Below are 46643 nucleotides of genomic sequence, written 5' to 3'. Positions count from 1 at the left end.
CTTGATATCGTTTTTCGCATTCTTTTCTTTATTCAGTTTTCAATGTACAGCTGCGGGTTTCCCCGTCTGGTGGGCTTAAGTGGACTCGAACCACCGACCTCACGCTTATCAGGCGTGCGCTCTAACCGGCTGAGCTATAAGCCCATTTCCCGGCTTTCCGGTTCTCACCAGAAGCCCATGGTGGAGATAAACGGGATCGAACCGTTGACCTCCTGCTTGCAAAGCAGGCGCTCTCCCAGCTGAGCTATACCCCCATACTGGTGGCTTTTCCCGTCCACCATCTTCTGAAAGTCTTGCATCGCAAGGCCTTCAAAATTAAACAACGATTGACAAGCTTTTGATCCGACCGACCTAGGATTTCGAGCAGCTTGTTTCATCTGCTCTGTTCTCCATAGAAAGGAGGTGATCCAGCCGCACCTTCTGATACGGCTACCTTGTTACGACTTCACCCCAGTCGCCAATCCTACCTTCGGCAGTGTCCTCCTTGCGGTTAGACTACTGACTTCGGGTATTACCGGCTCCCATGGTGTGACGGGCGGTGTGTACAAGGCCCGGGAACGTATTCACCGCGGCATTATGATCCGCGATTACTAGCAATTCCAACTTCATGCAGGCGGGTTTCAGCCTGCAATCCGAACTGAGACCGCTTTTTGAGGTTCGCTCCACCTCGCGGTATCGCTTCTCTCTGTTAACGGCCATTGTAGTACGTGTGTAGCCCAGGTCATAAGGGGCATGATGATTTGACGTCGTCCCCACCTTCCTCCGTTTTGTCAACGGCAGTCCTGCTAGAGTGCTCTTGCGTAGCAACTAACAGTAAGGGTTGCGCTCGTTGCGGGACTTAACCCAACATCTCACGACACGAGCTGACGACAACCATGCACCACCTGTCTCAACTTTCCCCGAAGGGCACCTAATGCATCTCTGCTTCGTTAGTTGGATGTCAAGACCTGGTAAGGTTCTTCGCGTTGCTTCGAATTAAACCACATACTCCACTGCTTGTGCGGGCCCCCGTCAATTCCTTTGAGTTTCAACCTTGCGGTCGTACTCCCCAGGTGGATTACTTATTGTGTTAACTCCGGCACGGAAGGGGTCAGACCCCCCACACCTAGTAATCATCGTTTACAGCATGGACTACCAGGGTATCTAATCCTGTTTGCTACCCATGCTTTCGTGCTTCAGCGTCAGTTAAAGCCCAGTAGGTCGCCTTCGCCACTGGTGTTCCTCCCGATCTCTACGCATTTCACCGCTACACCGGGAATTCCACCTACCTCTACTTCACTCAAGCCAAACAGTTTCAATTGCAGGCTATGGGTTAAGCCCATAGTTTTCACAGCTGACTTGCTTGGCCGCCTACGCACCCTTTACACCCAGTAAATCCGGACAACGCTCGCTCCCTACGTATTACCGCGGCTGCTGGCACGTAGTTAGCCGGAGCTTGCTGCCTAGGTACCGTCATTATCGTCCCTAGGTACAAAAGTTTACAATCCGAAGACCGTCTTCCTTCACGCGGCGTTGCTGCATCAGAGTTTCCTCCATTGTGCAATATCCCCCACTGCTGCCTCCCGTAGGAGTCTGGGCCGTGTCTCAGTCCCAATGTGGCCGTTCAACCTCTCAGTCCGGCTACCGATCGTCGCCATGGTGGGCTATTATCTCACCATCTAGCTAATCGGACGCGAGTCCATCTTTCAGCAGATTGCTCCTTTGATTTTCTGTCCATGTGAACAGAAAATGTCATGCGGTATTAGTGTCCGTTTCCAGACATTATCCCCCTCTGAAAGGCAGGTTCCTCACGCGTTACTCACCCGTCCGCCACTAAACTTTCTACCGAAGCAAAAAGTTTCGTTCGACTTGCATGTGTTAGGCACGCCGCCAGCGTTCGTCCTGAGCCAGGATCAAACTCTCTAAAATATGATATCTAAACGCCTTTCGGCATCCAAATCTACTCTAGAGCTTTTGTAGCTCGTTTTGATACGCTTGCGTATCGTTTTGCTGTTTTTTTACGAGTCAGCTTCTCGTCATTCCTCTCGGAATCTTTCGGGTCCGTTACTTGTCATCGTTGTTTAATTTTCAAGGTCCTGCGCCGCCTCAATTTCAGCTCCCTTAGGCCTTAGCCCCGGGCGCCTCTCTCGCGGCGACTCATATATAATACCACTGCCTTCTCCCTTTGTCAACTACTTTTTTAAAAAAATTCAAAAAAGTTTATTTCCCGTCAAAAAGGCCTTTTTCCTATCCTAAAGCCTGCCGCAGGGTCGTCATCAATTTCTTCTCTCTGCGCGAAACCTGCACCTGTGTCATCCCCAACTTTGCGGCTGTCTGCGTTTGTGTTTCACTCTGGAAATATCGGAAGTACAAAAGCTTTCTGTCCTGCGCTTCCAGTTTTCCGATTGCCTGCCGCAGACTGAGCACATCCGTCAGCTCTTCTTCTTTCGCATCATCCGGTATATCCATCGCATTGCCGCTGTCATCTTCAGCAGTCAAAGAAATCGGTGCTTGTGCCGCGCCCAGCGCCTGCGCTGCCGTTTCCGCATCTACCCCCAGCCGCTGTGCCAGTTCCGTGACAGTTGGCATACGTCCATACTTTTGTGCGTAAGCTTTGCTCTCTGCTGCCGCTTTTCTGGACAGGTCACGCAGCCCGCGGCTGACCTTAACCGCACCACCCTCCCGAAACAGCCGGCGCACTTCCCCTAAAATGACTGGTACCGCATAAGTAGAAAAACGAAGCCCACGGCTTTCATCGAAGCGGTCCACGGCCTGCACCAGACCCACACAGGCTGCCTGATACAAATCATCATACTCAATGCCTCTGCCGCGGAAGCGGTTTGCGCAGGCGCGTGCAAGGCCAAGATTCTGTGTAATACCCGTTTCTCTATCCATTGCAGCGCACACGCGGCGAAAAAGTCTTTTCCATAAAGACTGTCGTCCCAACGCCAAGACGGCTCTGCACACGCAGTTTGTCCGTAAAGCTTTTCATCACAGCAAAGCCAAGGCCGGCACGCTCGCTGCCGGAAGTGGTATACAGCGGCTCCATGGCCTTCTGTATATCCGCTATGCCGCAGCCGCGGTCCCGCACCCGTACCTGTATGGTGCTGTCCGGTAAAATGCGGCAGTCTATGTATACAACACCGATTGTATCCTGATAACCGTGAATAATGGCATTGGTCACTGCCTCCGATACAGCTGTTTTCAGGTCGCACAGTTCATCCAGCGTTGGGTCCAGCTGCACCGCAAAGGCTGCCACCGCTGCACGGGCAAAACTTTCATTGATGCTGACGCTGGGAAAATGCAGATGCATTTCATTCAACGTTTTCATGCTTTGTTTCCTCCTTCTGTACTTCGCACAGTTCTGAAAGCCCTGCCAAAGAAATCAGCCGTTCCAGCTTCGGGGGCATATGGCATATAGAAACTTTCCCCTGCCAAACCTGCATCAATTTACAGCGGCCGAGGATGAGACCAATTCCGGAACTGTCCATAAACTGCACATCTGCAAAATCCATTACCAGATGTCCGGGGTGCACACGCATGAGGACCAAGTCGATTTCTTCACGAATCTCACGGGCCGTATGGTGGTCAATTTCCCCGGAAAGTGAAGCGGTCAGCGTACCCTCTTTCAACTGCAGCTGTACTGGGCGTTTGCCGACAGCCTGTGTCTGTTTCTCACTGTCCATAGTCCGACTCCTTTCTTCCGGTTCCAATTCATTTTCTGTGGGAACTGCAATATCATGGAACTACTGAAACAGTGTAACATAATTCCCCCGCGAAAATGGGGCTATTCTGTCGCGGAAGCGCCCACGACAACAAAGAACGCAGCCCTGCTTTTTCAGGACTGCGTTCTTTCAGAAAGGAAGTGTATATAAAGATTTACTTGTGTACAAAAACACCGGTAATTGCACCCCATATTCCCTTAAAGAGATTTGCCACTCGTTCCGGGAATGTTGTGTCGGCTGCAGCGGCGGTCATTTTATCGCTGGACTTATTGTCACTTTCTTTAATTTCCTGTGTGCGAATGACCATTTGAATACTGTGCGGCGTGCTGTTTTGCGTAGATGTCATAGAAACCGGTTTTGCATTCGGATTCATATACAGTAGATTGTTTTTTTCACCTGTATAGGTATCCCACTGTTTGTCGATTTCATCACTGATAGTTTTCTGTGCCTTGCGGGCCGTGTCCGTCTGGCTAAACCCCCGGCTGGAGCCGCGCAGTGACTGGGACAGACCCTGCAGTGCTTTCTGTGTTGCGGCATCTGCTTTACCACCATTGGATTTTGCCAATGTTTCTATGGTTTTCAATGCCGACGCCGTATCCTTCATACCAGTTGTTGCGGAACTGACCACTGTTTTGCAGTCTTTCAGTGTGTTCTGCATATCGGGGACATAGGAATTGATTGTCTTAGTCAAAGAATTGATAACGGACAGCGCCTGTTCCGTGCTCTTTGTAATATCTTTTGCCGCGTTGCCCATATCTTTTAGGCTGCCAGTCAGGCTGCTGCTCATGGAGGTAACCTTCTGTTCACTTTCAGCCACCTCATTGAGGGCTGTGCCCATCAATAGGTTCAGGCTCTTCAGTTCACCAATGATACCGCTGTCGCCAAGTGTGCTGCACAGTCCGCTGACCGTATTCAGCATAGAGGAAGTCGCCGTTGACACGCTGCCGATAACCGTATTTAAAGTAGCAATTTCGCTGTTCACCGACTGCAGTGTACTGTCAATCCGTTCTCCCAAAGAAAGCAGTTCCTGCACTTCATCCATCTTGCTGCCGTATTTTGCGTAGGCTTGGCTGACCGCTTTGGCTTGTGCCTCGGTTAACTTTTTCTGCTTTACTAGCCCACCCAAGAACTCATCAAAGGAAGGTACTGCTTTTTGACCTGCTTTTTTCAGTGCTGTGCAGTATTCCATATATTTGCTGTAAAGTTCCTGCACATGCTGCAGCTGCTGTTTCAGCTGTGCTTCATCGCCGGCGGAGGGCTTCAGTGTACCGGGCGCCGTTATGGCGGAAAGCTGTTTCAGTTGGCCCTGCATCGTCTTCAGCTGGCTTTGCAGTGCTTTTAGGCTGGAACCGAGGTTATTCATATCCTTTTGCAGGTTTGTCATGATGCCTCTGGCCTTTGTTTTGCCGCCCACAAAATCTTTTCCCTGCTGCTGCACCAGTGCATTGATATCCGTCAGGTCTTTTTGCACTGCCGTAATATTTTTTCGGCAATTTTCAAGCGGAGTCTTCAATCCAGCCATATTGCTGGACAAACTCTGCACTTTGCTGGAAATACTGCTCAGCGCTTTGCTTGCCGTATCCAAATGTGCATTCATGGGCTGCAGCGAATCGGCCATCTTACTAAGATCTGCTAACGATACATCTATAGACTGGTAAGCCTGTGTTTTTCCGCTGGAAAGGCTTGCGCGGGCCTGATTCAGCTGGTCTATGCCGTCGGCCGCTGTGTTCAGACTGCCGCTGACAGCGTCTGCGGAACCAAGCATAGAATCCAAACTGTCCTGAATAGCCTTGTAGGAATTTTCTGTTTTATTCTTTGCTTTCTGCAGGTCGGTAATCTGATTCAACTGGGACAGCGTTGCCGGAACAGCCATAAAGGTCATGCCGGAGAATGTAAAAGAATTGGTTCCAACCCGAATGTTGACATGCTGTGTTTCACCCGGCATGACAAGGAACAAAACTGAGCGCAGATTGCCGAGCAGCTGTACCTGTGCGCCGTTTGCTTCCAGTGAAAGAATATCATCTTCATTAAAAGCTGTTGTGCCCATCAGAACTAGATTGTTTTTATAGTAGCTGGAAATGCCGCTGTCCTTTTTCGGTGTTGCGTCAATATTGATTTCGACCAGACCGCTTTTGCCGGCGAGGTCTTCCGCTTTGGCTGCAACACCATTCAAACGATAAGATACTTTCAGTGTCCATGGCATAGAAGCATACGGTTTAGAAGTTTTGCCCTCAAAGTAGAAATGGTCTGCATTGTTTTTATTCAGATTAAAAGTCAGCTTGTTTCCGGACTGTGACGGCTTGGCATCATCTGACAGGTTGTTGACACTGTCATACTGTCCATAGTCGCTGATAGTGCTGGCACCGTTCAGTGCATAACTTTTTACGACACTGCCCTCTTTCAGGTTTCCATAATAGTTCAGCATAGCATAGTAGGTTTCATCACAAACAGGATTCACATTGGAATCTGCAGCAAAAGCAGCCATACCATTTCCCAATGCCGCGGTAACGACTGCGGCGCTGAGTACGGCTGCAAGCACCCTCTTTGCGGTCCCGCTGGACCGCTTGTCGGAAGGATTGCCAAATAAATTCAGCACGTAGATTACTCCTTTGCTTTTTTATAAAAAAGAATATAAAGAATCATTCACTCAAATTACATTTATCTGCTGGTTGTGCCGCATGCCGCCCAAGCGTCTGCTTACGGGGCTTCGGCTTTCTCCACCACAAGCTGGTGTGTGCAAAAATCGGCTCACAGACATACAGAATTGCTGGCAAAACAAAAATAGTAATGAGTGCCGAAATAACAGCACCGCGCGCCAGCATCAGGCAAATGGTGCTGATAATCTTCATTTTGGAAACAATACCGACGCCCAGTGTTGCACAGAACAGCACCAGTGAACTGGCAATAATCGAATCATCTGATGTCGTGGCGGCAATGACAATCGCGTCTTCCCGTTTGTTGCCCTTCTGTAGCTCTTCACGAAAACGGGTTGTCATTAGAATCGCATAGTCAACGGTTGCACCCAGCTGTACACAGCCAATAACGGTTGGTGCAATGAACGGAATTGCCACATTCGTAAAGTATGGAACACCCTCGTTAATGAAGATTGCCAGCTCAATCGCCAGCACCAGAACAATCGGCACGGTCAGGGATTTGAACACCAATGCAACAATAATCAGAATCGCCGCCATAGAAATATAATTGGTAACATGAAAGTCTGTTTCGGAAGTGGTAATCAGGTCGTCGGTCATAGCCGCTTCACCGGTCAGATAGGCGCCTTTATCATAGGACTGTACCAGTTTGGTTAGTTCCGTCAGCTGATTCCCAACCTCTGACGAAGCGGCAGCATAATGGGAATTTATCATGATAATCTGCATACCGCCTTTTTTAAAGATATCTTTGACATCCTGCGGAACAAAGAAATCTGGGATGTCGGAACTGACCAGCTGATTATAAGAAAGGGTGTTTTCAACACCGTCCACCTTTTCAATGGCATCCGTCATCTGTTTAATTTTCTGGTTGCCGATACTGTCATGCACAATGGCAAAATGTGTTGTTGCCATATCATAGTCGTTGCGCAGCTTGTTGGTCGCAACGATGGAAGGCATATCCTGCGGCATAGCGAGGTCCAGTTTATAATACTGCGGTGCATTCTTCTGCGCGTAAAAGCTCGGGATAAAAAGCAGGATAAACAAGGCGACAAATGCCTTGCGGTGCTTAACGATAAAACGGTTGACATTTGTACAGTCCGGCAGCAGTACCTTATGCTGATACTTTGCAATTGGCTTGTCAAACAGCAGCAGGAGGGACGGCAGCACCAACACAACGGTCAGCACACCGAGTACAACGCCCTTTGCCATGACAATACCAATATCGCGGCCCAGCAGCAGCCGCATAAAGCACAATGCTGCAAAGCCCGCTATGGTTGTCAGGGAACTGCCGGAAAGGGACACAAACGCTGCCTGAATGGCAACCGCCATGGCGTCCTTGTTATCATCGTAGTTCTGCTGCTCCTCCTTATAACGGTTATACAGGAAGATGGAGTAGTCCATGGTAACACCCAGCTGCAAAATACCGGCGATTGCCATCGTAATATAGGATATCTGCCCTAGGAAGAAGTTTGTGCCGAAGTTATACACAACGGCCATTCCGATATCCAGCAGAAACGTAACCGGCAGAAGCCATGAGTTCATGGAAAAGGACATGGCAATCAAGGAAAGAATAATGGCCAGTAATATGTACTGCGGAAGTTCCTGGTCCAGCAGATCCTTGGTATCTTTAACAATACCCGCTGCGCCCGCCAACATACAATTTTTATTGCAGGTCGTGCGTATTTTTTGAATGGCCTGCATGGTTTCTTCGGAAGCGCCCGGTGACTGGAACTGAATAACCATCATTGTTGAATTTCCGGAATAAAACGCCTTTCTTATTTTCTCCGGAATCATGTCTTTTGGCACCTGAATACCTGCCATGCTGGAAATCCACAGGGCGTGCGTCACACCCGGAATCTTTTCAATGGACTTGCGCAGGTTGTTGGTATATGCCGGCGGCATATTCTGCACAATCAGCATGGATGTTGCCGCGTTATGGAACGGCTCCTCCAGCAGCTTTTCGCCCTTGGAGGAATTCGTTTCCGGCGGCAGATAGGTCAGCAGGTCATAGTTGACTTTGGTTGCTGCCACACCGATAAAGGAGGGAATCATCAGCAGAACCGCGATGAATACCACCAGCTTTGGCCGGCGCGTCAGTGCATGTGCTATTTTTTTCAGCAATTCATCCACCCTCAAAATAATCTTTCTGCCCTCTGCAGTTGATACACATTGAAAAAGTGCTAAGGACGGTGTACCATAAAATACTATAGGAGGAACGCCCTCTCCATGTCAAGGAAACACACGGAAGTCTCATAATTCTTAATAAACGGCTGATATGGAATCCGATATAATAAAAGAGTCGGGTTTCGCTGTTTTTCCACTTTTGCGGGAAAAGCCATGGCAGGGACCGGCCCTGTCCTCCAGAGCCTGCTGCTTTTGTGCAGTGCCCTCTCCGAACCATATTCAAAAAGAAGAGTTTTCATTCGTATAAATAAAGCATTGCAAAAGAGGAGGAAAAAGGAAGTTGGCAAACGCACCGCAAAAAATACTGGTGGTAGATGATGATGTTTCCATTCTCATGCTGCTGTCCGATGTCTTAGGGGAAAATGGCTATGCGGTCACAACCGCTCCCACTGGTGAAGAGGCAATCGCCCTCATTCGGAAAAACACCTTTGACATGATTATTCTGGATATCATGCTCAAAGGTATCAGCGGGCTGGACGTCTGCCGGCGCATCCGCGGCAGCGTCAGCTGCCCTATTCTGTTTTTAAGCGCGAAGGACACCTCCAAAGATATTGTAAATGGTCTGAATCTGGGCGCTGATGACTATCTGACAAAGCCCTTTATGCTGGACGAATTGGTTGCCCGCATCAACGCCCACCTGCGCCGTGAAAGCCGAACGGCTGGACCACAGCGGGCACACTCCGTGCTGCAAATAGGTGACATCACGCTGAACCGTGATGAAATGAACGTACAAAAAGGCGGCTCTCCAGTTCAGCTCTCCACAAAAGAGTTTGAGTTGCTGGCTTACCTTATGCAAAATGCAGGTCACACGCTTTCCCGGGAAAAGATTTACCATGATGTGTGGAAAACGTCCTACGGCGATGTTGGCACCGTTGCTATTAACATAAAAAATCTTCGGGAAAAGCTTGACCCCAAGTGGCAGTACATTAAAACCGTATGGGGTTCCGGCTACCGTTTTGTGACACAAAGCAGCTTTACTGATGAATGCGCGGGAGGTGAAAACACGCATGATAAAAAGGCAAATGGACCGCAGTGAAAATCCCCGTGTGGGGTGGCTGAGCAGCCGTCTTTCCCACAAAGCGCTGGTGGGACTGGTGCTGGTCGCGGTGCTTAGCGGGCTGATTATGTGCGGCTGTTTTCTTCCTTATTTGCGGTCCTCCGTGGACAACCTCTATAACGGCATTCATACGGAATCCAGCGACAGCGCCAAACAGGCCGCTTCCTTTCTCATGGACTGCGGCGGTGACTACAAGGCACTGAAAAGCTACGCGGTTGCCCACAGCATTTCCTGTGAAGTCCGCGACGAAAAAGGGGAACTGCTGTTTGAGTATCAGTCGCCGCAGGACAATAATTGCGTTGTCGTTTCCGGCAGCGCAAAAGTGACCCTGCCCAACCAAAAAGGCCCGCTGACTATCCGCACGTTCAGCATTCCGCTAAAGCGGCATCAGATAAGCGCTTCCATCAGCCGCAGCGCACTGGTGGGGCTTTGTGTACTGGATATCTGCATCTTCATTGTGGTTGCCGTTATGCTTTATCTTTTGGTGCTGGCGCCCATCATTCGGCTCCGCCACACATTTCGTGAATATTACGAGCATGGTGTTCTTCCGCAGCGCAGCACCCGGCAGGACGAACTCGGCAAGCTGCAAAATACCTTTGCCGATATGGTAGATGTAATCGAAAGCAAAGCGCAGTCAGAGCGGCGGCTGATTGCCTCCGTTTCCCACGATATTAAAACGCCGCTTACGTCGGTCATGGGATACTCGGAACGTTTGGTAACTTCCAAAAAAATTCCCCCGGAAAAGCAGCAGCAGTACCTGCGCAATATTCACGATAAATCCATTGCTATCAAAAATATCATCGACGAATTTGACGATTACCTGGAGGCCGGCCTGCATGATACTTCCCCCATGTACATGATGACACTCAATGATTTCTGCCGCACTGTCAAAAACGAATATCAGGCAGAGCTTGCGGACGCTGGTGTGGAACTCACCATAGAATGCGAATCGCCCGCCAGCCAATTCCGCTGCAACTATGAACATATGCGGCGCTTTATTGGAAACCTAATCAGCAACAGCATTCAACACGCAAATGCTGAGCCGCTGAAGCTCCGTCTTGCCTGCTGGCGTGAAAACGAGCAAATCATTCTTTCTTTCAGTGATAATGGGCAGGGCGTCCCGCCGGATATTCTCAGTCATATTTTTGAACCGTTCTTTACAACGGACCGCGGCAGAAAAGTTTCCGGTCTGGGGCTTGCCATTTGTGAAAACATTATTCATACACACGGTGGCACCATCACTGCCGCCAACCAGCCCGCCGGTGGGCTGCAAATACAGGCGCATCTGCCCTGCATCAATGAATAGGCAAAAGGGACCTACTATACAAAAGCCCTTTTTTGACCGTATAATTTTGCTGTGCCATCCTTGCAAGAGCATTCCCGCTGGAAAGGTAGTATTGAATATGTACACAAATCAAAATAATACCCGTCAGTGCCCACATTCGCCGCCGCGGCGAAAACACCATCGTATTCTTTTTGCACTGCTGGCCATTTTTCTGGTTGTTTTATTCCTCTGGAAAATCTGTATTCCCGCCGTTACCTGTATGCAGCGCAGCCATCTGCCCTCCGTTTCCCTAACCAGTACCGGTTCGTACCCTGTTTCCGCAAAAGGGCTGAACAGCAGCAATGTGGTCCTTATTCGGCGGCAGGACGGACGGATTTTAATGGATAAGGGAAGCACACAAAAAATCTATCCCGCTTCCATGACAAAGATTATGACCGTCCTGGTCGCCCTGCAAAAAACGCCGTTTCTGCATCATAAGATTCAAATAACCAGCGACATTCTTACCTATGCACAAAAGCAGGACGCCTCTCTCGCTGGATTCCATGCCGGAGAAAGGGTGCAGGCAGAGGACCTCATGTACGGTGCCCTGCTGCCCAGCGGCGGCGAATGCTGTATCGCGCTGGCAAGGTCCATTTCCGGTTCCGAAACCGCTTTTGTCGCACTGATGAACCAAGAGGCGAAAAAAATCGGCATGACCGGCACACACTTCGTCAATTCCACGGGCCTGCCAAATGTAAAGCACTATGCGACCGTCAAAGATATGGCTCTCCTGTTAGACTACGCTTTGCAGGATTCCACTTTCCGCAGCATTTTTACTTCTCATACACATCAATGTGCCGACGGCATTACCGTTACCAGCACAGTATTCGGCAGCAAATACAGCACCCGCCTGATAAACGGCGCCATTCTCGGCGGAAAAACCGGCTATACCAATAAGGCCGGCCACTGCCTTGCCAGCCTTGCCCTTGTCAACGGCAGCGAATACATTTTAGTAACCGCGCACGCCATCCCAAACGGCGCACATATTCAGGACGCTGTCAAAGTTTACAATCGTCTTTAAAAAGAATTCTTCGTTTAAAAAAGCTTCCGTGCATATTTGCACAGAAGCTTTTTTCATAAGCTGTATTGAAAGTTTACTTTTTCAGCAGTACCTCTACCTCATCCGCCGCTGGGTCCAGCCATGGAGCATCTACATCTTCCGCACAGCCCTTGTCAATTTTGAAAGCAATCTGCGGGTCAAGCGGTCCATGTGCTAAAACTTTCAGGCCATACTTTTTCGTGGCCTCTTCGATATGGCTTTCCCCAAAGACAGGGATTTTCTCCCCACAGGACGGGCATTTTACATAGCTCATGTTTTCGACTACGCCAAGAATGGGAACATGCATCATGTTGGCCATGGTCACTGCCTTGGCAACAATCATGGAAACCAGCTCCTGCGGAGAGGTAACTACCAGAATGCCATCCAGCGGAATAGACTGAAACACCGTCAGCGGCACGTCACCCGTTCCGGGAGGCATATCGACAAACAGAAAATCAATGTCTTTCCAAAGGACGTCCGTCCAGAACTGCGTGACCATATTTGCAATAATCGGTCCACGCCAAACAACGGGGTCTGTTTCATTCTCCAGCATCAAGTTCACGCTCATCACATCAATGCCGGTTTTGCTGGCGCACGGCAGCACACACTGGTCCTGCATCATGGCACGCCCATGAACACCAAACGCCTTCGGAATGGAAGGACCTGTAATATCGGCGTCCAGCACACCAGTGCGGTAACCGCGGCGATGCAGCAGAACGGCCATCATTGCGGTAACAAGGCTTTTGCCAACGCCGCCCTTGCCGCTGACAATGCCAATCACTTTTTTAATGCTGCTTTTCGGGTTTGGCTGCTTCAAAAGACTCTGTGGTTCCTGGCGCTCCCCGCAGTTCTGGGCGCAGGTGCTGCAGTCATGGGTACATTCGCTCATTTCAATCACTCCTGTTTTTCGATAACTCCTGCCTGTAAAATAAGAATGAAAATCCGCTGCAGTTATTTCGGATACTGCCGGGGCGATTTAAATTCTATGCTTTTTACAAGGCAAATATGCAAAGCGATACTTTTCTTATCATAAAGAATGAAACTGCTTTTGTCAAACAAAATCCGTCTTAAAATTCCATTTTCAGTGACCGCAGGAACAGGCCGCTCAAAACTTTGTTGGCGTCCTGCCCGCCGTTTAAAACTGCATCAACTGCCTGACAAATAGGCAGTTCTACCCGATACTGGCTGCCCAACCGCAGAAGGGCCGTCACCGTAGGGACACCCTCCGCCAGCTTATCGTAGGGAATTCCCCGTACAAAATCTTCACCAAATTGACGATTGTGGCTGTAGCGGCTGAACACAGTCGCTTCATAGTCGCCTAGGTGGGCAAGTCCGTAGGCGCTGATTTCTTTTCCGCCCATTGCCTGAATCAGCCGACCGACTTCCCTGGTTCCGCGGCTCATCAGCGCGCCCTTTAGTGCCGTTTTATTAAGGCCGTCCAGCATACCGGCTGCTATCCCAATCACGTTTTTTGCGGCGGCGCCTACCTCATTTCCCAGCAGGTCCTCCCCGTAGTAAAAACGAATCAGCGGGCTGGAAAAGGCATGAACCACTCGCTCCTTCACCGCCTGTGTGTCACTGTCAACAACCATGCAGTTTGGGATTCCCTGTAAAAAGTCCTGTACATGACCGGGGCCTACCCACACCGCCACATCAGCGTCGGGCAGATGTTCCCGCACAACCTGTGTCAGCCGCAGACCGGTGTCAGATTCCAGTCCTTTCATGCACAACACCAATGTTTTGCCGGCACATTCTTCCGGTGAAAGCGGCTGCAAAAACCCGCGCAGATTTTGTGCGCCAATTGAAATAATCACCATCTGCGCACTTTCCACAGCGTTGTGCAGGTCACTGCTGAAATTCATCTTCCCCGGCAGTGTAACCAGTCCGTTGGTATGTGTCCGGCGCAGCTGTTGAAAATGCACCGATGTTTCCCTTCCATACAGTGTAACAGTGTGATGACACTGCACGGCCGTGTACCATGCAAGGAAGGTTCCCCAGCGTCCACAGCCACAAACGGTTACATTCATTTCTGCTCCACTCCTTCTGCATTTTCTGCCTGCAGGCTGTTCTTTTTGTCCGCCAGCGGCAGTTCTCTTTTTACGGTCAGCGAAAACCAGAATGTGCTGCCTTTCCCGACCGCGCTGCGCACACCGTAGGTTCCGTCGTGCATATCCAAAATCGTTTTTACAATGGACAGCCCCAAGCCTGTGCCAATTTGTGCGCGTTTATGCTCTTTATCTACTTTGTAGTACCGTTTCCAAATATCCTTCAGCTTATCCTCCGGAATGCCCTCTCCGGTATCTGTCACTTCTACCTTTACCTGACTGCCATCAACAAGCTGTCGCAGCATAACCCGGCGGTCCTTTCCGGTATAGGTAATGGCATTGTTAATCAAATTATATACGACCTGTGACATTTTCAGTTCATCCGCATACACCACAACGTCGCGGTCTGCATCAAAAGACAACACATAGTCCGTCATTTTATCGTAGCGGTGCAGAATGTGACGGATATTATCGGTTAAGTTAAATTCCGTCTTTTGCACTTTCTGTGTACCAGACTGCAGCTTGCTGAGGTCTAACGTATCGTTGACCAATGAGGTTAGCCGGTTCGCCTCATCAATGATAATCTGCACATTTTCCGGCGTGTTTTCTCCCGGCAGGTCCCGCATAATCTCGGCATAGCCGGAAATCATGGTCAGCGGTGTGCGCAGGTCATGGCTGACATTTGCCACCAAATCGCGCTGTAAATGCTCCACCTGCCCCAGTTCATGGGCGGCATAGTTCAGCGTCCGCGCCAGCTGTGCGATTTCCTCATAACCCGTTTCCTCAAAAGCAATATCATAATCGCCAGTTGCCAGTTCTTTGGCCGTTTCTGTAATTTTAATAATCGGCTTTCCAATATGGCGGGAAAGATACAGTGCCAGCAGTGCGCCGGTCCCCAGCAGAATAAATGTCAGCCAAACAATCTGCGTACGAATGGTTCGAATGGTTGCGTCCATAGGTGTTAAAATGGTATACAGAAAAATCATGTAGGCGCTGCCGCTGTCCTGCTTTACAGTCGCGTACACCAGTGCACGGTCCCCCGCAGCAAGGCGCGAGCTGTGGCCGCTGATTACCTCGTAGTGATTGCCGCCTTCCTCCAACGTTTTTCCCATTACCTGCATCAGGTGTTCCCCCACAAAGCCGGAAAACCGGTTAGGTGAAAAGTCGCTGCTGAACAGGATACTGCCGTCCGAGCGAATGCCAACTGCATAAATTTGCCCATTGCGTGCTGTTTCCTCAATCATGCTGCCAAGGTTTGGACTATTTAAATTTTTCTGTATGGTTTCGGAAGCCTGCTGCAGTTCCCGTCTCTTCGTATGCTCATAAAAATTGTCGAACAAAACGGTTTGGAAAATCCACAGAACCACCAAAACAACAACCGTGAAGACAACAAAGACGCTGAAAATGCGCCATTTGATGCCCACGTTTTTCCATGAATCCCTCAAATTCCGAATAGAAAACAGGAATCTTCTTTTTGCTTTCGCAGCCGGCGGGGCGGCCGTTCTGTTCTGCTGTTTATTCGGCTTCAAAGCGATATCCCACCCCTCTGAGTGTGACAATAAATTTAGCATACGGTCCCAAACTCTTACGCAGCAGCTTAATATGCGTATCCAGCGTACGGTCATCTCCGTAAAAATCGTAGCCCCACACATTGGTAATCAGCTGTTCCCTGGTCAGCGCAATATTGCGGTTGGTAACCATATAAAAAAGCAAATCATATTCTTTGGGCGAAAGCTCCGTTTTCACACCGTCCACCGTAACAATGCGTGCTGTAAAGTCAATCTTTAGTCCCTCAAAGGAAATAACTTTCTTTTTCGGACCGTTGAAAGAACCGGTACGCTTGATAATTGCGGCAACCCGCATCATCAGTTCCTTGGGGGAAAAAGGCTTTACAACATAGTCGTCAATGCCCAGCTCAAAGCCGTGAATTTTATCGTACTCTTCACCGCGTGCGGAAAGCATCAGAACCGGTGCCTGACATACTTTGCGGATTTCTTTAACGGCGGAAAAACCGTCCAGTTCCGGCATCATGACATCCATAATTATTAAATCAAAATCACGTGGGTGCTCCCGGCATATCTGCACTGCCTCCATGCCGTCGCCAGCCTCTACTACAGAATAGCCCTCGAATTCCGCATATTTGCGGATAAGCAGCCGGATTTTTTCCTCATCATCTACAACTAACAGCCGATACATTCCGAATTCCTCCTCTAAATCTTTTCCGCATACTTTTCTTTCAGTATAGCGAAAGCGGGTGCCCTGTGCAAACCCTGTTTTCTTTCTTCCTGTTTATTTTATCCGATATGCGTGAACAGTCCGTGAAAAGCAGCATACAGTTTCATGAAAAAGTACAAAACGCTTGCACCCTGCCAAAGAATAGGATATGATTATATATAAGTAATTTACTGTGTTTTCGTCGGATAGTTTAACCCGGCGAACTATCTTTCAAGAAAGAAGGAACCTGATTGAAACTGTCCACCCGCAGCCGCTACGCCCTGGAAGGAATGCTGTACCTTGCCGCCTTTGGTCAAGGAGGCCCTGTGCCGGTTAAGGAAATTTCAGAGGCAACCGGCATTTCTACAGCCTATCTGGAGCAAATCTTCTTCCTGCTGAAAAAAGCTGGCCTTGTTGTGACTATCCGCGGCAGCCGGGGTGGCTTTCTTCCGGCAAAACCGCTGTCCGACATCACCGCCGGCATGGTCGTACGCGCTATAGACGGTGCCATCTGCCCCGTGCGGTGTGTCGCGGACCCGTCCCTGTGCGCTTCCAACCGGATTGCTGTTTGTGCTACCCGCCCGCTCTGGATTCGCGTGGCAAATGCTATTTCGGACACACTGGACGGCATGACACTGGAAAGTCTGAAAAATGGCTTTCTGGCAGAAAGGGAGGTACAAAAGCCGTGAAAATCTCTACAAAAGGCCGATATGGCCTGCGGGCCATGTTGGAATTGGTCCGTGCAAATGGGAAGCTGGTTTCCCTCTCTGCTATCGCCCAGCAGGAAAGTCTGTCACTGAACTATCTGGAAAGTATTTTTTCACAGATGAAGCACGCGCGGCTGGTTTGCAGTGCAACCGGTGCACAGGGCGGCTACCGGCTGGCACAGCCCGCCGACCAAATCAGCGCTTTTGATGTGCTAAGCTCGCTGGAAGGCGACCTTTCCGTCACGGAGGAAGGACCAAACATGCCGCCTATCCGTCAGTACTTAACCAAAAACGTCTGGGATGTTATCGACCAGAAAGTAGAAGTTATTCTAAAAAGCACTTCCCTAAAAGATTTACTCGACGCACAACAGAAGAAGCAGGACTAAAAACCTCTGCACAGAAAATAATCTGTGCAGAGGTTTTTTAACGAACAGTATAAACGGAATCTATCAAAAAATCAATAATTTGCGTTCTGATAAATCTCATGCGCCGCAGGGATATCCAATTTGCAGAACGTCCCTACCGTGCGTTTTCCGCTGTACATACAGCTGTCTGCCATCTGGTGCAGAACGGCATCCGGCTGAATGCCGACTCCCTGCAGCTCGGAAAAGCAGGTTGGCATTCCCAAAAACCGGAAGAACCGAATCGTCAGTGCAATTCCAGAACGGGACTTTTCCTCGTCGGAGCCATTATGAACGCCCCACACATTTTCCGCATAGCGGGCAAAGCGCTGCGGCGCACTGGGTGATGCGTAGTTGGCCCAAGAATCCCATACAGCGGACAAACTTGCCCCATGGGCAATGTCAAACTTGGCACTCAGTTCATGGCCCAGCTGGTGAACAGAAAAGTCCTTTTCGTTGCCGAGTCCCGTCAGACCGTTGTGTGAAATGCTGCCGCACCACATCAGTTCGCTCATGGCATCATAGTCGTGCGGATGGCAGTGTGCAATCTGCCCGTTGCGGATAATAATCCGCATAACCGCTTCGGCAATCTCATCCGTCAGCTGATTGTTGCAGTCAACGGTAAAGTAGCGGTCCAGCGTGTGCATCAGCATATCTGTAATGCCGCAGGAAAGCTGGAACGGCGGCAGCGTATATGTAAGTTCCGGATTCAGCACGGCAAACCGCGGGCGGTTAAAGTCTGTACTCAGCCCGCGCTTGCGTTTGCTTTCCTCATCCGTCAAAACAGCGGAGTCACTGGTTTCACTGCCGGAGGCCGGAATAGTCAGAACGACACCGACTGGAGCAGCGCCCGTAACCGGCGCTTTTTTACACCAATAATCCCAAATATCCCTGCTGTCGTCCGCAAGACCGATTGCTACAGCCTTAGCAGTATCTATGACACTGCCGCCGCCAACAGCCAAAATAAAGTCAGCACCAAAAGTCTGTGCACGTTTCACAGCTTCCCGTGCAAATGAAAGGCGGGGGTTTGGCTGCACGCCTCCCATCATCTCATAGGGAAGATCTGCTTCACGCAGGTTGTCCTTCATACGTCCAATTAGTCCGCTGTGGACCGCGCTGCCGCCGCCGTAAATCAGGAAAACGCGGCTGCCGCCAAATTTTTTGATTTCCTGCGCTGTTTTCTGCTCTGTACTTTTGCCAAAAACGACTTCCGTCGGGCAGTGAAATTCAAAGCTCTGCATCCTGGCCATCCTCCATTTTTCCGCACAAGTATGATTTCCTGTATCTTACTCTGCATCAAAGAATACTTTCATGGCCTGATAAGTCATATACTCATCCAGCTTGCTGACAACCTCGAAAGGAGAGTGCATGGAAAGCACTGGTACGCCCACATCAATGACATCCACATTCATGTTGGCAATATACATAGCAACCGTTCCGCCGCCGCCGGCATCCACCTTGCCCATTTCGCCAATCTGCCACAGAACCTCATTTTTATCAAACAGGCGGCGAATGTCGGAAACAAATTCCGCACCGGCATCGCTGGTGTCGTACTTGCCGGCCGCACCGGTGTACTTGCACACGCCTACGCCATTGTTCAGGTAAGTGGAGTTGTTTGTGTCGTAAACGTCAGCATAATTGGGGTCGAAGGCTGCTGTAACATCCGCGGAAAGGCAGTGGGACTTTGCCAGCACATGGCGAACCTTTACGCCTTCCGAATCGGCAAGGTCCTCAATAAAGTCACGCAGGAAATGAGACTGCATACCGGTATTGCCCATACTGCCAATCTCTTCACGGTCCGCAAAAACGGTGATGTTGGTCTTCACTGGCTTCTTCACTTTGACAGCGGCCATCAGTTCTGCATAGGCACAGGAGCGGTCGTCCTGACCGTAAGCGCCTACCAGCGCACGGTCAAAGCCGATATCGCACGGGCGATATGCCGGTACAAAGACAATATCCGCCGAAACAAAATCTTCCTCAGTAATGCCGAACTGTTCATTCAGCAGGCGCATGGTATTCAGCTTGAAAACGTCCTTGCCCTCTTCGTCCCGTACCGGGCGACTGCCGATAAGGACATTCAGCTTTTCACCCTCAATCGCCTTGCCCAGTGTCTTGGCTTGCTGTGCCCGTGCCAGATGTGGCAGCAGGTCGCTGATTGTGAACAGCGGGTCACCGGGCTTTTCGCCGACACACACGTCCACCATTGTGCCGTCCTTGCGGCAGATACGGCCGTGCATAGCCAGCGGAATGGTCGTCCACTGGTATTTTTTCAGGCCGCCGTAATAATGTGTTTTCAGCTGGACAAGGTCGTTGTCCTCAAAAAGCGGATGGGGTTTCAGGTCCAGGCGCGGGCAGTCAATATGGGCTGCCTCTATGCGCACACCGTTTTTGCAGCCCTCTGTGCCAATGGTGGCAAGCAGCAAAGACTTGCCGCGGTTGTCCACATACACACGGTCGCCCGGTGCATAAGTTTTATCTGCATCATACGGAACGAAGCCCGCTTCCTGTGCAATTTTGCATGCACTGGCTGCGGCTTCCCGTTCGGTCTTGGAATTCTGAAGGAATTCCTTGTAGCCCTCACAGAAGGTATCCGCTTTCTTGACCTTTGCGTCATTTACGGAGAAATAACCATTTTTGCGGTTGACCAGCAGTTTTTCTGTTAATGCCTTGGTTTCTGTCTCATTCTTTTTAGCCATATTAAATGTCCTCCATTTCCTATTAAAAGCCTATCTGTGGCTGGATGTGCCACCGGAACCATTCGTATAATAGAGCCTTTTATATTGAAAATAATAGTCTGTCACTTTTTGTGTGTATTTGCTGGTTTCCGCAAATGGAATGCTGTCCAGCGTTTTGCCGTTAGAGGACAAGCTTTCATTTTTCAGCCAGCCGCTCACATTTCCCATGCCGGCATTATATGCCGCCAGCGCAGTTGTGCGGTTCGGATATTTTTTCAGCAGAATGGAAAGGTACTTGCAGCCAAAATGAATGTTTATCTGCGGATTGTACAAATCCTCCTGCGTATATATTTTTCCGCCGCTGGAGGCGGTCCCGTCATCTTCCGAAAGCCACGAAAAGGTGTCCGGCATCAGCTGCATCAGGCCTATGGCACCAGTAGAAGATACTGCCTTCGGGTCGAAGTTGCTCTCCTGCTTAATCACCGCATAAATCAGTGCTGACTCCAAATGGTAGTTTGACGCTTCCTTTTCCACGTATTCCGCATAGCCGCGTGGGCAGGAGGAAAGCTCCAGTTTATGCCGGGAACGCTGAATTATGACGGTACACAGACACAAAAGAACCGCTGAAGCGGCAACGACGGCAATAATAATCAGAATGCGGTTTCGCAGACGGGCTGAGCGCTCTCTGCGGGAGCTAACTGGTGTTCTTATCCGATTCATATACATTTACCTAACCAGTCCTGCAGTTTTTGGGCTGCCAGAGCTGGAATCTGTTCTGCCGGTGCAGAACCGTCCAGAATCTCATCTGCATGCTGCTGGAAAAAGTGGTCATCATGCTGAGAAGCCATGCGCCGCTCCGCCTCCGCTTTGGTAATACCATCACGCCCCTGAATCCGCGCAAGCCGCAGCTCCCGCGGTGCCAAAACAGCAGCGGTCATGCTGCACAGGGTGTCCAGCTTGCCTTCAAAAAGCAGCGGTGCATCAATAATGATAGCCGGCAGGTTAAGCTGCTTATAATGCCGCATTAGCCGGTCAATATCGGCGCCGATTGCCGGGTGCGTAACGGCATTCAGCCTTTTTACAGACTGTGCGTCCACAAAAGCGCGCGCGGCCAGTAGGCGGTGATTCAGGACGCCGTCCTTAACCACGTCCGCACCGAATTCTTTCTGCAGCGCCTGCTGTACTTTGGGTTCTTCCGTAACCTGTCCTGCCAGTGCGTCACAGTCAATAACCGCACAGCCAAGCGCACGGAACGCGGCCGTCCAGGTCGATTTTCCTGCACCTGTCGGGCCGGTCAGACCAATGACGCAGTCAGTCAAGGTGAATCACCTCGAACCCTGCCGCACGAATTAAGCGGTTATAAACAGCCAGTCCAACGCCCTTTGGCGCCGGACAGCGGGCATAAACTGTGGTGGCACCGCGCTCATCGAAACTGCGCAGGGCATCAAACAGTTCATGTGCCTTTGCACTGTCATTGGTACGGCTGCCATAACAGATAGCCGGTACTTTCAGCGACGCGTCATCACCGTCATAGCACAAAGCCATAACGCCAGGCGCCGCATGTGCATTGACATACCGAATATACTGTTCATCATTTCCGTCCAGGATAATGACATCTGCCTTCGGTGAATAATGTTTGTACTTCATTCCCGGAGAAGCCGCACGTACACCGGGTTTCAGCGGATGCAGAACAGCATCGTCCATATCCACCGTTCCCAAAACGCTTCTCAGCTGCTCCAGCGTGATGCCGCCCGGACGCAGCAAACGCGGCGGATTTGTTGCCAGTGTAATGACTGTGCTCTCCACACCGACACCACAGGAACCGCCGTCCAGTACCGCGTCAATTTTGCCGCCGAGGTCGTGCAGAACGTGCTGTGCAGTTGTTGGGCTAGGCCGGCCGGAAGTGTTGGCCGAGGGTGCCGCCAATGGCAGACCGCTTTCCCGAATCAGCCGCTGGGCAGCCGGGTGGGATGGGAACCGGATGGCGACTGTCGGCATTCCGGCACTGACAGTATCCGGAATACAGTCGGCTTTCGGTAAAACCATGGTCATAGGGCCCGGCCAAAATACCTCCGCCAGTTTTTTGGCGGCGGGGGGCACTTCTTTTACCAAATCATAAATCTGTTCAAACTTTGCGATATGGACAATCAGCGGATTATCCGCCGGACGTCCTTTCGCTGCGAAAATCTTTGTGACAGCTGTGCTGTCCAGCGCATTCGCCGCCAAGCCGTAGACTGTTTCCGTAGGCATGCCGACCAACCCGCCGGCCCGCAGAATTTCCGCGGCACGGGCAAAGCCCTTATCATCTGCCTGTAAGGATTCTGTCTGCAAGCAAATTCCTTCTTTCCTGATAAAATCATAATTGTTATATAGAGCCCGATTCCTGCTCCATTGTTATTTTCATCTGCTGTGCACGGTCCGCCGCAATCAGCGGGTCAATAATCTGGTCCAGTGCACCATTCAACACGTCCTCCAGCCGGTAAAGCGTCAAACCAATACGATGGTCCGTCACCCTACCCTGTGGATAATTATAGGTGCGGATGCGCTCGCTGCGGTCACCGGTGCCCACCTGGCTGCGGCGCTCTGATGCAATCGCGTCATCGTGCTTCTGCTGTTTTATATGCAGCAGACGGCTGCGCAGGACACGCATGGCTTTGTCCTTGTTTTTATACTGGCTGCGTTCGTCCTGACACTCTACGACCATGCCTGTCGGCAGATGCGTTATACGAATAGCAGAACTGGTTTTATTGATGTGCTGACCGCCGGCTCCGCTGGAACGGAACGTGTCAATCTGCAGGTCTTTGGGGTCTATTTTCAGTTCCACTTCGTCCGCTTCCGGCAGCACGGCAACGGTGGCAGTGGAGGTGTGAATTCGGCCCTGCGCCTCGGTTTCCGGCACACGCTGTACACGGTGCACCCCGCTTTCATACTTCAGGCGGGACCATGCGCCCTGCCCGGTTACCATAGAGCTGATCTCCTTGTAGCCGCCCAGTTCTGTTTCGTTTAGGTTTAGCGTTTCCGTTTTCCAGCCGCGGTTTTGCGCATACATGGTATACATACGGTACAGGACGGCCGAAAAAAGCGCCGCCTCTTCCCCGCCGGCACCGCCGCGAATCTCAACAATGACATTTTTCTCATCATTGGGGTCCTTAGGCAGCAGCAGAATTTTAATTTCTTCCGTCAGCCGGTCAAGGTCCTGTTCGGCTTCTTTCAACTGCTGGAAGGCAAGACCGTGCAGGTCCCGGCTGGCGCTGTCCGTCAGGATTTCCTGTGCTTCCTGCTTCGCCTTTTGTGCCCGCAGAAAGCGGCGATAATGCGTCACCAGCGGTTCCAGCTCGCTGTACTCTTTCATCAGCTGTGCATACAGGTTTTGGTCCGCTGCCACAGTTGGGTCGCACAGACGCACATTCAGTTCTTCCAGCCGCTTTGTAAAAACGGCAAGGTTTTCAAACATACACGAAGTCTCTCCTTTGAGCAAGATGCTGGTCAACGGAAAAAACAGCCCCTGCCGCGTGAAAAATGAAAAGTCGTTTCAGCTGTGGGGTTGTTTCTCTACAGAAGCATGTGTGATTTTTCGTATGTTTTTCTCACATTTCCGCCGCGGCAGCATAACTTCATGCCCGCAGCCGGTACAGCGAATTTTGAAGTCCATGCCGACACGCAGCACCAGAAAAGTGCTGCAGCCACACGGATGCGGCTTTTTCATCAGCAGGAGGTCACCAGGACGAACATCCATAGCTGCCGCTTCCTTTCAAAATACATATATTGTTAGTATATCATTCGTATCTATTAGAAACAACAGGTTTTTTCAATTTTTCTGAATTTTAGGGCGCAGATGTCTTGCTCTTTGTCTCTCTTTTGTCTAATATGAGATACAGAAACGTAAAGTTTTCACAATGCGTACCGCACGCACAAAAATGCAGAAAGGAACCTAAAAAATATGAGTACAGATATTTCTTTGACACCGCAGGCTGTCCGTCAGGGCCTATGTACACATACACTCGGGCAAACGGTCCGCTGCCTGCAAACCACGGTTTCAACCAATGAGGACGTAAAAGAAGCAGCTCGGTCCGGTGCTCCGGACGGCATGGTTGTCACGGCAGAACACCAGACCGGCGGAAAGGGACGACTCGGCCGCAGCTGGGACAGCCCCCAAAACGGCGGCCTGTACTTTACCATTTTGCTGCGCGGGGCACATCTGCCGCAGGCGGTCACTATGGTCCCCCTGTTGAGCGGATTCGCCGTATGCACCGCTTTGCGGAAGTCATTTTCCGCCGACGCCCGCATCAAATGGCCAAATGATGTTGTCATCGGCAGCCGCAAAGTCTGCGGTATTTTATGTGAGGGCGGCACGGATGCTTCCGGCAGCTCATGGGCCATTTCCGGTATCGGCGTGAATGTAAACAATCCGGCGTTTCCGCCGGAACTGCAAAAGCGTGCTACTTCCCTGTTGCTTGAAACCGGCCAACAGTACACACGCTGTGCAGTGCTGCAGCGAATCCTGGAAAAAATGGAGCCTTTGCTGGAAAGCGGCTCTCTGCCGGAAAGCTATGCCCCGCTCTGCGTTTCTCTGGGTCGGCAGGTCTCTTATTTCCGGGGAAAGCAAAAATACACTGGCACTGCCTGCAGCATTACACCGGCAGGAGAGCTGCTGGTACGTTTGCCGGACGGTCAAACAGAAACGGTCAATTCCGGTGAAGTCACGGTACAGGGCATTTACGGCGAATAAACAAATACCTCGGTTCAGCCCGCCTGTTTGGGGGAATCTTCTGCAGGAAGATGCACATCTACCTGCGGGAATGGAATGTGATAGCCGTGCTCATCAAACGCAAGCTTCACTTTTTCCTGCACCGCATAGTACACATCCCAGTAGTCCTCCGTTTTACACCAGAAATGTGCGGTCAGCAGCAACGCGCTTTTCTCGTGTTTGTTGACCGCCACCAGCGGTGCTGGAACTTTCAGCACGCGGCTGTCTTCCTCTGCGATTTGCAGGAGCAGTGCTTTGGCTCCCGCCAAGTCATCGCTGTAGCTGATGCCGAAATCAAAGTCCACCCGCCGCTTGTCCATCGCCGTATAATTTGTAACGACACTGTCACACAGCCGGGCATTGGGAAACACAATTTCTTTATTGTCAAAAGTACGCAGCGTTGTAAACATCAGCTCCATACGCTCCACGGTACCCTCCACGCCCTCTGCCGCAATGTAGTCACCGGCATGGAACGGCTTTGTAAAAAGCATTTGTACGCCGCAGGCAATATTCGCCATATTATTCTTCATGGCAAGGCTGACGCCAAGTCCCAACGCACTGAATGCCCCAATAATGGCACCGGTGTTTAGGCCCAGGGAGGACAGCGCCATAATAATAACGATAATCCGCACGGTTACTTTCACCGTTGAGGAAAGGAAGGAAACAACCGCACTATCCCGCTGCGCACGCTGAAGCATCTTCACGCAGATATGCCGTACTACCCCGCTGAGCCACCAGCCGATTCCAAAAACGAGCGCTGCTTCCAACAGACGCGGCAGAAAAGAAAGCATATTCGTACCAATCAGATGAAACAGATTTGTCATGGTAAAATTCCTCCCGCCATCACCTTATACGACCTGGAATAAATAGAATTTCAGGTAGTCTGTTTCGGGCACATTCCACAGTACCGGATGGTCCGGTGCCTGCTGGCGTGCTTCAATCTGCCGGAGGGCAACACCGGCGTCTGCCGCAGCATCGTGCAGCATTCGGCGGAAAAGGGAGTCCGTCATAAAGTGGGAACAGGAGCAGGTGGCAAGATAGCCGCCGCGTGGAAGCAGCCGCATGGCCCGCAGGTTGATTTCCTTATATCCACGGGAAGCGGAACGGACTGTTTTTCTGCTCTTCGTAAAGGCCGGCGGGTCTAAAATAATAAAGTCATACTTCTTTGGCTGCAAAGACGGCAGCAGGTCAAACACATTGGCCTGCTCGCAGTCAATGATCGTTTCCATTCCATTGCGGCAAATGTTTTCTTTTGTCATGGCAACAGCGTCCGCGCTGATATCCACAGCATGAACATGGGCAGCACCGCCCTTGGCAGCATTCAGGGCAAAGGAACCGGTATGCGTAAAGCAGTCCAGTACTGTTCTGCCTTTTGCCAGCTGCGCAACAGCCCGCCGGTTATACTTTTGGTCGAGGAAAAAGCCGGTCTTCTGTCCATTTTCAAAATCGACCAAATAGCGAATGCCATTCTCTGTAATCTCCGTGACCGTACTTTCCGGCATCGGAACGCCTGGCAACTGATAAAAGCCTTTTCCCTGCTGCATTCCTTCCAGCTCCCGGATTGCCACATCGTTTCGCTCATAAATGCCATCTATTCTTTGTCCGTCCTGTGTCAGCACTTCATACAGTGCCTGAAACAGCATGGGTTTCAAGCGCTCAATTCCCAGCGAAAGCGTCTGCGTCACCAAGATATTGTGAAAGCGGTCCACCGTCAGTCCCGGAAACCGGTCCGCTTCCCCGAAAATGATACGACAGCAGTCGGCGTCCGGCCCCATAACCGTTTTCCGGTAATCCCACGCATACTGAATACGCCGTTTAAAAAATGCTGCGTCAAAGGTGTCGTTTGCATTGCGCGAAATCAGCCGTACCCGAATTTTGCTGTGGCTGTTATAAAAGCCTGTTCCCATGTATCTGTCCTTTGTGGAAAGGACATCTGTCAGGGTCCCATCCTGCGGTGCCTGCCCAATTGGTGTGACCTCTGTATCATAAATCCACGGGTGCCCACCGACAATAGAATCCTCTGCTTTTTTTGTCACGGTTACCTGTGGAAAATCTCTATTTTTCATGGTATATCTCCTTTTTCTATACGGCGGCATAAAAACCAGCTGCCGTGGCCTGTCCATCCTGCAAAAATACCGCCCTGTTATGATAACGGATAACGCCGGAAATTGCAACAAAAAGCATAGCTTTCTTTTCCGGTATTGCCATTAAATCGCTGTTTTTCCGGCAGAATGTTGACTTCAATACCACAAATGTTATAATAAATAAAAGGACCGCTGCAAGTAAAAAACAGGATGGAATATTCGCATAATTTACCTATGAGGAAAAGGAGCGTTTGTTTGATGGCAGCAAAAAAAACCGCAACCGAAAAGTTCTCTTCTAAAAATAGTTTTTATCAGATTCTTTCCCGCCAGTGCGGCAACGCAGTCAGCGTAGAAGGCCGCAATGAGGGCAACGGCACGCTGCTTACCATGGACGTCCCTGACCAGAAAGCAAAAGAACAAGAGTGGAAGATTGTTCCTGCTGCGGGTGGCTTCTGCCGCATTCAAAATGTTGCTACTGGCTGTTGCCTGGATTTAATCGAGGGCGGTACAGAAAACGGCACATGGCTGCACCAGTGGGAAACATGTGACACAGACACACAGCTGTGGAAACTGGAACCCGCTTCCGACGGGTTTTATAAAATCATCTCTAAAGCAGCTGGACGGTGCGTAGATATTGTAGATATTTCCAGTGAAGCGGGTGCCCACCTGCAGATTTGGGAACAGGTCAGCGGCGAAAATCAGGAATGGAAATTGTCGGAAATTCCTATGGCCAGTGAAACAAAAAAAGCAAGAAAGCACCGCGGCACTTCCCGCAAAGCGACAAAAGCCAAAAAGCCCGCAGCAAAACCGGCAGAAACAACCACTGTAAAAACAGAAAAGCCTGCTGTTGCGGCAACTTCACTTTCCTCTATCAAATCTTTCATTGAGGAAACGCCTGCCGTTGCACGGACTGCTTTCCCCGTTGTAAAAGAAGGGCCAAAAACAATGATTAAACCGGAGGAACCGAAAAAGGCGCAGGCCACAGCTCCCCATGCGGAAAAAGAAAACAAAAAAAACAATAAATAAAAAATGCAGCAATCTTTTTGCCGCAGACAAAACCGTCTGCGGCATTTTTATATTTTCATTCATTTGCGGGAATACTTTCTGCGGGGGTGATAAATATGGAAAATCAAAATAAAACGTACCGCGATATGTTTACGCTCATGCGGGAGGAACCGCAGGCAAAAGCCTACTTTGAAAATCTTCCCCACACGGTGCGGGAACAGATGAGTACACGCGCTTTTCGGGTGAATTCGTTCGATAGTATGCAGAGTTACGCAGAAAATTTGACACGCGGAGACCACTAAATCAAAAAAATGACCACTACACCGGAATTTCCGGCGGCAGTGGTCATTTTTTCTTCATGCACAAAGTATAATCGTTCAAAGTGTCATCTGCTGCATAGCCCATACAGCAGATGTTTTGGGATTCAGTCGTCGTCTTCTTCTAAACGGCGTGCCAGTTTTTCCATGCAGTGATGGCAGACGTTGTGTCCCTTATACGTGATAATGCCGTCCATCCCGTTGCAGAAAATGCAGGCAGGCTGATATTTGCGAAGAATAATTTCGCCACTTTCGCCGACAAAGATTTCCAGTGGATCCTTTTCCTTAATATCTAATGCTTTCCGCAGTTCCTTTGGCAGCACAATACGGCCCAGTTCATCTACCTTACGCATAATTCCTGTTGATTTCATTGTAAACTTCCTTTCTGTTTGTAAAAAACGGTTCAATTAGTAAATAGATTACCTTTCTTTCATAATAGTAGTTGATTCGACAAAAGAAGTCAATATTAACATTTGAATTTTTTGTGAACGTTAGAATAATTTTCTTTATATTTTTGTATACATGATAAAAGGGGGAGATGAAAATGCTTAATTGGATATGGGTCGGAATGCTCTTTGCCAGTTTTATTTGTGCACTCTGCACAGGAAGAGTCCCTCAACTTTCTGATGCTATTTTAAGCGGCGCTGGAAATGCAGTTAAACTTTGTCTGGAAACAATGGGGATGATGTGTTTCTGGACTGGACTGATGTATGCCGCGGAACAGGGCGGCCTTACCCGCCTACTTGCGAAGGTGCTTTCTCCCTTGCTGCGCTGTCTTTTCCCAAAACTGAAACGCAGCAGTTCCGCGCTGGGCGCTATTTGTATGAACTTGACCGCTAACCTTCTGGGACTCGGCAACGCCGCCACCCCTCTTGGCCTTGCCGCCATGCAGGAACTGAAAAAAGAAAGCCAAACACCCGCCGGCACAGCTGACAATGCAATGGTCCTATTTGTCGTTCTGAATACCGCTTCCCTGCAGCTGGTTCCCACCTTTCTGGCTACTCTGCGCAGCAAATACGGGGCGGCCCAGCCATTTGACATTCTGCCGGTCATCTGGATTACTTCCGTATGTGCACTTTTGACGGCTGTAACCGCGGCGAAGCTGATGGAGAGGCGTTTCTGTGGATAAGCTAGGAACTTACGTCCTTCCGATATCCGTAGTCTGTTTGGTCGCGTTCTGTGTCCTGCGAAAAGTGCCCGTCTTTGATTCCTTTGTATGCGGCGCAAAGCAGGGGCTAAAAACTGCGGTTGGCATTCTGCCTACTTTAATTGGATTGATAACCGGTATTACGATGCTGCAGGCTTCCGGTGCACTGGACTTGCTGGCAAAAGCGCTGGCACCGTTGACATGCCGCATTGGCCTGCCATCGGCGGTGGTGCCGCTGATTCTGATGAAGCCGGTTTCCGGCAGCGGCTCTACCGCTGTGCTGACTCAAATTCTGCAGCAGTATGGTGCCGACAGCTTGACTGGACGCATTGCCGCGGCGCTTGCTGGCAGCACAGAAACCGCTTTCTATTGTATTGCTGTATACTACGGAAGCATTGGCATCAAAAAGACACGGCACACCCTGCCGGCGGCGCTTTTAGGGGACTTGGCCGCCTGTCTTGTGGCGCCGCTTGCTGTCCACCTTGTCTTTTACGCATAAAAAACAGGCTGGACGCTTTCCCCATTCTAAAGAAAGGCCCTGCCCATTCTATAAAAAGCGGCTTATAAACGCCTTGTCTGATTTTTATTTGCAGAGGACCTGCAGGTCTTTTGTGTAATGATTCAGTACCTCACAGCCGTCTGGTGTTACCAGCACAAGGTCCTCAATCCGCACACCCATCTTCCCGGGCAGATAAATGCCCGGTTCCACGGAGAAAACCATGCCGGCCTGCGCGAGCATTTGACAGGAAGCGCCGTTGTCCGGCGGTTCATGGCAGTCAATACCAAGGCCGTGTCCAAGCCGGTGGGTAAAGTACGGCCCATAACCCGCGTCCTCAATAACCTGACGCGCAGTGCGGTCGATGTCACACATCATAACACCGGGACGAATCATTGCTTCCGCCGCTAAATTCGCCTTTAAAACGGTTTCATAAATGCGGCGGTCCCCGTCACTGATTTCTTTAAAGAAAACGGTTCGCGTCATATCACACCAATAACGCTGAATGGGAATATAAATATCAAACACCATAGAATCGCCGCGCTTGACCAGTGTATTATCCGGAGAATGGTGCGGGTCCGCGCAGTTCGGCCCAAACGAAGTAATCATGCCCTCCGTTGCGCGGTCTGCGCCATGCAAAGCAAACTGATGCTCCACAAAAGCGGCCATTTCTTTTTCAACGGCCCCTTCGCGGACAGCTTTTAAAGATGCTTCCATTACTTCATCATTGATACGAGAAGCACTGCGCAGTGCTTTAATTTCTTTTTCATCCTTCAACATACGGGCTTCATCCACCGGGGCGCTGCCAAGTTTCGGCGTTACGTCCGGACGCTGCTTCATCAGGCTAAGCAGATGACAGCTGGGCCAGCTCTTGTCCACACCCAGCACACCGGAGCGAACAACCTTTGCAAGGTCTGTAAGCGGGTCGTCTGCATCCGTATGTATATACAGCGGCACATCTCCGCCAGGCGTCAGACCAAACAGCGCATTGCCGAACAGTGCGCACTCGCCGTTGTCCCGGATGTATAGGACGAGCAGGCGTTCCATTGGCTCTATCCATAGGCCAGTCAAATAGTAGACCGATGCCGTAGAAGATACCAAAATCTGCGGCAGACCGCGCCGCTTCATGTTTTCCGTAACCGCCTTCAGCCGCTTTTGATGAATTTTAATCATGCCTATCCTTCTTCCCCATACTCAAATGGTACTTTTCAAGTATACAACGAACCAACAATTTGTAAAGATGAAAATGCTTTTTTATTCTTTTTTCGCATACACTGCTGCCCGCAGCAGTGCAATTTCTTTTCCGTGCCCTGCTGTGTCCTGCGGCGTTTCCAAAATAAACGGCAGACCACACAGCGCCGGGTGCGTTAGCACACGCACCAGTGCCGCAAGCCCCAAGGAACCGTTGCCGATTGATTCGTGGCGGTCCTTATGACTTGCATAAGGGTTCTTGCTGTCATTCAAATGAACTGCTTTCAGCCGCTGCAGACCAATGACACGGTCAAAGGTTTCCAGTACACCGTCCAAATCATTGACAATGTCATATCCGGCGTCATATACATGGCAAGTGTCCAGACAAACACCGACCTTGTCCGTCAGCTGAACCCCATCCAAAATGGCACGCAGTTCCTCGAAGCTGCGGCCTACTTCTGTCCCTTTTCCGGCCATGGTTTCCAGCAGAACGGTCGTGTGCTGTTCGGGTGTCAGCACCGTATTGAGTACCCCTGTAATTTTTTGAATACCGGTTTCCACCCCCTGCCCCACATGGCTGCCGGGGTGAAAATTATAGTAGTTGCCCGGCAGGTATTCCATGCGGCTCAGGTCGTCCTTCATCGCGCGGAACGCAAAATCCCGCACCTCCGGCTTTGCCGCACAGGCGTTCATGGTATAGGGCGCGTGCGCAACGATTGGCCCAAAGTGGTTTTCCTGCAGAAAACTGCACAATGCCGCTGCGTCCTGCGGGTCCAGTGTTTTGGCCTTCCCGCCGCGTGGATTGCGGGTAAAAAACTGAAATGTGTTCGCACCAACGGAGAGCGCCTCTTTTCCCATGTGCAGAAAACCGGCTGAGGCGGATACATGCATACCCAAAAACATATGATTTTCTTCCTTTCCTGAAAATGCCGCAGAGAGTTGCGGGACAGCGGCAAAAAAGATACAATAGACAATAATCAATAGTATATACTGTTATTATAGAAATTTACAGGGATGATTGCAATGGAGAAATATCAGGAAGTGGAACGCAGCATCATTAAAAAATACCGCAAACCCATCTGGAACCGCTTTATCGGCGGTATCAAGGACTATGAGCTGATAAAACCCGGTGACAAAATCGCCGTATGTATTTCCGGCGGTAAAGACAGCGTCCTGCTGGCCTGCTGTATGCAGCATCTTATAAAGTATACGGAAATTCCGTTTTCCCTGCAGTTCATTGCCATGGACCCAGGGTATAATCCGCAAAACCGTGCACTGCTGCTTTCCAACTGTCAGCTGCTGCACATTCCGGTAAAGGTCTATGACAGCGACATTTTCCGTGTAACGGCCGGCGAAGAAAAATCGCCCTGCTATTTGTGCGCGCGTATGCGGCGCGGCTACCTGTACCGATATGCACAGGACCTGGGGTGCAATAAAATTGCACTGGGGCATCATTTTGATGATGTGATAGAAACCATCCTGATGAGTATGCTGTATGGCGCAGAAATGCGCACCATGATGCCCAAACTGCACAGTAAAAACTTTGCCGGCATGGAGCTTATCCGCCCACTGTACTACGTGCGGGAACGTGACATTCTGGCATGGAAGCGTTACAACGGCCTGCAGTTTTTACAGTGTTCCTGCCGTTTCACCGAAGAGGGCGCCCATAAACCAAACGGCGGCGGAAAGCGTGCCCAGGTGAAGGCACTGATTGCTGCCCTGCGTGCGGACAACCCTCAGGTGGACACCAATATTTTCCGCAGCGCACAGGGCGTTAATCTAGAAACCGTGCTCAGCTGGCGGCGCGGCAGCACTGCCCGTAACTTTTTAGATGACTATGACGGCTGCAAAAAATGAATTGGTTTTGCAAGAACTTGCATTTTTTTGCCGGCAGGTTTATAATATTGGCATAAAATAAAACATGTAGCAAAGCAGAGTAGGAATTTATGCGTAAAGTGCCCGCCGAACGGAGAGTTGTCGGCAGGACGAAAAGCAGGGGCTGCATCCCCCGCTTGCGGTATAGGTTTCGCATCCCGCTGCTGCATTTCCTCCGGATATGCAGCACCTGATAGGGGTACCAATTTAGTGCCCTTTCTGCGTGTGCTGCCAACTGGAGGTATTTTTATGCAAAAGCGTACTGCCTTTCTGTCGTTGTTCCGTGATTCCGCCGCAGAACTGAAAAAGCTGCCGTCCTTGGTAACTGCGGCACTGCTGCTGGCACTGCAGGTTGTGCTGGCCGGGTACAGCATCGATGTGCTTCCTTTCCTGCGCATCAGCTTTTCCTACCTTGCCAGCGCGGTGACCGGTATGCTTTTTGGCCCGACCGTCGCCATGCTGTCCGCCGCGGCGGGAGATATCCTGGGTTACTGTGTGCACCCAAGCGGCGTATACTTTCCACCGTATATGCTGACCGCCATGTTCAGCGGCTGCCTGTACGGCATTTTCCTGTACCACAGCCCCATACGTCTTTCCCGTGTCATCGCCTCCAAATCACTGGTCACGGTTTTTAGCAATCTATTGATGAACACGCTGTGGAATTCCATGGTATATGGCAAATCTTTTTTTGCCATTCTGCCCATCCGTATTGTGAAAAATCTAGTCCTTCTGCCGGTGGAGATCGCTCTGCTCTTCGTTGTTTGCAAAGCCGCACAAAAAGTGTACAACACGGCTTTTCTGCGGTGTGGCATTTCACCGCGGAAAGGCTGAAACGGTCAAAAAAGGACGAGCACTGTCCGTTTTGTCACTTTGCTGTGCAAAAGCGTTGACATCAGCCGGGGGTTGCGGTATGCTAAATGGAAACGGTTACTTTTCGCGTATCTATGCAAAAGCGGAAGCATCTTTAGCAAAAGACAGGACCAGGAGGTAAATAAACAGAATGAGTAACTATGAACTGGTAGCCGGATTAGAAACACACGTGGAACTGGCCACCAAAACGAAAATTTTCTGCAGCTGCACAACTGAATTCGGCGGTGAGCCAAATACCCACTGCTGCCCTGTGTGCATTGGTCTGCCTGGCTCCCTGCCCAAGCTGAATAAAAAAGTAGTGGAATACGCCATTATGGCGGGACTTGCCACACACTGCGACATTGCAGAAGTCAGCAAAATGGACCGTAAAAACTACGTCTATCCCGACCTGTCGAAAGCCTACCAAATTTCGCAATATGATATGCCGCTGTGCACCAACGGCTACATTCAACTTTCCAATGGGCGGAAAGTGCGTATTACCCGTATTCACATTGAAGAAGACGCCGGCAAGCTGGTTCACTCCCGTGGAAACACCTATGTAGACTACAATCGTGGCGGTGTTCCGCTGATTGAGATTGTCAGTGAACCGGACATTCGCTCACCGGAAGAAGCCAAAGAATATGTGGAAAAAATGCAGTTTCTTATGCGCTATATCGGTGTTTCCGACTGCAAAATGGAAGAAGGTTCTATGCGCTGTGACGTAAATATTTCCGTACGCCCACAGGGCAGCAGTCAGCTGGGCACCCGCACCGAGATTAAAAACATGAACAGCATCAGCTTCATCACCAAAGCAATGGCATATGAATATGACCGCCAGTGTGACCTGCTGGACAGCGGCGAAAAAGTAGTGCAGGAAACGCGCCGGTACAATGAGGCGGACGAATGCACCGAAAGTATGCGCGGCAAAGAAGATGCACAGGACTACCGATATTTTCCGGAACCAGACCTGCCGACCATTCATGTTTCACACAAATCCGTGGAAAGGCTGCGGAAATCTTTACCAGAAGACCCGTGGGAACGCGCAGAACGCTGGGAAAACCAGTACGGCATCAGCGATACAGACTCACAGCAGCTCATGCGCTACCGCAGTGTTGCAGATTATTTTGACAAAGCAGCCGCTGGTCTGGAAAATGGAAAAGCCGCTGCCTCCTGCATTTTGGGGCAGATGTTCCGCCGTATGGAAACCGAAGCGGATAAAGAAGCTTTCGCTGTCACGGTTCCGCCGGAAAACCTCAATGCCCTGCTAAAGCTGCTGGATGCTGGCAAGCTGCGGATGAATCTGGTAAAATCCACACTGGAAAAGATGCTGGATACCGGCAAACCCCTGTCCGCTTTCTTGACGGAAAAGGACCTCGCCGGCATTGATGACAAGCAGCTGGATGCATTGTGCCATGAAGCACTGCAGGAAAATCCGAAAGCCGCAGAGGACTACCGAGCTGGAAAAGAAAAAGCCGTTAAATCACTGGTCGGTTATGTAATGAAATCTACCCGTGGACGTGCAGACGCACAAAAAACAGAAGCGCTGCTGAAACAGCTGATTGCTGCCGAAGCATAAAACAGAATAAAGACAGGCAATTCCGTCCGCTGACAGCCGTACGCACTGCCGGACAAACGGGATTGCCTGTCTTTTTATATATAAATATCTTCACACTTTTTCAGGGACCGTTCTGCATTTGTTTTGTTTGGTCACCCCGCTTTCTCAAGGTCATGCCGCAGCCGGGCAATAATTCGCTTTTCCAGCCGAGATATGTAAGACTGCGAAATGCCAAGTGCGTCCGCCACCTGTTTCTGCGTATGCTCTTTTTGGGAGTTCAGCCCGAAACGCATTTCCATAATCCGCCGCTCCCGCGGAGGCAGCGCATACACCGCCTCCAGCAACATGCGGCGGTCATTCTCGGTCTCGATGCCGGAACTGACTGTATCGCTGTCGCTGCCCAATACATCGGCCAGCAAAAGTTCATTGCCGTCCCAGTCGACATTCAGCGGGTCATCTATGGAAATCTCGTTTTTCAGCTGGCTGGATTTGCGCAGATACATAAGAATTTCATTTTCGATGCAGCGGGAAGCATAAGTCGCAAGCTTAATTTTCTTTTCCGGCCGGAACGTGTTCACTGCTTTAATCAGCCCGATGGTGCCGATGGAAATGAGGTCCTCAGCCCCCGCCCCCGGCGACTCGAACTTTTTGGCGATATAAACGACCAAACGCAGATTGTGTGTAATCAGCGGTTCCCGAGCATTGGGTACATCTGCCGCCATTTCTTCATAAACTTTAGCTTCTTCCTCTTTGGTGAGCGGCGGCGGCAGTGTTTCCGGTCCGTTTATGTAGTGGACGGGCGCGGCGAAGAGATGCAGAAGCCATTGCTTCAGTTTTTCCAGCATATCCAGTTTCCTTTCTTTGTATTCTGGTGTTTCTGCTGTCTGTTTCCACGTCCTGCAGTAAAGACGGCGGAACCAGTGCCTGATATTCACCTCCGGCAAGTTTACCTTTTGTGCAGGCTATGTAGCACTCTGCACGGCAAAAACCACCCTCTGGGAAAACCAGTGTACAGTCCTCCGCCCGCCATGCACGCAGCAGTCCCTCCCCGCCAACGGAAGTATACGGCACCGCACGCGGCGGGTCGTCTGGCAGGGGCAGCAGGACCTGCTCCTCCGCTACAATCACGGGCAACCCTGAAAATGGCTCTGTCAGTGCGCTGCCGGTGTCTATCCGTGCGGAAAAGCTAACCTCTCGACCGCCAAGTTTTGCGTGCACCTGACACACTGTATGGCGAAGCGGTCCTCTTCCTGCAGCGCGCTGCACCAATCGCAGAATAAAATAACTTATCAGCGTCAGTACAATCAGCAGCAGCGGCGGCACATAAAAATAAATGACGCTGTTCTTTACAAACAGCCCGCCGGGCGCCACAAAATACCACACTGCCAGCAAAATACCTGCCAGCGCAAAGCTAAAAAGGAAGAAGGTTAGTACCCGCCGGAAAAATGCGGCGAATCCGCCAAAGCCGAACGCTGCCAATGTAATAGGCAGCGACAACCCCAGCCGGAGGAGCAGCTCTTCTGCCGGAGCAAGCGGCGGAAGAAGAATCATCAGGGAACCGCCGGACCCAATGAGCGCGCCCAGCAGCAGCCGATACCGGCGTACGCTGATGTGCAGGAATTTAGCCGTCAAAAGGAGCAAAAAATAATCGATAAATAAGTTGACTGCCAGCAGCACATCCACATACACCGTCTGCAACAAACTCACCTCCCATTGACATGTATTATAATCAACGATAGACCGAAAATTTGTCAAAGCACAGTCCCGACGAGCGGAATTTTTCGGCCTGCCGGTTTGTTTGCCGCCGTGCCGGCCAGCATCTGTCTCCTTAAACGCAAAAACAGCCCGCCTAAAAAGGTGGGCTGTTTTGAGAAAACAAAGCCGGACAATAAAAATCTCCAACTGGCCACGCATCCAATTCCGTTGGCATCATATGAGATTTTTACGCCAAAAGTAGAAAAAAGATTCCGTTGTTTTATGTGGTCCACTGCCCCGGCAGCTTCCGTTTTTCCAGATACGGAAACAGACGGTCGTACTGGTCTACTTCCCACTGCGGCAGATGGCTGTATACGTCCGGTTCATGGAACTGACCACTGATACCCTTCAGTCCGTCGGAGACGAGTTCGATCCCTTGAAATGCCGGAAAATTTTTGCCGTCCGGCGTGGTAATACCGAAATGGTCGCAGGTTATAAACCCATGTTTGGGGTAATACTCTGGTTCCCCATATATCAGGATTGCCTTCCAACCAGCCTGCCGGGCAAGGTCCATTGTTGTTTCCAGCAGTTGGCTGCCGACTCCCTGCTTTTGAAAGGACGGTTCCACCGCCAACGGGCCAAAAGTCAGCACTTCGGTCCGCTCATCACCATTTTGTACAAAAGCACGGGCATAATAAATCGCGCCGACAACCTGTCCGTTGCTTTCCGCCACCCGGCTTAAAAGCGGCAGATAGGCTGCATCCCGGCGCAGCTTATGCACCAAATAATGCTCACTGCATCCCGGTACATGCAGGTTCCAGAACGCTTTCTTTGTCATGTACTCCGCTGCATACCGGTCATCCGGCTTTTCTCTGCGAATAATTAAATTCAACTGTATATCCTCCTGTAATCATTCATCTGCCAGCCGATATTCAACGCCGACTTCGGTCATAATGTAGTGCGGCTTACCGGGATTTTTCTTGATTTTCCGCTGCAGGCCCGCCATCAGTGCACGCATCGCCTCATTGTCCAGCATCTCCCTGCGAATTTGTTTATCCGGCCGGACCTGCGCACAAAGGTTTTGTCCAGTATGCCTTCCTTATCAAAGCACAAAAAAGCTGTCTTGCAAGAAAAGGCGCGAATGAAATGTGCCGCGACGCCTAGTCCGCGCAGTTCTTGGCGCCCGTCAGGCAGCGGGTCAAATTGTGCGGCGCAAGTGGAGAAACAGGCTGCCAGCTTCACCGCCAGCAGATAGACAATTACAATGTTCGTTTCCGGGAATCCGAGAAAGCGGAAAAAACAGCCGGTTCCTGAAGCCGCTGCAATCATCCCAATCATCACCGCAAACTGCAGAAAGTGCCTTTGCTGTTTGGTCCTTTTCACAGGCGACCGTGCCCGTTTCAATTTCCTTTATTATATTTCATTACCCAAGAAGAAACAAGCGTGCAGTGCGGTCTTTCGCCGAAGAATATAAAAGGAAGGGAGCATCCCCTTTCCGGGGATACTCCCAAAAGCAGGAACGAACCTAAAACAAATTACGCTTTTACTTTAACGGCCGTACCGTAGACAATCACTCCCGCCGCTCCCTGCATAATTGAAGAAGTCGCATAGCGAATATTGACAATCGCGTCGGCCCCCATCTTTTCGGCTCGCCACCCACCAATGTTTTTGCACCGAATGGTGGAGTCCTTCACAATGCCCAGCATCATACTTGTGCACTGCCTTACTATATAGAATGTAGAACAAATATATGCTCCGCCGTCACGGCAAAAACCACATGAGCAGAAACAAAGCCACCAGTAAAACGCAAATGCAGATCGTCGCAGCGCGGTGAACCATCAGCCAGCGGTTGCCCAACTTTTTGGAAAAGATGTGACTGAAAAAAGTTGCCAGCACACACAGAAACAATAAAATTCCAAGCAGAAAGGACACAGCCGGCCGCTGTCCCGCAAGGTGCCACGCACAAATACCGTGTGCGATGGAAAACGCCAGCAAAAGCAGGCTGGAAACCACATGAATTTTGCCCGCGGCAGCATCTAAGCGGGGAAGTGGCAGACGTTTGGTGAGAAATTTAGCAGCCGTCACCAAAAAAGCGGCCAGTGTCAATATTCCTAAACAGTCTGTCATTTGTTACCTGCTTTCTATGAAACCTGCCGTAATTCATTTTAGAATACCGTATATTCCGCCGGTTGTCAAACTTTCATGCCCTTTTACACAGAAAAAGCGGCCTCTCCGCTGCCCTTTTGCTGCAGAGAAGCTGCTGACTGTCCCCTATTATATAAATGTTTAGAAAGCCCAGCCGCCGTCACGGAAGACCGGAACTTCTGTGCCGTCCGCCGTAATGCCTGTAACAGAAAGGTCGGGCGTCCCCAGCATAAAGTCCACATGCATGCTGGAATTGTTAATGCCATGCTGGATAAGCTCTTCTTTGGACATATTCAAACCGCCCTGAATGCACTCCGGAAAGCCCAAGCCAATCGCAAAATGGCAGGAAGCATTCTCATCGAACAGTGTGTTGTAGAACAGCACACCCATTTCAGAGATGGGCGACTGTTTCGGAATCAGGGAGCACTCACCGAACATTTTGGCACCATCGTCTGCGGCGATGATTTCCTTCAGCGTATCCTCACCTTTTGCGGCGGAACAGCTGATAATGCGCCCATCCTTCAGTGTCAGACTGAAATCATCAATCAGCACACCTTGATAGCTCAGCGGCAGTGCGCTGTGCACCGTACCGTTCACACGGGTGCGGTCCGGGGAAGTGAAAATCTCCTCGGTCGGCATATTGGGATAGAACGCAACGCCGTCCACTGTTTTGGAGCCGCCGCCCTCCCAAATATGATTCTTCGGCAGACCGACCGTAATATCCGTACCAATGCTGTTGTGATACACCAGCCGGTCAAACTGCTTCTCATTCAGGAACGCACAGCACTTCTCGAAACTCCTGCGGTGTTCCTGCCATGCGGCGACCGGGTCCGGCGTATCCACATAAGCGGCGTGAAAAATGGCTTTCCACAGTTTATCCATTGCCATGACCGTGGAGCAGCGCGGGAAAACGCGCTTTGCCCACGATGGCGACGCCGCACCAACAATGCACCAAACATTGTGGCCAAAGTCCATCCCATCATAAAACGCTTTTGCGCCCAAATGGGCCGCCTTGCTGTAAGCCAGAAGCTTTTTTGAGTCCACGCCGGACAGTGCCTGCGGGTCGGAACTTAAAATGGAAAGGATTGCCGCGCCGCGTTCCGCCATGCTGTTCTGCAGCTGCGCACGCCACTTCGGGAAATTTTCAAGGCATTCCATCGGCGCGTTCTCAAAGCGCAGACGCGTCAGCTTGTCGTCCGCCCACTCAACAGTTACATCTTTGGCACCGACACAGTAAGCTTCTTCCGCAACCAGACGCACCAGCGGCGCCGCCTCCAGGGAAGCATTAATAAACAGCTCCTGCCCCTTTTGCAGATTGCAGCCGCCGCAGACAATGAGATGTGCGTACTTTTTTAGGTCTTCCTGTAAATTCATAAATGATGCCTCCCGTTCAGTCCGCAAGCGTGCCCATCGGGTCCCACGGATTCAGGTGAATCGGTTCTGTTTCCAGCGCTTTCTTCTGGGCATCGGAAAGGTACTTTTTCTGAATAACGGCCTGATACACAAAGTTGTCAAACCAGTCGGCACTCATCTGATAATAGCCCTTATCGCCATGCTGGTCGCTCCAGCTGTTTTCAATCTTCCACTTGGTTGGCTTGCCGTTTTCGCCCAAATTGACACCGGTAATCAGCATGGCGTGGTTCATGGCACTCTCGCGGTAGTCCAGCCGGTCAGCCTTGCTCATGGTAAAGTCCATGCCGAATGTGTTGTCCAGGTCAATCAGCTGTGTGTTCCACAGGCCGTGCTCCCGGTCGCCGCGCTGGCCGACATCGCTGCCGAACCAAACCAGCTGGCCGTCCTTCAGCTGACGGACAATAAGGTCCTCAACCTCCTCCATAGGCAGGTTGAGGTAATGCACCGGGCTGCCATCCGCCACGTTGCCCAGATAGTCAACGGTGTAGGTGCGGCTGAACGGCTTATCCTCGGTAGGCGAATTGATAATACTCACATAGTTCCCGCGCAGGTCCAGCCCTATATATGTATCATAGAATTGCTTCGGGTTCATGCCGCGGACGATATTGTACTTGCCATCCCGGTCGACATACTCAAAATCAAACTGCTTCGGCGGCTCACCAAAGCACATGCACAGGAAGCGGTACATTTCCGCCAGCATAGCGGATTTCAGGCTGCGGGGATTGTCAGCCGCGCGCAGCTTTGCCGCGTACTGGCGCAGCTTGGTATTCAGCATATGGTTCATGTCCGCCGTGTTGCTGCTCTGGAACGTTTCACCCATAGCCGATTTTGGCACAACACCGTATTTTTCTATTAAGTTTACCAGCATATCCCACTGACCGCCGTCCGCAACGCCGGTCTGCAGTACAAAGGTCAGCAGACGGTCGTCCACCGGCCGATCCTTTAGGTCGATGATTGTCTCCAGGAAGTAATTGATTTTTTCAAATTTATCCCAAAAAGAAATATAGTTCTGGGACAGTTCAAACTTTTTCAGGCCGCATTTTTCGGCGACACGCTCGCGCAGCAGGTTCAGCGCGGAAAAAATCCAGCAGCGGCCGCTGTGCTTCTGGTTGGTTACCTCCAGCGTAGGGATTTCCACTGAATACTGGAACTGAGTATCCGGCATGGCGGCGCCGCAGTAGGCAAGGTCCTTTACGTTGTTTTTATACAGTGCGTTGGTCATGGCATGGCACAGCGTGCTGCTTTGGTAGGACTGGCTGCAAGCAACAGCCTCCTCTTTTGTAATTCCTTTAAAATTCATAGTCACAGGTCCTTTCCTTATCAAACATATACATTACAACGCGTTTTAGTATAGCACAGGCCCTGTGCGTTTGCAACGGACGCCACGCCGCGGAAATTTTGCAGGATACACAACAAAAAGCTTGCATTTTTCTTTTTCCTGTTTCATAATAATAGAAACAGAACGCAATGGTGCGCGCCCGCTTTGGGCTGCGTGCCATTTTTTATTGAAGGAAGTCCTCCGTACAGGGGACCGCAAATTTCGGAAAGTGAGATGATAGGTTTGGATAAAATTGATGCAGCCCTGCTGGAAAGCCTGCAGGAGGACGCTCGCACCCCAATTAAAACCCTGACCAAAAAAGTGTTTCTATCCGCACCGGCCATTTCTGCCCGTATTGAAAAGCTGGAGCGGCAGGGCATCATCCGCAGCTATTGTGCCGAGCTGGACCCCATCAAGCTGGGCTATCACATCAAGGCCTTTATTAACCTGCAGATGACACCGGACCAGAAAACCGAATTTTATCCTTTCATTCGCCAGTGCCGCAACGTACTGGAGTGTGACTGCGTGACTGGCGACTACTCCATGCTGATTAAGGTGGCCTACCCCAGCACCGCCGAACTGGACACTTTCATTGGGCAGCTGCAACACTTCGGCGTCACCTCCACCCAAATTGTTTTTTCCACCCCAGTGGAGTCCCGCGGTGTGCAGGTGGACCCGGAACTTGCTGGAAACTAGATGCTCTCTTTCATAATTTTCTTTTCCAGAATAATACAGGGATAGTTCACAAATATTACCGTTCACGCTTGACTTTACCATCCTATTATCCTATAATCTACATAAACGAATGGTCTTCGCCGGCGGAAAAGCGGCCAGTCAGCTGTTTTGCTTCGGGTGTTTTTTGTGCCGCGGCGGCCATGCGATACACTGTGGGTTTTCCCATGGTACGCAAATGCATACATTATTTAAGAAGGTCGCTGCGGTCGCCTTGGCAGCAGCGATGGTCAGCAGCGCTTTTGCTATGAGCACTGCTACTGCTTTTGCTACTGCACCAACACTGCCGACCGCGAAGGCACAGCTGGAAAACAGCACCGTCTATATGGCAAAGGGCGGCAACACCACAGTTAACGTTACAAAGGCCGCTACTTCCAACCTGTTCAAAGAGTTGGATGCTAACAGCACTGCCGCTAACCTGAACATTAAGTCCGTCACCACAACGGATGGTACCGTTCTGGATACATCTGACATCACCGCGATTGGTGATACGAATGCTACCGCGACCGCTGACAACACAGTTGTAAAGGTTGATAACGCCAAAGGTAACATCTCCTTTACTGAACAGAAAGCCGGCACACAGCAGGTTACTGTTTCCGGCCTGCAGTGCACCGCTGGCGGCAAGACATATAACTTGGTCCCAATCACCTTTGACATTGATTTGGTTGACACCGCAAAAGACGACGGTGGCTATATCAGCACTGTCTGGTCCTCCGCCAAGACGGATGCTAACATTGGTAACACAGTGGATTCCATCAACGTCGGCGGCAACGCTTATCTGTACAGCGAGACCGTAGCAGCCGATGATTCTAAAGACGCTTTCGCCACACCGGCCTACATCTCAGCTGTTGACAAGACAGCCAGCAGTGACACGGCTGTTTTGACTGTGGATACTAATAAGGCAACCGGTGTCGCTGTCGGCAGCGCAACCGCTTCCTACCTCTACAACAATAAAAATAAAGGTGTAAAGGAAACCAAGACTTCTCCTGAACTGTCCGTTACCACTGCTCCCGTTATCACTACTTATGATAATGTGAGTGCTATTAAGGCATCCACCACAACCAAGGGCTCCTATGAGGTTACTTATGGCAGCAATAAGAAGCCGGTTACCATGACCAACGACCAGCTGGCAAAGGTTACTTTGAAGTTGGCCGGCACAACTTCCATCCCTGCCGGCGCAACCATTGGCACCCTCGACATCAACGGCAACTCAGTTACCATTGACGGTGCAACCGTTAAAAAGGTTACCGATACCAAGGCAGGCTCTAAAGCAGAGGTCACTGTCAATAATACACTGGTTGGCACAACCAAACACGACGCAGCTGTTTCCACAAAGGTGGACAGCATTGATACAAAGGGTGCTGTCAACATCGGCAATGAAAACGACGTTGCAACCACAACAGTCGGTTCTGTCAAGACAACTGCCAGTGCCAGCACTGTTGACGTTAGCGCAAACAAGGATAAGGCCGCTATCCGCACAAAGGTTAATTCCATCACTGCTAACAATATAGAAATCAACAGCGCAAAGGCTTCCATTGGCGTCATCACAAAGGCCTCCACTGATTCCCAGGGTACGTTACAAATGAATAATTCTTCAAGCACTGAAGACATCATTCTTCCAGCAGTGGATGGTTACAATCTGACTGTTAACGGCAACACAACCGTTGCTTCCATTGCAGATTGTCCTTCCGCTTCTATTGCAAGCGGAAAGACACTCACGGTTTCCGGCAAGGCAACTTTCACTGGCAATGTTATTACTACCGGCACTACCGGCGATGATAATACTGGCACTACCGGCGATGATAAAACTGGCACTTTGGCCATTGCGCCGAACAGCTTGACCATTCTGGGTAACGGAAGTGATGCCTTCACACTGAAGGTCAACGATGTAAAGAACGGCGATACTGCTTTCATGACCAAAGACAATGCTAAAGCTATTGCCTATACCAATGACGGCAATGACAAAGAGAATGAAAATCAGACTGCTTACGCAAACATCGTGACACCTGGCTACACTGCTGAACAAAAAGCAGGTTCCAAAAATGCTGTTGTCAGAGATGTTACTGTTGGCAGTCTGACAGACGCAACACAGGGCAGTAAACTGAACAGCAATGGTACCTATGACGTTGAGATTGTTTCCGGCGAAACTAAGCAGCTGGCTGTTAATCCATATCCGGCAAGCAGCTTTGGCGATAACTTCTACATTAACTGGAGCTATACTGATGGCAAGAATGCAGACTTTAAGCTGGGTACAGTCGGCGCCAGCGGCCTGACCAACACCATCACTGGTACTTACGATAAAAACAACACAGCTACCAGCAAAACACAGAAGGTAACCGCACAGCTGTATAAGATGGATGAAACGACTGGTAACGCAGAACCAGTAAAGGGTAAGTCGGTAACTTATAACGTAACTGTCACTGATAAGAAGTCTGTTGCTACAACTGACTTCACCCTGACCGCTGACAAGAACGTTATCAAACCGTCCGAGTCCATGACTCTGACTGCTGCCCCGAACGGCAGCAGCCCACTGACCGATGTCACTGCCAAGTCCTCCAACGACTTTGTTGCAACTGTTCCTACATCTGCTACCGATAATGCATTGAAGGTTACCGCAACAGGTAAGACCGGCACTGCCGTTATCACTGTAACCGCTACTCTGCCGGACGGCAGCAAGGTTTCCCACGTCTACACTGTTTCCGTAACCAACACACCGGTTGTCGCTATTGTTAACGGCAAGATTGTTGGCCCGACGGACATTGTAAAGGTTACCCAGAGCACCGCACAGCATGTTACCTTCATAGCTGCTGACGGCAAGAAGTTCACAGACTTCAAGTACACCGCCGGCAACGACAAGGTTATGCAGACCCGTGCATATCCGAGCAAGGGTTACACCTTGTGGGACGGTATGTCTGGTGACTATGGCATGTACATGAACGGTGGTGTTAAAGATGGTGTTGGCGATAAGACCGGCGTTTACGTGAATGGCCAACTGGCCTTCACAGTACAGGTTACCGACCGTCCGTTCCAATGCGACACTACCCAAACTGTAGATCTGAAAAAGGGCAATACTTATTGCTTTAAGATTACCCCGAAGACAACGGTTGATAACTTTACCTTCAACACCGCTAGAGATGCTGCTCTGACAACCTGCGGCCTGCAGAAGAACGCCGATGGTTCTTACCTCTGCAAGGTACATGGTACACAGACTGGCTCCTATGGTGTGTACATCACTCTGAACGGCCAGCAGTACAAAGTATTTGCTGTCAACGTGAAATAATGGAGTGTGTAACTTCAATTAAAACAAATCTCAACAAATTAATGTAGTTGTATTTGCGCAGCGGCGGTACTGGAGGGTTTCCTCCGGTGCCGCCGCTTTATTGCAAAAGAAACACCGCCGTTATATGAATGAACGGCGGTGTTTCTTTATGCCTGTTTGTCTGGAAAAAACCGATGGCACAGCTGGCACAGGTCCGCATAAGTGGTCAGGGTGTTCAGAACCTCCAGCAGTGCATTGGCGGACAGGCGCTCCGGCAGGCGCAGTGCCCGCTGTACTGCCCGGCGTTTTTCGGCGCTTTTCGTTCCGCCGGAAAGGCCCAGCTCGTAAAAATCCGTTTTGGTGATGGGGCGTTCTGGCAGCGGTGCGTCCTGCACCTTCACGCCCGCCTGCAAAAGGCACTGCCGCAAAATGGGCATCGGAATGCCCTCCACGCCCAGCTTGCCCTCTTTTCCCGGTGCAGACTTGCGCTTTTCCTTGCCGTATATGTCTGGAATATACGCCTGCTTCATCTTTTTCGGGTCTATGGCACCTTTCAGGTAGTTGCGTATCAAAAAGCCCGCCGAGTCGCTATCTGTTAAAATTAACAGACCGCGCCGGTCTGCCATTTGCCGCAGCAGTTCCAGCTGCTGCTGGTCACGGAAAATACCAAAGCCGTTTGTCACCAGAATGGGCGCGTCGATAAGCGCCGAGAGCTTAATTTTATCATACTTGCCCTCCACCACTACGGCTTCCCGAATTTTCAGTTTGTTCACGCGCTCTTCTCCCCTCTTGCAGCCAACAGCAGCCGTGCCAG

General features: G+C 50.6%; 47 protein-coding genes, 2 tRNA genes, 1 rRNA gene and 1 riboswitch (1 of these 51 cut by a window edge). Of the genes, 15 read left to right on the top strand and 35 right to left on the bottom strand.

Annotated features, from left to right (window positions below):
- Nucleotides 1–67: 67 nt before the first annotated feature.
- The 8 genes from ACIHKT_RS02685 to ACIHKT_RS02650 all read right to left on the bottom strand — a co-directional run bounded on the left by ACIHKT_RS02685 (nucleotide 68) and on the right by ACIHKT_RS02650 (nucleotide 8476).
- Nucleotides 68–144, bottom strand: a tRNA-Ile gene (locus tag ACIHKT_RS02685).
- A gap of 34 nt (nucleotides 145–178) precedes the next feature.
- A tRNA-Ala gene (locus ACIHKT_RS02680) sits at nucleotides 179–254 on the bottom strand.
- A 141-nt stretch (nucleotides 255–395) separates the two neighbouring features.
- Nucleotides 396–1908: ribosomal RNA gene (locus ACIHKT_RS02675) — 16S ribosomal RNA — on the bottom strand.
- Nucleotides 1909–2226: 318 nt separating this feature from the next.
- Nucleotides 2227–2874: a sigma-70 family RNA polymerase sigma factor gene (locus ACIHKT_RS02670; RefSeq protein ID WP_086035371.1), complete on the bottom strand. Its 648-nt coding sequence runs from the start codon at nucleotides 2872–2874 to the stop codon at nucleotides 2227–2229.
- The gene (gene spoIIAB / locus ACIHKT_RS02665) at nucleotides 2867–3310 is read right to left on the bottom strand and encodes an anti-sigma F factor (protein ID WP_086035370.1); all 444 of its coding nucleotides are present in this window, start codon (nucleotides 3308–3310) and stop codon (nucleotides 2867–2869) included. Before spoIIAB ends, ACIHKT_RS02670 begins: the two co-directional genes overlap by 8 nt.
- A complete protein-coding gene (locus ACIHKT_RS02660; protein ID WP_086035369.1) occupies nucleotides 3294–3665 on the bottom strand; it encodes an anti-sigma factor antagonist in 372 nt (123 codons plus the stop codon). The genes spoIIAB and ACIHKT_RS02660 overlap by 17 nt, the downstream gene beginning before the upstream one ends.
- Before the next feature lie 193 nt (nucleotides 3666–3858).
- Nucleotides 3859–6300 carry a hypothetical protein gene (locus ACIHKT_RS02655; RefSeq protein WP_086035368.1) on the bottom strand — a complete coding sequence of 814 codons (2442 nt, stop codon included), beginning with the start codon at nucleotides 6298–6300 and terminating at the stop codon, nucleotides 3859–3861.
- A gap of 43 nt (nucleotides 6301–6343) precedes the next feature.
- Nucleotides 6344–8476: an RND family transporter gene (locus ACIHKT_RS02650; protein WP_404352705.1), complete on the bottom strand. Its 2133-nt coding sequence runs from the start codon at nucleotides 8474–8476 to the stop codon at nucleotides 6344–6346.
- A gap of 343 nt (nucleotides 8477–8819) precedes the next feature.
- Between ACIHKT_RS02650 and ACIHKT_RS02645 the strand changes: the two genes are divergently transcribed.
- The 3 genes from ACIHKT_RS02645 to ACIHKT_RS02635 all read left to right on the top strand — a co-directional run bounded on the left by ACIHKT_RS02645 (nucleotide 8820) and on the right by ACIHKT_RS02635 (nucleotide 11941).
- On the top strand, nucleotides 8820–9575 hold the full coding sequence (locus tag ACIHKT_RS02645) for a response regulator transcription factor (protein ID WP_086035366.1): 756 nt from the start codon (nucleotides 8820–8822) through the stop codon (nucleotides 9573–9575).
- Entirely contained in the window at nucleotides 9547–10902 is a 1356-nt protein-coding gene (locus ACIHKT_RS02640) for a sensor histidine kinase (protein WP_404352703.1), read from the top strand. The genes ACIHKT_RS02645 and ACIHKT_RS02640 overlap by 29 nt, the downstream gene beginning before the upstream one ends.
- Nucleotides 10903–10999: 97 nt before the next feature.
- A complete protein-coding gene (locus tag ACIHKT_RS02635; RefSeq protein WP_157658898.1) occupies nucleotides 11000–11941 on the top strand; it encodes a D-alanyl-D-alanine carboxypeptidase family protein in 942 nt (313 codons plus the stop codon).
- Nucleotides 11942–12014: 73 nt separating this feature from the next.
- On the opposite strand, the gene ACIHKT_RS02630 is transcribed toward ACIHKT_RS02635, so the two are convergent.
- The 4 genes from ACIHKT_RS02630 to ACIHKT_RS02615 form a co-directional block, all read right to left on the bottom strand.
- The gene (locus ACIHKT_RS02630) at nucleotides 12015–12848 is read right to left on the bottom strand and encodes an Mrp/NBP35 family ATP-binding protein (RefSeq protein ID WP_086035363.1); all 834 of its coding nucleotides are present in this window, start codon (nucleotides 12846–12848) and stop codon (nucleotides 12015–12017) included.
- A 178-nt stretch (nucleotides 12849–13026) separates the two neighbouring features.
- Complete coding sequence (locus ACIHKT_RS02625; protein ID WP_086035362.1) at nucleotides 13027–13986, bottom strand: NAD(P)H-dependent glycerol-3-phosphate dehydrogenase; 960 nt, start codon at nucleotides 13984–13986, stop codon at nucleotides 13027–13029.
- Complete coding sequence (locus ACIHKT_RS02620; RefSeq protein ID WP_236849666.1) at nucleotides 13983–15533, bottom strand: cell wall metabolism sensor histidine kinase WalK; 1551 nt, start codon at nucleotides 15531–15533, stop codon at nucleotides 13983–13985. The genes ACIHKT_RS02625 and ACIHKT_RS02620 overlap by 4 nt, the downstream gene beginning before the upstream one ends.
- A complete protein-coding gene (locus ACIHKT_RS02615) occupies nucleotides 15520–16200 on the bottom strand; it encodes a response regulator transcription factor (protein WP_174193406.1) in 681 nt (226 codons plus the stop codon). Before ACIHKT_RS02615 ends, ACIHKT_RS02620 begins: the two co-directional genes overlap by 14 nt.
- 269 nt (nucleotides 16201–16469) lie before the next feature.
- Between ACIHKT_RS02615 and ACIHKT_RS02610 the strand changes: the two genes are divergently transcribed.
- A complete protein-coding gene (locus ACIHKT_RS02610; RefSeq protein ID WP_086035359.1) occupies nucleotides 16470–16907 on the top strand; it encodes an RrF2 family transcriptional regulator in 438 nt (145 codons plus the stop codon).
- The gene (locus ACIHKT_RS02605) at nucleotides 16904–17311 is read left to right on the top strand and encodes an RrF2 family transcriptional regulator (protein WP_086035358.1); all 408 of its coding nucleotides are present in this window, start codon (nucleotides 16904–16906) and stop codon (nucleotides 17309–17311) included. The genes ACIHKT_RS02610 and ACIHKT_RS02605 overlap by 4 nt, the downstream gene beginning before the upstream one ends.
- A 71-nt stretch (nucleotides 17312–17382) precedes the next feature.
- Here ACIHKT_RS02605 and ACIHKT_RS02600 read toward each other — a convergent pair whose 3' ends face one another.
- From ACIHKT_RS02600 to ACIHKT_RS02570, 7 genes are all read right to left on the bottom strand, one after another.
- A complete protein-coding gene (locus ACIHKT_RS02600) occupies nucleotides 17383–18567 on the bottom strand; it encodes an iron-containing alcohol dehydrogenase (protein WP_086035357.1) in 1185 nt (394 codons plus the stop codon).
- A gap of 45 nt (nucleotides 18568–18612) precedes the next feature.
- Nucleotides 18613–20022 carry an aminopeptidase gene (locus ACIHKT_RS02595; RefSeq protein ID WP_086035356.1) on the bottom strand — a complete coding sequence of 470 codons (1410 nt, stop codon included), beginning with the start codon at nucleotides 20020–20022 and terminating at the stop codon, nucleotides 18613–18615.
- A 30-nt stretch (nucleotides 20023–20052) separates the two neighbouring features.
- Nucleotides 20053–20721 carry a lytic transglycosylase domain-containing protein gene (locus ACIHKT_RS02590; protein ID WP_157658897.1) on the bottom strand — a complete coding sequence of 223 codons (669 nt, stop codon included), beginning with the start codon at nucleotides 20719–20721 and terminating at the stop codon, nucleotides 20053–20055.
- Nucleotides 20718–21320, bottom strand: coding sequence for a dephospho-CoA kinase (gene coaE, locus ACIHKT_RS02585; protein WP_086035354.1), 603 nt, complete (start codon nucleotides 21318–21320; stop codon nucleotides 20718–20720). The genes ACIHKT_RS02590 and coaE overlap by 4 nt, the downstream gene beginning before the upstream one ends.
- Nucleotides 21313–22332 (bottom strand): L-threonylcarbamoyladenylate synthase, encoded by a 1020-nt coding sequence (locus tag ACIHKT_RS02580; protein WP_086035353.1) that lies wholly within the window; start codon nucleotides 22330–22332, stop codon nucleotides 21313–21315. Before ACIHKT_RS02580 ends, coaE begins: the two co-directional genes overlap by 8 nt.
- Nucleotides 22333–22366: 34 nt before the next feature.
- Nucleotides 22367–23455 (bottom strand): peptide chain release factor 1, encoded by a 1089-nt coding sequence (prfA, locus tag ACIHKT_RS02575; RefSeq protein WP_174193407.1) that lies wholly within the window; start codon nucleotides 23453–23455, stop codon nucleotides 22367–22369.
- 78 nt (nucleotides 23456–23533) lie between these two features.
- The gene (locus ACIHKT_RS02570; protein ID WP_086035351.1) at nucleotides 23534–23737 is read right to left on the bottom strand and encodes a DUF951 domain-containing protein; all 204 of its coding nucleotides are present in this window, start codon (nucleotides 23735–23737) and stop codon (nucleotides 23534–23536) included.
- Nucleotides 23738–23941: 204 nt separating this feature from the next.
- Between ACIHKT_RS02570 and ACIHKT_RS02565 the strand changes: the two genes are divergently transcribed.
- Nucleotides 23942–24730: a biotin--[acetyl-CoA-carboxylase] ligase gene (locus ACIHKT_RS02565; protein ID WP_174193408.1), complete on the top strand. Its 789-nt coding sequence runs from the start codon at nucleotides 23942–23944 to the stop codon at nucleotides 24728–24730.
- Between the two features lie 14 nt (nucleotides 24731–24744).
- Here ACIHKT_RS02565 and ACIHKT_RS02560 read toward each other — a convergent pair whose 3' ends face one another.
- A complete protein-coding gene (locus ACIHKT_RS02560; RefSeq protein ID WP_174193409.1) occupies nucleotides 24745–25572 on the bottom strand; it encodes a mechanosensitive ion channel family protein in 828 nt (275 codons plus the stop codon).
- Nucleotides 25573–25596: 24 nt separating this feature from the next.
- On the bottom strand, nucleotides 25597–26814 hold the full coding sequence (locus ACIHKT_RS02555) for a class I SAM-dependent rRNA methyltransferase (RefSeq protein WP_404352696.1): 1218 nt from the start codon (nucleotides 26812–26814) through the stop codon (nucleotides 25597–25599).
- Nucleotides 26815–27090: 276 nt separating this feature from the next.
- Between ACIHKT_RS02555 and ACIHKT_RS02550 the strand changes: the two genes are divergently transcribed.
- Both ACIHKT_RS02550 and ACIHKT_RS02545 read left to right on the top strand, forming a co-directional pair.
- Entirely contained in the window at nucleotides 27091–27858 is a 768-nt protein-coding gene (locus ACIHKT_RS02550; RefSeq protein ID WP_157658896.1) for an RICIN domain-containing protein, read from the top strand.
- Between the two features lie 95 nt (nucleotides 27859–27953).
- Nucleotides 27954–28139, top strand: coding sequence for a hypothetical protein (locus tag ACIHKT_RS02545; RefSeq protein ID WP_086035346.1), 186 nt, complete (start codon nucleotides 27954–27956; stop codon nucleotides 28137–28139).
- 122 nt (nucleotides 28140–28261) lie between these two features.
- Here ACIHKT_RS02545 and ACIHKT_RS02540 read toward each other — a convergent pair whose 3' ends face one another.
- Complete coding sequence (locus ACIHKT_RS02540) at nucleotides 28262–28525, bottom strand: AbrB/MazE/SpoVT family DNA-binding domain-containing protein (RefSeq protein ID WP_086035345.1); 264 nt, start codon at nucleotides 28523–28525, stop codon at nucleotides 28262–28264.
- A 173-nt stretch (nucleotides 28526–28698) separates the two neighbouring features.
- Between ACIHKT_RS02540 and ACIHKT_RS02535 the strand changes: the two genes are divergently transcribed.
- Entirely contained in the window at nucleotides 28699–29283 is a 585-nt protein-coding gene (locus tag ACIHKT_RS02535; protein WP_086035344.1) for a nucleoside recognition domain-containing protein, read from the top strand.
- Nucleotides 29276–29800 carry a spore maturation protein gene (locus ACIHKT_RS02530; RefSeq protein ID WP_086035343.1) on the top strand — a complete coding sequence of 175 codons (525 nt, stop codon included), beginning with the start codon at nucleotides 29276–29278 and terminating at the stop codon, nucleotides 29798–29800. The genes ACIHKT_RS02535 and ACIHKT_RS02530 overlap by 8 nt, the downstream gene beginning before the upstream one ends.
- A gap of 84 nt (nucleotides 29801–29884) precedes the next feature.
- Here the strand turns inward: ACIHKT_RS02530 and ACIHKT_RS02525 are convergent, their stop codons facing one another.
- Nucleotides 29885–30970, bottom strand: a complete 1086-nt coding sequence (locus tag ACIHKT_RS02525) for a Xaa-Pro peptidase family protein (protein ID WP_236849668.1) — start codon at nucleotides 30968–30970, stop codon at nucleotides 29885–29887.
- Nucleotides 30971–31051: 81 nt separating this feature from the next.
- Nucleotides 31052–31891, bottom strand: a complete 840-nt coding sequence (locus ACIHKT_RS02520) for a deoxyribonuclease IV (RefSeq protein WP_086035342.1) — start codon at nucleotides 31889–31891, stop codon at nucleotides 31052–31054.
- Nucleotides 31892–32011: 120 nt separating this feature from the next.
- Between ACIHKT_RS02520 and ACIHKT_RS02515 the strand changes: the two genes are divergently transcribed.
- The 3 genes from ACIHKT_RS02515 to gatB all read left to right on the top strand — a co-directional run bounded on the left by ACIHKT_RS02515 (nucleotide 32012) and on the right by gatB (nucleotide 35288).
- On the top strand, nucleotides 32012–32845 hold the full coding sequence (locus ACIHKT_RS02515) for a tRNA 2-thiocytidine biosynthesis TtcA family protein (RefSeq protein WP_086036818.1): 834 nt from the start codon (nucleotides 32012–32014) through the stop codon (nucleotides 32843–32845).
- 73 nt (nucleotides 32846–32918) lie between these two features.
- Nucleotides 32919–33029: riboswitch (THF riboswitch) on the top strand.
- Between the two features lie 83 nt (nucleotides 33030–33112).
- Nucleotides 33113–33694, top strand: coding sequence for a folate family ECF transporter S component (locus ACIHKT_RS02510; protein ID WP_174193411.1), 582 nt, complete (start codon nucleotides 33113–33115; stop codon nucleotides 33692–33694).
- 169 nt (nucleotides 33695–33863) lie between these two features.
- Nucleotides 33864–35288: an Asp-tRNA(Asn)/Glu-tRNA(Gln) amidotransferase subunit GatB gene (gatB, locus tag ACIHKT_RS02505; RefSeq protein WP_174403137.1), complete on the top strand. Its 1425-nt coding sequence runs from the start codon at nucleotides 33864–33866 to the stop codon at nucleotides 35286–35288.
- 131 nt (nucleotides 35289–35419) lie between these two features.
- Here the strand turns inward: gatB and sigE are convergent, their stop codons facing one another.
- The 9 genes from sigE to ACIHKT_RS02460 all read right to left on the bottom strand — a co-directional run bounded on the left by sigE (nucleotide 35420) and on the right by ACIHKT_RS02460 (nucleotide 41820).
- Entirely contained in the window at nucleotides 35420–36112 is a 693-nt protein-coding gene (gene sigE, locus ACIHKT_RS02500) for an RNA polymerase sporulation sigma factor SigE (RefSeq protein WP_086035339.1), read from the bottom strand.
- The gene (locus tag ACIHKT_RS02495) at nucleotides 36003–36956 is read right to left on the bottom strand and encodes a sigma-E processing peptidase SpoIIGA (RefSeq protein ID WP_236849754.1); all 954 of its coding nucleotides are present in this window, start codon (nucleotides 36954–36956) and stop codon (nucleotides 36003–36005) included. The genes sigE and ACIHKT_RS02495 overlap by 110 nt, the downstream gene beginning before the upstream one ends.
- Nucleotides 36957–37018: 62 nt before the next feature.
- Nucleotides 37019–37255, bottom strand: coding sequence for a hypothetical protein (locus ACIHKT_RS02490; protein ID WP_174193414.1), 237 nt, complete (start codon nucleotides 37253–37255; stop codon nucleotides 37019–37021).
- Complete coding sequence (locus tag ACIHKT_RS02485) at nucleotides 37243–37854, bottom strand: GNAT family N-acetyltransferase (protein ID WP_236849669.1); 612 nt, start codon at nucleotides 37852–37854, stop codon at nucleotides 37243–37245. Before ACIHKT_RS02485 ends, ACIHKT_RS02490 begins: the two co-directional genes overlap by 13 nt.
- An 18-nt stretch (nucleotides 37855–37872) precedes the next feature.
- Nucleotides 37873–37998, bottom strand: a complete 126-nt coding sequence (locus tag ACIHKT_RS02480; RefSeq protein WP_338031342.1) for a hypothetical protein — start codon at nucleotides 37996–37998, stop codon at nucleotides 37873–37875.
- Nucleotides 37999–38497: 499 nt separating this feature from the next.
- Nucleotides 38498–38671, bottom strand: a complete 174-nt coding sequence (locus ACIHKT_RS02475; protein ID WP_086035336.1) for a heavy metal-binding domain-containing protein — start codon at nucleotides 38669–38671, stop codon at nucleotides 38498–38500.
- Nucleotides 38672–38723: 52 nt separating this feature from the next.
- The gene (locus tag ACIHKT_RS02470) at nucleotides 38724–39089 is read right to left on the bottom strand and encodes a hypothetical protein (protein ID WP_086035335.1); all 366 of its coding nucleotides are present in this window, start codon (nucleotides 39087–39089) and stop codon (nucleotides 38724–38726) included.
- 159 nt (nucleotides 39090–39248) lie between these two features.
- A complete protein-coding gene (locus tag ACIHKT_RS02465) occupies nucleotides 39249–40481 on the bottom strand; it encodes an aminopeptidase (RefSeq protein WP_086035334.1) in 1233 nt (410 codons plus the stop codon).
- A gap of 16 nt (nucleotides 40482–40497) precedes the next feature.
- Nucleotides 40498–41820: an aminopeptidase C gene (locus tag ACIHKT_RS02460; RefSeq protein ID WP_086035333.1), complete on the bottom strand. Its 1323-nt coding sequence runs from the start codon at nucleotides 41818–41820 to the stop codon at nucleotides 40498–40500.
- Between the two features lie 261 nt (nucleotides 41821–42081).
- On the opposite strand from ACIHKT_RS02460, the gene ACIHKT_RS02455 reads away from it, so the two are divergent.
- Together ACIHKT_RS02455 and ACIHKT_RS02450 are read left to right on the top strand one after the other, a co-directional pair.
- Complete coding sequence (locus ACIHKT_RS02455) at nucleotides 42082–42534, top strand: Lrp/AsnC family transcriptional regulator (protein ID WP_086036816.1); 453 nt, start codon at nucleotides 42082–42084, stop codon at nucleotides 42532–42534.
- 250 nt (nucleotides 42535–42784) lie between these two features.
- Nucleotides 42785–45850, top strand: a complete 3066-nt coding sequence (locus tag ACIHKT_RS02450; protein WP_404352688.1) for a hypothetical protein — start codon at nucleotides 42785–42787, stop codon at nucleotides 45848–45850.
- Between the two features lie 146 nt (nucleotides 45851–45996).
- Here ACIHKT_RS02450 and ACIHKT_RS02445 read toward each other — a convergent pair whose 3' ends face one another.
- Together ACIHKT_RS02445 and holA are read right to left on the bottom strand one after the other, a co-directional pair.
- Entirely contained in the window at nucleotides 45997–46602 is a 606-nt protein-coding gene (locus ACIHKT_RS02445; protein WP_236849670.1) for a toprim domain-containing protein, read from the bottom strand.
- Nucleotides 46599–46643: the end of a DNA polymerase III subunit delta gene (gene holA, locus ACIHKT_RS02440; protein ID WP_174193418.1), read on the bottom strand. 1008 nt of this gene lie beyond the right edge of the window; 45 of the gene's 1053 nt are visible here — the last part of the coding sequence; its start codon lies off the right edge, out of view; the stop codon is at nucleotides 46599–46601. Before holA ends, ACIHKT_RS02445 begins: the two co-directional genes overlap by 4 nt.

Origin of the sequence: Caproicibacterium sp. XB2 (assembly GCF_044880635.1) — a bacterium.
Lineage (GTDB): Bacteria > Bacillota > Clostridia > Oscillospirales > Acutalibacteraceae > Caproicibacterium > Caproicibacterium lactatifermentans.
Note: the sequence above shows the minus strand (reverse complement) of the source record. Positions and strands in the feature narration are given on the sequence as shown.

Bases quoted from the DNA above. Each gene is read 5' to 3' on its own strand.
- ACIHKT_RS02640 (WP_404352703.1), top strand. From the start codon at position 9,547: ATGATAAAAAGGCAAATGGACCGCAGTGAAAATCCCCGTGTGGGGTGG.
- ACIHKT_RS02590 (WP_157658897.1), bottom strand. From the start codon at position 20,721: ATGAATCGGATAAGAACACCAGTTAGCTCCCGCAGAGAGCGCTCAGCC.
- ACIHKT_RS02565 (WP_174193408.1), top strand. From the start codon at position 23,942: ATGAGTACAGATATTTCTTTGACACCGCAGGCTGTCCGTCAGGGCCTA.
- ACIHKT_RS02525 (WP_236849668.1), bottom strand. From the start codon at position 30,970: ATGATTAAAATTCATCAAAAGCGGCTGAAGGCGGTTACGGAAAACATG.
- ACIHKT_RS02670 (WP_086035371.1), bottom strand. From the start codon at position 2,874: ATGGATAGAGAAACGGGTATTACACAGAATCTTGGCCTTGCACGCGCC.
- sigE (WP_086035339.1), bottom strand. From the start codon at position 36,112: ATGCTGGAAAAACTGAAGCAATGGCTTCTGCATCTCTTCGCCGCGCCC.
- ACIHKT_RS02470 (WP_086035335.1), bottom strand. From the start codon at position 39,089: ATGACAGACTGTTTAGGAATATTGACACTGGCCGCTTTTTTGGTGACG.
- ACIHKT_RS02540 (WP_086035345.1), bottom strand. From the start codon at position 28,525: ATGAAATCAACAGGAATTATGCGTAAGGTAGATGAACTGGGCCGTATT.
- ACIHKT_RS02535 (WP_086035344.1), top strand. From the start codon at position 28,699: ATGCTTAATTGGATATGGGTCGGAATGCTCTTTGCCAGTTTTATTTGT.
- ACIHKT_RS02465 (WP_086035334.1), bottom strand. From the start codon at position 40,481: ATGAATTTACAGGAAGACCTAAAAAAGTACGCACATCTCATTGTCTGC.
- ACIHKT_RS02545 (WP_086035346.1), top strand. From the start codon at position 27,954: ATGGAAAATCAAAATAAAACGTACCGCGATATGTTTACGCTCATGCGG.
- ACIHKT_RS02555 (WP_404352696.1), bottom strand. From the start codon at position 26,814: ATGAAAAATAGAGATTTTCCACAGGTAACCGTGACAAAAAAAGCAGAG.
- ACIHKT_RS02475 (WP_086035336.1), bottom strand. From the start codon at position 38,671: ATGATGCTGGGCATTGTGAAGGACTCCACCATTCGGTGCAAAAACATT.
- ACIHKT_RS02570 (WP_086035351.1), bottom strand. From the start codon at position 23,737: ATGGATGTTCGTCCTGGTGACCTCCTGCTGATGAAAAAGCCGCATCCG.
- ACIHKT_RS02595 (WP_086035356.1), bottom strand. From the start codon at position 20,022: ATGGCTAAAAAGAATGAGACAGAAACCAAGGCATTAACAGAAAAACTG.
- ACIHKT_RS02460 (WP_086035333.1), bottom strand. From the start codon at position 41,820: ATGAATTTTAAAGGAATTACAAAAGAGGAGGCTGTTGCTTGCAGCCAG.
- spoIIAB (WP_086035370.1), bottom strand. From the start codon at position 3,310: ATGAAAACGTTGAATGAAATGCATCTGCATTTTCCCAGCGTCAGCATC.
- ACIHKT_RS02515 (WP_086036818.1), top strand. From the start codon at position 32,012: ATGGAGAAATATCAGGAAGTGGAACGCAGCATCATTAAAAAATACCGC.
- ACIHKT_RS02480 (WP_338031342.1), bottom strand. From the start codon at position 37,998: ATGCTGGACAATGAGGCGATGCGTGCACTGATGGCGGGCCTGCAGCGG.
- ACIHKT_RS02615 (WP_174193406.1), bottom strand. From the start codon at position 16,200: ATGTATCGGCTGTTAGTTGTAGATGATGAGGAAAAAATCCGGCTGCTT.
- ACIHKT_RS02510 (WP_174193411.1), top strand. From the start codon at position 33,113: ATGCAAAAGCGTACTGCCTTTCTGTCGTTGTTCCGTGATTCCGCCGCA.
- ACIHKT_RS02630 (WP_086035363.1), bottom strand. From the start codon at position 12,848: ATGAGCGAATGTACCCATGACTGCAGCACCTGCGCCCAGAACTGCGGG.
- ACIHKT_RS02550 (WP_157658896.1), top strand. From the start codon at position 27,091: ATGGCAGCAAAAAAAACCGCAACCGAAAAGTTCTCTTCTAAAAATAGT.
- ACIHKT_RS02560 (WP_174193409.1), bottom strand. From the start codon at position 25,572: ATGACAAATCTGTTTCATCTGATTGGTACGAATATGCTTTCTTTTCTG.
- ACIHKT_RS02660 (WP_086035369.1), bottom strand. From the start codon at position 3,665: ATGGACAGTGAGAAACAGACACAGGCTGTCGGCAAACGCCCAGTACAG.
- ACIHKT_RS02625 (WP_086035362.1), bottom strand. From the start codon at position 13,986: ATGAATGTAACCGTTTGTGGCTGTGGACGCTGGGGAACCTTCCTTGCA.
- ACIHKT_RS02600 (WP_086035357.1), bottom strand. From the start codon at position 18,567: ATGCAGAGCTTTGAATTTCACTGCCCGACGGAAGTCGTTTTTGGCAAA.
- ACIHKT_RS02635 (WP_157658898.1), top strand. From the start codon at position 11,000: ATGTACACAAATCAAAATAATACCCGTCAGTGCCCACATTCGCCGCCG.
- gatB (WP_174403137.1), top strand. From the start codon at position 33,864: ATGAGTAACTATGAACTGGTAGCCGGATTAGAAACACACGTGGAACTG.
- ACIHKT_RS02520 (WP_086035342.1), bottom strand. From the start codon at position 31,891: ATGTTTTTGGGTATGCATGTATCCGCCTCAGCCGGTTTTCTGCACATG.
- prfA (WP_174193407.1), bottom strand. From the start codon at position 23,455: ATGTTTGAAAACCTTGCCGTTTTTACAAAGCGGCTGGAAGAACTGAAT.